Raw genomic sequence first — 57,671 nt, forward strand, 5'->3', positions numbered from 1 at the left:
ACTAGCAGACGGTGAAAAGCAGTTCAACAGCAAATTTGCAGAACTAAACAGCGGCATTGCTGACGCTCATACAGGAGCTGGAAAGCTTGCTGACGGGCAGCAGCAACTTGTGAGTGGACTTAAAAAGTCTGAACAAGGAAGCGCAGCGCTAGCAAATGGCTTAACGCAGCTAGAAAACGGGGCGACTAAACTAGCAAATGGATCTAAAGAGTTAACGAATGGTTCGTCAAAACTATATGATGGTTCATCTAAATTGTCAGATGGAACAAGCGAGCTTCATTCATCTTTAGCAGATGGTGCAAAAGATGCAAAAGATGTTAAAGCAGATGATAAAACATATAGCATGTTTTCAAATCCAACGGATTTAAAATCAGATAAACAAAACAACGTAGATAAGTACGGTGTCGGATTGGCTCCATACATCTTATGTATTGGCTTGTTTGCGGGAACGTTAATGTTTTCAGCGGTATATCCAATGAAAGAGCCATCAATTCGACCGACATCAGGCATTTCGTGGTTCTTAAGTAAGTTTAGTGTCATCACTATTGTAGGTATGCTGCAGGCAGCGATTGCTGTTACAGCTCTTCTATGGGGCTTGCATTTAAACGTAACAAGCATTTGGCACTTCTATATCTTTACCATGATTACAGGTGTGACGTTCTTTACACTTATCTTGTTCTTAACAACAGGATTAGGAAAAGTAGGACAGTACTTAGCCTTTATTATTCTGCTGCTTCAAATTGGCGGCAGTGCAGGTACATTCCCTAAAGCACTTGTGCCGGAATTTTTCCAGGCAATTAATCCGTACTTGCCTATGACCTATGCAATTCGAGGTTTCCGTGAAATCATTTCAATTGGTGATGATTTCGGCTATGTATGGCATCAGGCTGGCGTACTTGGAATCTTTGCAGCAATCTTCATCACTCTTTCATTGATAATGTTTTATATCAATGCCAGAAAAGAGAAGCATCACACAGAGGAAGAGGCAGCAGCATAATTTAACTAATATAAAAAGAGAGTTCCAGTTTAAAAAGGAACTCTCTTTTTCTTTATGATAGTATAGGTTTACGTATAAAAGAGGGGAACGTGAATGCATGCAGCTTACAAAATTTTCGATATATGAAAGTGATCGTGTAAAAAAGTGGCAGGAAGGGCTGAAAGAATGGGACGGTTCAATATCGGAACGGATGATAAATGACCGAGCTGAAGATGAATTTTGGCAGCGGTATTTAGAAAAAATGTCTTTTAATTCAGTAAATGACCCTGTAGTAAAACAGCTTCAACAAGAACTTCTTGCTTTTTTGAATCCAACTGACTCTGTTATGGAAATTGGCCCTGGCTGGGGAAATTATACGTTTTCGATTGCTGATTATGTAAAAGAACTTACGTGTATGGATTGTTCGCCAAGCATTATTCGCTACTTACAAACGCAATCAGATGCCCGCTCTAATCTAAAGTTCATAGAAGGTAAATGGGAGTATGAGCGTCTAACAGATAGCTATGACGTGGTAGTAGGAATAAACTGTTTTTACCGTATGCATAATATTGTCGATGGTCTCTTAAATATGAATGATTCGGCTAATCGTTTGGCAGTTATCGGCATGTCAACGGGTCCAGAAAAGCCTCATTACGTAGAGTTACATAGAAAACTTGGGTACGAGATTAAATGGCGTCGTAAGGAATATATTGACTTACTAAATATTTTATATGAACTGGGTATTTACGCAGATTGTAAGCTGGTTCCTATAACCAAAACGGTAACCTATGAGACGTACGAAGATCTCATCAAGAAGAACTCCACAAAGCTGCTTTCTAAAGATATTGACAAGTTAGAAACTGAGAAGATTATTTTACAGCATGTAAAGAAAATAAATGGCACATATGAATATACGTATCAATATCATATGGCTTTTATTTATTGGAAACCGATAAAAAGAACCCGTTGAGTAAAATCAACGGGTTCTTTTTAGTAGTAATAAAGCTGTAATTTAGAATAAGCAATATTAAAATCGTCGCCGCTTAGAAGAACTTTCAATTCCTGCTTCTTCACGGTATTTAGCTACTGTTCTTCTTGAAATTTGAATTCCTTCGCTGGAAAGAAGAGACGTGAGCTTTTGATCTGAAAGAGGCTTTAACTTATTTTCTTCGGCAATTAATGTTTTGATTTTTTCTTTTATAAAGACAGTAGAATTGCTTTGTTCGCCATCAGTTCGCTCTAAAGAATTGGTAAAAAAGTATTTTAGCTCAAACAGCCCGCGTGGCGTTTGAATATACTTTCCGTTAGTCGCACGGCTTACCGTTGATTCGTGACAGTCTACTTTTTGAGCAATATCTTTTAAGGTAAGCGGCTTTAGCCCCGAAATACCCATTTCAAAAAAATCTTGCTGATGTTCCACAATGGCTTTGGACACGTTGTAAATCGTCGCATTACGCTGCTCAATACTATTGATTAGCCAAGTAGCTTCATGAATTTTTTCCTGTACGTATCGATCGGTTGTTACGCATGCAGAGCGATGAACCAGCTTTTGGTAGGTACTGTTAATTTCGATGGGCGGAAGCAGCTCGCTATGAAGAATAACATGATAGCGGCCGTCAATTTTTTGTACCGTTACATCAGGTGAGATGTACTTCGTAAGCGGGACGTGGAAATCTCCTGCTGGCCGAGGATTTAATGTCCGCAAGCAGTCAACAATTTCTTGTACTTCACGCATCGAAATAGAGTATTTTTTTGAAATGTTCCGATATTTTTTGTTGGCAATATCTTCAATATCGTGTTTTACCACGTCGTATAAAAGAGGAGGCTTTGACTTTTTGGCCTTAATTTGAATAAGCAGTGAATCGACAAAATTTTGAGCGCCCACGCCAATCGGATCAAAGCTTTGTAAAACGTGAATCATATCGTTGACTTCGTTAAATGAAACATTCAGCAGTTCGGCTGCCAATTTTGGCTCAATTGCTAAAAAGCCGTTTTTATTTAAGTTTCCAATTAGAAATTGAACGATGTGTTTTTGGTGTGTGTGTAAATGATTTAACATAGACAGCTGCTCTAATAAATGACTCTCTAATGTCACAGTTTGATCAGATATATAATTAAACGGATTATACTCGTCATCGGTATAACCTTTTGAATATGAACGCTGTTCTCGAGTGTCAAATGAATTTTTTTGCTGAGAGTCGCTAGCAGACAGTTTAATTACAGGATTTTCATTGACTTGCTGATGAAGATAATGAACTAAATCGGCCGTAGAATAATTTAAAATGTTGATAGACTGACGTAATTCAGGTGTCATGGCCAATTTTAATAGTTGTTTTTGGGATAAATCTAAACCTAATTGCATCATTGAATCACCTATCATTCTTGAGTTTTATTTCGACAATTCTGGCTGCATCGTTCGACATCATCATAGCTGAAAATGCGAAAGAATTCTATAGTGTTGTCAGGTGTTCTTACACAGGGGCTAATCGCAAGAAAGAGTAGGAGAATAGACAAAACAAAAACGAATAGCTCCTGGCAATAGCTATTCGTTTGTTTTAACAGAGCCGCTAGGAGAACTTAGCTGCAATTTGGGGTGTTTCCCATTCTTCTATCTCCCCATGCGCACATCATATTTAAAATTTCTCGTAATGTTTCGCCTTCTTCACTTAGTGAGTACTCTACTTTAGGAGGAACTTCATTGTATACTTTTCTATTAACCACACCGTCTTTTTCTAATTCTTTTAGCTGTTGAGACAGCATTTTTTTGGTAATAGCAGGCATAGCTCGCTGAAGTTCACTAAAACGTTTTTCGCCTTCTTTTAATAGGCATAAAATAACGACTTTCCATTTCCCGCCGATTACTTCAAGCGTTGCTTCAACAGGTACATTATAGTGGGGTGCTTTCACCGTTAATCCTCCATTCATAAACAGCTATGAAATATGGATATAATAATTTAATATCCATAGACCTAGGTTACCGGGAAGGTACCTGGTTACATGAAAGTGCCGTCTTTTGTAAACAACATGTATTTATTATACTGAAAAAGAACTTTTAATTGAAGGAAGAAATGTAAAAGGAGAGATCTTGATGAAAGCTTTACTGCTAGAAGGCAAAGGGAAAGTAAGTGAGATGAAAGTCGGAAATATCCAAAAGCCGCGTCCGGCTAAAGGTGAAATTTTAGTTAAAATTAAAGCTACTGCCCTGAACCCTGTAGATTATAAAACAGGAAACGGCGGTAATCCTAGTTGGACATATCCTCACGTATTAGGACTTGATTCAGCTGGCGTTGTTGAGGAAGTGGGAGAAGAAGTCACAACTGTCAAAGTCGGAGACCGCGTTGTATATCATAGCGATTTATCAAAAAAAGGCGGGTTTGCACAATACGGAGTGACAACAGCCCACACAGTTTCTCTTATTCCGCAAGGAGTTTCATTCGAAGACGCTGCAGCTATTCCATGTGCGGGATATACAGCATATCAAGCATTGTTTCACAAAATGAACGCTTCAAAAGGCCAAACGATTTTAATTCACGCAGGTGCTGGAGGGGTTGGAGGGTTTGCCATTCAGCTTGCCCAAAATGCAGGCCTTACAGTGCTCACAACCGCATCTTCGGCCAATCATGAGTTTGTAAAAAGTTTAGGTGCTGATTATGTAATCGACTACCGTAAAGAAGACTTTGTGAACAAAGTGATGGAGCTTACCGATGGAATTGGTGTAGATTTAGTCTTGGATACCGTTGGACGAGACAATGCAGACGAGTCAGTGAAGGCTCTTGCTTTTAATGGTCAAATTGCATTCATCGCAGGACCGCCTAATGTAAACGATTCGATTTCGTTTGCGCACCCACTATCGTTTCATCAAGTTGCATTAGGAAGTGTACATCAGTCTAATAACGTAAAAGAACAGCGAAAACTTGCAGAGATGGGAAATAGAATGCTTTTGCTTTTACAAGAAAATAAGCTAAATGCACTGGTGGAAAAAGTCATTTCACTAGACGAAGTGCCAGCAGCATTAGATGAACTGGCGACTCGTCGAGTAAAAGGGAAAATTGTAGCTGTAATAGATAAGTGATAGAACGAAAAAGAGATTGAGACATAACCACATCAATTCAATCTAAAGACAAACAAATGGAATAAAGGAGCTCGTATCGATCATTTATTACGCCGCTGTTGATCTCCGTGCAAGGATTCGCTTTCTGCGGGCGGTCGATGAGCCTCCTCGTTGCTTGCGCTCCTGTGGGGTCTCATCTGTTCCGCTGTTCCCGCAGGAGTCTTCGCCTTGCTCTCCAATCAACAGCTAGAAGCAGCTAACTGGATGAACCCTACGTTTACCAACACAATGCAAAGGTCCGAACGAGTACTCGTTCGGACCTTCCTTAAACTAACATACTTTTTATTTTAGCCTCTTTTAAATTGTAAACTGCTGAGTATAGAGCTTGTGATAAAACCCTTGTTTTTTTAGCAGCTCCCGATGATTTCCTTCTTCAATAATTTGTCCGTCTTTTAAGACAAGAATTTGATCTGCATTTTCAATCGTTTTAAGGCGATGGGCAATCACAAAGCTTGTTTTTCCTTTTAATAGATTACTCATTCCTCGTTGAATATCAATTTCTGTTTTTGTATCAATATTGGAAGTAGCTTCGTCTAAAATTAAAATATCACAGTCAGAAAGCATGGCTCGAGCAATCGATAAAAGCTGCTTTTGACCTTCACTTAAATTTCCTCCGCCAGCTGAAATAACGGTATCGTATTGCTGCGGCAAATGCTTGATAAAAGAATGAGCATTTGCCATTTTTGCTGCGCTTTTCACTTCTTCATCGCTGGCATCTAAACGGCCGAATCGAATGTTATCCGCAATCGTACCGGAAAATAAATAGGTATCTTGAAGAACAATGCCGATTCGGTTTCGTAAATCATGGATGTTATAGTCACTGATGGAACGGCCGTCAATTTTAATGTCTCCGTTTGAGATGTCATAAAATCGTGTGAGCAAGTTAATGATGGTTGTTTTACCAGAACCTGTTGGACCGACCAAAGCAACCATTTCACCTTTTTTTGCTGTCAGTGTAACATTTTCTAAAATCATTTTTTCATCGTTATAGCCAAATGATACGTTCTCAAAAGCAACGTCTCCTGCAAATTTTGTAACAGAAAGAGCGTTTGGCTTGTTTGTGACGTCCGGCTGCTCATCCATAATAGCAAATACGCGCTCTGCGCCGGCAATAGCCGAAAGAATGGTGTTTACTAAGTTTGCCATTTGACTGATTGGGCGAGAGAACTGACGTGAGTAGTTAACAAATGAAGCGATCATCCCAACTGTAACGCTACCTTGAACAGCCATAAATGCTCCTGCTCCGATCACTAGTGCTAAGCCTAAGTTGTTAATAAAGTTTGTGACAGGACCTAAAAAGCCTGAAAATGTTTCCGCTTTTGTTGCTGAACTTCTTAGCTGTTCATTTCGTTCATTAAAAACAGTTAAAAAGTCTTTTTCCTTACTAAAAAGCGTAACAACTTCTCCTCCAGAGATAGCTTCTTCTACAAAGCCGTTTAGCTCACCTAAGTCTTTTTGGCGTTTGCCAAAATTTTCACTGCTGCGTTTTAATATTTGCCGAACGATTATAACCATCAATGGAATAACAATCAGCGTGATAATGGCAAGAATCCAGTTGAGCGAGAACATCGCAATGGTAATGCCCACTAAAGACAAAATAGAGGACAGAGCCTGAATAACGCTTTGACTTAGAGCGTTGTTTAGATTATCAATATCATTTGTGACTCTGCTCATTAACTCTCCGTGAGCTCGTTTGTCAAAAAAGCGAAGGGAGAGAGTCTGAAGCTTTGCAAATAAATCTTGGCGGAGCATTCCAATAGTTGTAAACGAAACGTTCACCATTAAATAGGTTTGCAGCCATGTTAATAAAGATGTCGTAATATAAATTCCTGCAAGAATAAGGGACATTCGTATCGTCCCGCTGATATCTTTAGGAATAATATGCTCATCAATAATAACCCCAATTAAATAAGGGCCTAATAAATTAAGCAGGGAAGTCACAATAACTAAAATGATCGCAGCCACAAGCGGAGGTTTTCGTTTCCCCATATATGACCAGATTCTGTACAGTGTTTTTTTCGCATTCTTTGGCTTAACTACAGGGCCTTTCATCATTCCTCTAGGGCCGCGAATAGAGCCCATTTGATTTTTACCTTGATTATTCACTAGGCAACACCTCTTTTCCGCCTTGTGCAAGGTAAATGTCGTAATAAAGAGAGCGATAACGAAGCAATTCTTCATGAGTCCCTTGTTCAGCAATTTTACCTTCATCCATGACGATAATATGATCAGCGTGGAGAAGAGACGAAATTTTAGAAGCAATGATGATAACGGTCGCATCAGCAAACTCTTCTTTTAAATGTGTTAGTACTTGTGCTTCTGAGACAGCGTCCAATGCCGAAGTTGCATCATCGATGACCAGGATAGCGGGCTTTCTAACAAATGCACGCGCGATTGAAAGACGCTGCTTTTGCCCTCCTGATAAATTGGTCGCCCCTCGCGTTAAAGGATACTCATATCTTTCTGGGAGTTTTTCAACAAACTCCGTTGCGCATGCAAAATCCGCAGCATCTTCAATTTCTGAGGGAGAAGCATGATCTTTTCCCATGCGAATATTCATATCAATCGTGCCGGTAAACAGCGTAGCTTTTTGAGGAATAAACCCAATGGATGAGCGAAGCACTTTTACGTCATAGTCCGTAAGATTTTTTCCATCCACGAAGATTTCGCCGTCATCGGGATCATATAGGCGGGAAATAAGTTTTGCAAGCGTCGACTTCCCGCTTCCAGTAGAGCCGATAATGCCAATGGTTTCCCCGTGTTTAGCAGTAAATGAAATATCTTTTAATACGTTTTCGCCATTTTTACTATAGCTGTATGTAACGTTTTGAAACGATAGATCACCTTTAAGTCTGTTGATTTGAGCAGCAGAGTTTGCTGGAGGGATGTCTATTTTTGTTTTTAATACAGAATCGATTCGTTCAGCTGAAGGGAATGCGCGTGTAATTTGCATCAGCACCATGCTGCTTGACATAAGTCCGTTTAAAATAATCGTTAAGTAATTAATAAAAGCTAAAATCACACCTGCTTCAATTTTTCCTGCTTCGACTTGAAGCCCTCCCAGCCATAGAGTAGCTACCATTCCGATATTTACGACAAATAAAATAACGGGCATTAAAAGCGAAATAAGCTGAACAGCACTCATATTAGCTCGGGTCAAGGAGCTGTTTGCTTCTTTAAATTGATTGATTTCATATGATTCTCTTACATACGCTTTTACTACACGCATCCCTGATAAATTTTCTTGGACTTTTGTGTTTACACGATCAACGCTTTGCTGAACTTTTTTAAAAAGTTTTCCAGCTTTCGTGATTACAAACCAAATGCACAAAAATAAAATAGGGACGACCACGACGATAATAGGAAACAAAGAACGAGCGGTTAATAACACGATCACAATACTTCCTGCAAAAAGTAAAGGACCTCTCACTAAGACTTTTAACGTCATATTTAATGCGTTTTGAACACTCGTTACATCATTTGTCATGACGGTAATTAAGTGACCGGTCCCTAGTTTGTCTCTGTTGCTGTTTGAGAGGTTTTCAATCTTTTCAAAAAGAGATTTCCGAATATCGGTAGAAAAATTCACTGCCGCTTTTGTGCTAAGGATGGCGCAGACGATACCAGCAGCTAAGCCAATGAGTGCTAACATGAGCATAAGGATACTTCGGATGATAACATATGTTTGATTGTTGTTTGCAATGCCATAATCAATGATATGCTGCATAATAGTAGGCTGAAGAAGGTCAGCTAACACTTCAATGACCATCAATAGCGGGGCAAGCAGCGCGAGCCACTTGTAAGGTTTTAAGTAAGGGTACAAAGATTTAATTGTATTCACACATTGTGGCACTCCTTTCTGTAAAAAATATGGTAACATAGAATAAGTTTAGAAGTTTGTTTCAAGCACCATTTATTATACGCCAATGCAAGCAGAAATCCACTTTTTGAGAGGGTCAGGTATGCAATGAATCAAACATTACGAGTACACCATCCACTTTTTGGATCTTTGTTATATGACTCGGCCTGGGTTGGAGAAAAACAGGTCACTTTCTTTGGACAAAAACAACACGTGTTGCTGACAATTGATGGAGATAAAGAGAAGCCATTTCAAAAACGACAAGAAGAGGCTTTTCAAGCATTTTGGCTTCAAGGTGAATTATTGTTAAAGAGGACAGAAAAAGCTCTTTTTGATTATTATCAACAGGTGCGAGATGAATACAGAACTCAAGTTGAAAAAGACGTGGTAGACTTATTAGTTCCGAATGTAAAAAAGCGAAAAGACATCGGTTTTTTAGTTGAGTGTATTCAAATCTTTGTTCCTGAAGCACCTCATGATACAAGAGAACTTGGTTTGTTTTTTGAATGTACGTGGGAAGAAGAGCATATGTTAGCTGTAAAGTTTAGAAATGAACAAATTGCGGCTATTGGCTTACAAGAAGATTTATTCTAGTAAAAAGCCTTGAAGCACCTGCTTCAAGGCTTTTTGGCATTAATGTTTGACGGGCTCTTCGATTCCCATACCTGTATTTGCTTTTACTAAAATTTCATCAAATTTCTTTTCGTCTGCTTTTTTAGACGAAAGAAGTGTTCCTACAAAAGCAGCTAAGAAGCCTAGAGGAATAGAGATAATACCAGGGTTTGTTAGCGTGATGAGCGGTTCACCTACAAAGATAGCAGCTCCCGGCTCAGGTGCCCACACGTTTGGACTAATAGCAACTAAAAACAGTGAGCTGAATAGCCCAACCAGCATCCCGGTAACAGCTCCTGCTGTATTGAAACGTTTCCAAAAAATAGTGAGAAGAATAATTGGCAAGTTAGCGCTCGCTGCTACGGCAAACGCAAGTGCCACTAAAAATGCCACGTTCATGGTTTGAGCAAATAATGCAAGAATAATAGATAGAATGGATACCCCAATAGAAGCCCATCGTGCAGCCACTACCTGTTCTTTTTCAGTAGCAGCTCCTTTACGCAGAATATGACTATAGAAGTCATGGGCGAATGCTGAAGCTGCTGAGAGCACCAGTCCCGCTACAACAGCTAAAATCGTAGCAAAAGCTACAGCTGAGACAAACGCAAAGAGAAAGTCTCCGCCAAGAACTTGAGCGAGCAGGGGAGCTGCCATGTTTCCTGCTGCATTTGCTTTGATAATATCATCGTATCCTACAAAAGCAGCAGCACCGAATCCTAAAAAGATTGTCATAATGTAAAAAACGCCAATGATCCACGTTGCATAAATAACAGACTTTCGTGCGGTGATGGCATCTTTTACTGTAAAGAAACGAATAAGGATATGAGGAAGGCCTGCTGTACCAAGAACAAGAGCTAAATTCAACGAAATCATGTCCAGCGGATTTTTGAATTTATTTCCTGGATTTAAAAAGCCGTCACCAAGAGGAGTTGCAGTTTTCATCTCAGAAAACATTTTAGCTAAGCTAAAGTCAAATTTTGAAAATACGATAATGGAAATAATGAACGTACCAATCATCAGAAGCAAGGCTTTGACAATCTGCACCCAGCTAGTCGCTGTCATTCCTCCAAATACAACGTAAACCGTCATCAAGACGCCGACAATCAACACAGAGTACACGTAATCTAGACCAAGTAATAAATGAATTAATGCTCCTGCTCCAACAAGCTGCGCAATCATATAAAAAATCGAAATGGTGATCGTGTTTAACGCAGCAACTCCCCGCACTTTCTTTTCGTTAAAACGAGCTGCTATCATATCTGCCATCGTGTACTTTCCTAAGTTGCGAAGTGGTTCAGCTACAATATATAACACAACGAGGTAGGCAACTAAAAAGCCGATGCTGTAAAAAAAACCGTCAAATCCAGAAAGCGCTACCATTCCAGCTATGCCTAAAAATGATGCGGCAGACATATAATCTCCGGCAATCGCCATACCGTTTTGCCAGCCGGTTAAACTTCCATCTGCTGTATAAAAGTCACTGGTCGTTTTTGTCCGCTTGGATGCCGCATACGTAATGATTAGCGTAAGACCTACAATGGCTAAAAAAAGTGAAAAAGCTAGTACGTTCATTCATTTAACCCCCTATTTAATTTGCAGCTTCTTTTTTAATCGTGTCAACAAGTTCATCAAATTTCGAGGCTCTTTTTGTGTATAGAATGCATAGGGTCCAAGTCATCACGAACTGTGCAAAAGCAAATACCCACGCCCAGGTCATAGAAGCAAAAGCTGGTTTGTTTAGGACGGTTGTGTAAGCCGTTAAGATAGGCAAGGTAAAATAAAAAGCAAGAAAAAACAGAGAGAGCGGTAAAATAAAATTGCGTTTTTGTTTCAAGAGCTTTTGAAATGAAGCAGACTGTACAATTTCTGTGTAATCAGGAGAGGAAGAAGCATTGTTTACCTTCTTTAAAGAATTTTCATTCATCGCCAAGCGGAATTCCCCCTTTGATAATAAATAGATGAAGCGAAAAGCTTCATATCACTTGAATTATATTATTTTCGGAATAAAAAGTAAATTCTGTCTTTTTGTGAGAATGGTAACTGTGTAAGTTTTTTAATATACTGAAGGTTCACAATAAATGCATACTGCCATAATAAAAAAGAACAACATTCAATACAAAGGAAAAATCGTTCGCAAAAGAAATGTTGAAATTAATCCTTAGTTTCTTTTATATAAGGCTTTTCTTTATTATTTAAACGTTATTTGTTTGTTTGATCTTTTGAAAAATAAGAGAAGATGATGATAAAATCATAAGCACGCAATAATGCTTAGAGAGGAAACAGGTTGAGAAAATAAGCTATTATTTAGAGATGGTTATAAATAGACAAGATATTATGAAAGATTTCTATATGAATGATATTTTTTCTTTATAGTATACAAATAACGTGACTACTTATATAAAAGAGAAAAGGTGAAAGAATGGCATTTGGAATTAAACGCCCGGAACTAAACGCATGGAAAGCAGCTGTTAAGCGAGGAGAGATCGCATTTTTAACTCATTATTGGCTTGATGAGCGTTTTCCACATGCAACTACCGTAACAAAAGTAGGTTGCAGTGACCTAAATAAGCTGATTAAGTGGGGAAAAAAGTATGGTATTCCCGCTGAGTATATTGATAATCGATCCGGCTATCCTCATTTCGATTTACTAGGCGAGCGTCAGAAAGAAATTATGAAAAAGGAAAATCAGCTGGAGCAGCTGAAGCGATTTGAAGAAGTTAACGAGTGAAAAGAAAAACTAATTTCAAAAATTGTAAAAAAATTCTATTGTTAAGGCTTTTTTTATGTTTAAATAGAAAAAACAGTGGAATAGATTAAGAAGAACAATTATGTCATGTATTCTCTCATATAGGGAAAATAACTTAGTGGAGTTTCCTTATTTGATACGATAAAGAGCTTTGTTTTATAATAAAATTGTTGTTCGGATAAAAGGAGGAAGAAGGGCATGTCCGAGGTTGGAACTTTAAAAAAAGGATTAGATATCTTCTCTTTGCTTTTAAACCGTCCGAATATGACTATTCCAGAAATGATGGAAGCGCTCGGTTTTAATAAGAGTACGATGTATCGTCTTGTGAGCACGCTTGAGCAAAATGGATTTATTGTAAGAAACCCGTCTAACCGCTATACGGTTTCACCACAACTGGTGCTGGCACTCGTGCAAAATACGATGCATACGAACTATGAAATGAATTGGCTCTCTGTTCCTGCTATGCAGAAGCTGAGTGAAGAGACCAAAGAGACCATTTACGCGGGAATTCTCCATCATAAACAAATGGTTACAACTCAGGTGGTCAACGGGCAATATAGCACTCGTACGCATTCCGAAGTAGGAAATAAAAAGCCGCTTCATGCAAATGCTATTGGAAAGTGTATTCTTGCTTATCAAGAGGACAGCGTACAAAAATCTATTCTTCATGAACTTTCGCTTGAAGCTTATACAGATCGAACGATCACCGAGCTGGACGAGCTTGAAGCTGATTTGGCTTTAAGTAAGGAAAGAGGATATGCTGTCGATGATGAAGAACGGGAGCCTGGCGTTCGCTGTATTGCAGCCCCTATTTTCAGAAAAGGAAAAATAATGGCGGCTATTGCTTTATCAGGTCCATCCTTTCGTATTTCACAAGAGAAAGACGAAGAACATGCTGCACTTGTCAAACAGTGCGCAGAACAAATTTCACAAGCAATTACTCTTTACGAATAATTCAATAGTAAAAAAAGGGGATGAACAGCAACATGGAAAACTTACAGTCAACGACGACCTTAGCAAACGGCGTTAAAATGCCTTGGTTAGGTTTAGGTGTTTATAAAGTAGAAGATGGTCAAGAAGTTGTAGATTCAGTTAAATATGCAATCAAAGCTGGATATAAAAGCATTGATACGGCTAAAATTTATGAAAATGAAGAAGGCGTGGGACAAGCGATCAAAGAATCAGGTGTTTCTCGCGAAGAACTATTTGTTACATCAAAAGTGTGGAATGCAGATCAAGGATATGACACAACTATTCAAGCATTTGAAACAAGCTTAAACAAGCTAGGTCTTGAATATTTAGATTTATACTTAATTCACTGGCCAGTTGAAGGCAAGTATAAAGATACGTGGAAAGCACTTGAAAAGCTTTATAAAGATGGGAAAATTCGTGCAATCGGCGTATCGAATTTCCAAGTTCATCATTTAGAAGACTTAATTGCAGATGCAGAAGTTAAGCCGATGGTAAACCAAATCGAATTTCATCCACTTTTAACACAAACAGAAGTGCGTGAATACTGTAAAAAACAAGAAATCCAAGTGGAAGCATGGTCACCGCTTGCACAAGGTGAGCTGCTTGATAACGAAGTATTAACTCAAATTGCTGAAAAGCACGGAAAATCAACTGCTCAAGTTATCTTACGCTGGGACTTACAAAACGAAGTAGTAACTATTCCTAAGTCAACAAAAGAACATCGTATTATCCAAAATGCAGATGTATTTGATTTTGAATTAAATGCAGAAGAAGTTGAAAAAATTAACGCATTAAATCAAAATCATCGCGTAGGTCCAGATCCAGATAACTTTGACTTTTAATTTTAAAGCAAGACTAAAACGTCTTGTAAGATAAATAATAAACAAAGCGCTATTGTCATTCATGCAGTAGCGCTTTGTTTATTAAATAGGAAATGTGATGGTTAAACGAGGAGGAAAAGTAATGAAAATGTCAGGAAACACTATTTTGATTACGGGCGGAGCATCAGGAATTGGGTTGGCGCTTGCAGAACGGTTTTTAAATGAAGGAAATGAAGTTATTATTTGTGGAAGAAGGGAGTCAAAGCTGCAAGAAGCAAAAGAAAAATTCCCTTCATTACATACAAAAGTGTGCGATGTATCAATAGAAGAAAGCAGAGTAGAGCTAGTAAAATGGGCGACTGAAAGATTCCCGAAATTAAATGTTATTGTGAATAATGCAGGCATTCAGCAGCGCGTAAATCTTTTACACATACACGAAGAGTGGCAGTATTACGAAAAAGAACTAATGAGTAATGTAAGTGCTCCTATTCATTTAACGTCGTTATTGATTCCTCATTTCGTTCAACAAGAACGTGCTGCGGTTATTAACGTAACTTCCGGGCTGTCTTTAACACCTGGAGTATGGGTGCCAATCTACAGCGCAACAAAAGCGGCGTTAAGGTCGTTTACGATTAGTCTAAGACATCAAGTAGAAAAAACAAATACCGAAGTGATAGAAATTCTTCCTCCAGCCGTGAACACGGATTTAGGAGGACCGGGACTTCATACATTTGGAGCACCGCTTAATGACTTTGCTGATTCGATATTTGAAGAATTGAAAAAAGGTAAAATCGAAATTGGCTATGGAGATAGCGCTAAGAGGCTTCATGCTTCCAAAGAAGAAATTGAGAAAGCTACAGCACAGGCTTGGAATGGATTTTTGAAAAATAATCCTGAATTTTAAAGGCAGCAAACAAAAAGCTTCCTAAACTCGTCAATAGTAGCACATCATAAAAAGAGGCTGGGACAAAAGTATTTTAGACGAAGTGAAAAACGAACCATTGATCAAAATTTTTGATTAGTGGTTCGTTTTTTCGTTAGGGTAAACGTAGGCTTCACCTGTTTAGGTCCTGCTAGCAGTTGATTGGAGGGCAAGACGAAGACTCCTGCGGGAAAAGCGGAACAGGTGAGACCCCACAGGAGCGTAAGGGACGAGGAGGCTCAGCGGCCGCCCGCGGAAAGCAAAGTCTTGCACGGAAATCAACTGCGGGGTCACAAGCGGTTCAGCTCATGTCTCCCATTTGTTCGTCTTTAGATTGGATTCATCTCGTTATGTCTCAGCCTCTTTTTATCATTAACGATCCACAGTTTGTCTAATACGTTTTTCCATTTTTTCAAGCATGCGGAGGTACTCATCCTGTTCTTCAGGAGTTAGAGCAAAAAGCATGTCTTGCCAAAATAAATTTCGCTGCTCAATTACATAGTTCACTAATGTTTCGCCAGCCTCTGTTAAGGATATCCATACAATTCGGCGGTCTTTTTGGTCACGTACGCGCTTAATGAGCGCATCATCTTCTAATTGATTTAATAAAATGGTAGTAGCCCCGGAAGTTAGCTTTAGATTTGAAGAAATTTCGGCTACCATACGTTTAGAGCTGACTCCAATGAATTTTAGAATTAAAAATTTTGTAATGGTCAAATTATAGGGCTGCTCACTGATTTTATCTTCCAAGAGCTTTCGCTTGAGTTCAAATAATGAGGTTTTAACTTGGTCAAGTTTTTCTAGTTTATCTATTAACTGCTGATCCATTATAATCACCTTTTCTTTATCATTATAGGTGTTAAACAATTGCTGCTAGTTACCTATTGTGGTTTATGTATATAGGGAGTTTGTTCCAAAAAAAGGAGCTGTTTTTGTGTATAACCCTATGCTTATATATCTAACTTTAAAGTAAAGTAAAGTACTTGTAAAGAAACCAAAACTTTTAAGTTGTATTTCAGTTAAAGATGTAGTAAAGTATTCAGTCGGGAAAACTTTATGAAACATAAATGTTTAGTTTTAAAAATAAATTAAAATCAAAGTTATTTACAACTAAATATCTTTGTGATAAAGTTATCTAGCGTAATACTTAACTGAATGAAATATTAAGGAGGTAAAATAAATGTCAAGAGGGCGTTTAATTTTAATGAACTTTATCGGAATTATTGTAGTATTAGCTTTAATTATTGGTGGGGGATACTATTATATTCAAAAATCTAATTATGTATCCACAGACAATGCAAAAGTGTCCGGCGACCTTTATACAGTAGTAGCGCCAGCGGCAGGTAAAGTAGCAAGCTGGAACGTTGAAGAAGGTAAAGATGTTTCAAAAGACGATGAGGTAGCTAAAATCCAATCAGAAGAAGGAGAAAAAACAGTTACAGTACCAGAAGACGGTAAAATCATCAAAACACAAGTAAAAGAAAATCAAATGGTTCAAGCTGGTCAACAAATTGCTAGCGAAGTAGATATGAATAACTTATTCATCATTGCAAACATTAAAGAAGACAAATTAAAAGATATTGAAGCTGGCGATGACGTTGATGTAACAGTTGACGGAGATACTAAAACAACAATCGATGGAAAAGTAGAAGAAATCGGTTATGCAACAAACTCAATTTTCTCATTAATGCCAAGTTCTAATTCAGACGGAAACTATACTAAAGTATCACAAACAGTTCCTGTTAAAATCTCTATTTCTAACTACTCTGAAAACGTACTACCAGGTATGAACGCAGAAGTTAAAATCTCTAAAAACTAAGAGCGTACAATGATTAAGAAGAGAAGAAAGGAGGAAGGAACTGATGTCAGCAAACACGATACAAACAGAGGAACACTCAGTTAAAAAACATATTCCGCTGCTAGTCGTACTTATGCTTGGATTGTTCTTGGCAATTTTAAACCAAACGCTGCTAAACGTTGCGATCCCGCATCTGATTACAGAATTTGGCGTTACGGCTAATACGGCACAGTGGTTGCTTACAGGGTATATGCTTGTAAATGGTGCACTTATTCCATTATCAGCGTATTTAATTGAACGTTTTGGCGTTCGTCGCTTATTCTTATTTGCGATGGCCTGCTTTACAATTGGAGCGCTTGTCTGCGGAATCGCGCCGACTTTCTCAATTATGCTAATTGGTCGTCTTGTTCAAGCAGTCGGCGGTGGCGTACTAGCACCTCTAGTTATGACCATTATCGTATTTATTTTCCCTCCTCATATGCGCGGAAAAGGAATGGGTATCTTTGGTTTAGCCATGATGTTCGCTCCTGCAATTGGACCGACGCTTTCAGGATGGGTTATTCAAAACTATGACTGGCATATTTTATTTACGGGAATGGTGCCATTAGGCGCGCTTGTACTTATTATTGCAGCTTTTAAATTAAAAGATATTAAACCGCCTCAAAATGTAAAAGTAGATCTAATTTCTGTGTTTACATCTCTGGCAGGTATGGCCTTGCTTTTATACGGCTTCAGTGAAGCTGGAAATGATGGATGGACGGACTCAGTTGTATTATCAACGATGATTGGTGGTATTGTCTTATTAATTATCTTTGTCGTACAGCAGCTTCGACTTAAAAGTCCATTACTTGATGTGAGAGTATTTAAATACAATATTTTCTCATTATCTAATATCATCAGTATTGCCATTACGATCAGCATGTATGCTGGTATGTTCTTATTACCGATTTATTTGCAAAACATCCGTGGCTATTCAGCGTTTGACTCAGGCTTATTAATCTTGCCTGGTGCACTTGTTATGTTAGTCATGTCACCGATTTCTGGTACGCTGTTTGATAAATTAGGACCGCGTCCACTAGGGATTGTCGGGATGTTGATTACGGTTGTAACAACATTTGAATTTACAAAATTAACGTTAGAAACACCGTTTAGTCATATTGTTATTATTTATATGATCCGTGCATTCGGTATGTCATTATTAATGATGCCAATTATGACAGCTGGATTAAATCAGCTGCCGGCAAAATTAAGCAGCCATGGTACATCTATGTCGAACACGCTTCGTCAGGTTAGTGGTTCAATCGGTATCAGTTTAATGACTACAATCTTTACAAATCGCACAACATATCATGTAAATGAAATGAGCAGTTCAATGAATACATCTGATCCATTCTTTATGAATAACTTCCAGGTATTTGTGCAAAAGATTGCTCAAACGCTTCATCTTTCTCAAACAGAGGCGCAAAAACAAGCTTTAACAACTTTAGCTGGAAAAGTTCAGGCGCAAGCAACTGTACAAGGGATTAACGACGCATTTTACTGGACAGTTATCATTGCCATTATTGGATTGATTTTAAGTTTCTTCCTACGTGATGTTCGTAAAGATCCAGTAGTCGAAGTGGAAGAAATAGAAAAAGAAACAACAGAAGATATTCGTATGTTACCGGCACCAAAAGATATGAACTCATAAGCAACGGAGGGATAAAGGATGAAAATTTGTATCGTATATGATAGTGAAGGCGGACATACAGAGGCATTAGCCAAAGCGATTGCTTCTGGCGCTGAGCTGTCTGGAGAAGCAACTGTATATGTAAAGCATGTAGAAGAAGCAGATGTACGTGAACTGCCTGAAATGGATGCTATTATTTGGGGCTGCCCAGGGCATTTTGGAACAATCAGTTCAGGGTTAAAAACGTGGATTGATAAATTAGGTTATTTATGGGCAGAAGGTAAATTAATCGATAAAGTAGGTGCGGTGTTCTGTACAACAGCTACAACGCACGGTGGCTTAGAAGCAACGCTTTTAAATTTAATTACACCGATGCTTCATCAAGGAATGGTTATCGCTGGCTTACCAGGTAACATTCCAGAAAATGCGCTGTACGGTACTTATTACGGTGTGGGAATTACTTGTCCAATCGAAGGTGACGAATTATTAACAGAGAACGACCAAGCGCTAGGTAAAGCGTTAGGAGAACGTGTTGTTCAAGTGACTAAACGAATGACACAAGGACAGTAGGTGACAGTATGTTAGGTATTTTACTGATCGTTGTAGCTGTGATTCTGGTTGTACTAATTATTACAATGAATGCTAAAGCATCATCTTCTAAGCGCCAGCGCACAGTTCCACCTAAAAAAGAAGCGGCTGCTTCAAATGCTTCTAAAGAGCCAAAAGTAGAAGAGAAAAAAGTGGCAGAAAAAAAACCTGCAGCACCAAAAGAAACACCAAAAGAAGAGCCAAAAGAGCCGCAGGCTAAGACGGAAACGAGAACATCTAGACATAAGAAAGAAAAAGATGTCATGAACGATGATATGTATCGTCAAGTGCTGCAAAAGTTTAGAGAAGGCGAAAAAGACGACACCGTTTTTACAAAAGAAGAACGTGACGTTATGAATGATGACGCTTTTCGTAAGGCTTTAAGATCGTTTAAGAAAAACGATAGTGAATGAGTTTCTTCTATTATAATAGTACGGAATAAAATAGATAGAAAATAGGTTATAAGCATTCTGCGAAACCAGCCGCTCTCCCCAGGTTCGGTTTCGCTTGGAGTGCAGCAGGGGGCTGACATGTTAACCATCGACTCCCTGATTATAAGAAAGGGGACGTCAAAACATGGAACAGCTCACATTTATTGAAGAGGTCCAGAGAATTTCGATATCCCTTAACAAAAAGGTAATGACAGAGATAAAAGAAAGGTTACTTTCACAAGGGATTACACCTTTTCAATATCATATCTTATTAATTATCGGTAAGTGCAATCACATTGGAGTAACCAAGCTGGCAGAAGAGATGCGCGTAAAGCCTAGTGCAATTACTCCTGTTATTAATCGTTTAATAGACTTAGAGTTAGTTTCACGCTATCACTCTAAAGAGGATCGCCGTAAAGTAAACATTGAGTTAACAGCTAAAGGTGAACAAGTGATTGAAGAAGCAAATGAAATTGTGCAAAAGATGATTGCTCATTTCTTTTCTTGCTATGAACCGAAAGATCAAGAGCAATTTTTGAAATTATTTAAGAAACTAGACGCTAATATCTAATGAAAGAAAAATCACTTCTTAATGAAGTGATTTTTTTTTGATAAAAAGATTGTCATCTTCACTTTTCCATGTTATCATTTGTGTAAACGGTTACATATATGAAGGGAGGGAAATAAAGTGGTAACAATTCGCGATGTAGCAAAAGAAGCAGGCGTGTCCGTTGCGACCGTTTCGCGCGTTTTAAACAGTACAGGATATGTAAAAGAAGACACGCGTGTGCGAGTAATGAATACAATTCAAAAATTAAACTACAGCCCTAACGAGGTAGCCCGTTCGCTTTATACACGTGAATCGCGTTTGATTGGTCTCTTGCTTCCAGACATTACAAACCCTTTTTTCCCTCAGCTTGCACGAGGAATAGAAGATGAAGTACATAGCCATGGATTTCGTTTAATTCTTGGCAATAGTGATGAGCAGTTAGAGAAAGAATTAACCTATCTCCAAACGTTTACGCAAAACCATGTAGTAGGGATGATCACGGCAACAACAAGTCTAGCTCAGAAACTATATGAAGGTCTTACATTTCCCGTCGTGTTTTTAGATAGAAGTTCTGATCAGTATCCATCCGTTTATGCTGATGGTTTTGAAGGTGGAAAACTTGCTGCAGAAGAAATAATCAAAAGAGGAAGTAAAAGAATTACACTTATCAAAGGTCCAGTAAATGTAAAGCCTGCTCAGGAACGTTTTCAAGGCTCTCTGTCTGTTTTGAGTCAGTCTGATGCAGACTTTTACGTATTAAATACAAATTCTCTAGCGTTTGACGATGCGCAGAAATGGGCAAAGGAAATCTTTCAAAAGTACCCGGAAACGGACGGGATTATTGCAAGTAATGACATTGTAGCCACAGCCGTTTTACACGAGGCATTTAGATTAGAAAAAAGCGTGCCTGATGATCTACAAGTAATTGGTTTTGATGATATTCCGCAAAGCCGCTTTTCGTTTCCAGCGCTGTCTACAATTCGTCAGCCTGCTTATGAAATGGGCAAGCAAGCAGCATGTCTGTTAATGAAATGCATTAAGAAAGAACCTTTAATTCAAAAGCAAGTACAACTACCCGTTACGTTTATTGAACGAAATACGACACGAAAGGTTGAGGAACATGGCTAAAGTAACTGTGATTGGAAGTTCATCAATGGATTTAGTAGTAACATCAAATATCCGTCCTGGAGCTGGAGAAACAGTGTTAGGACAATCATTTAAAACCGTTCCGGGAGGAAAAGGAGCGAACCAAGCTGTTGCAGCAGCCCGTCTTGGAGCTGATGTGAGCATGATTGGGTGTGTGGGCGAAGATCATTATGGAAAAGCAATCCTGGAGAATTTCAAATCAAACGGTGTATCTGTGGAAAATATGAAACCGGTTACAGGTTCAGAAAGCGGAACAGCTCACATTATACTGGCTGAAGGAGACAACAGCATTGTAGTTGTCAAAGGAGCAAACGATTATATTACTCCAGACTACGTAGAAAAAGCAAAAGAAAAAATTAAAGAAGCGGATATCGTACTTATTCAGCAAGAGATTCCAGAAGAAACGGTTGAATATGTTGCTCAGCTTTGTCAGGAACTTAAAGTACCGCTTTTGCTAAATCCAGCGCCTGCAAGACCATTAAAAGCAGAAGTGATTGAACAAGTTTCTTACATCACTCCAAATGAACATGAAGCAGAGCTTTTATTTGAAGGAAAAGAAAAAGAAGAAGTATTAAAACAGTATCCAAATAAATTGTTTATTACAGAAGGAAAACAAGGTGTACGCTATTTTAACGGCGAGAAAGAAGTATTGGTTCCTTCTTATCAAGTAGAAACGATTGATACAACAGGAGCAGGAGATACATTTAACGCAGCGCTTGCCGTGGCACTTGCCGAAGGAATGGGTTTTGAAAAAGGAATTCAGTTTGCTAATCGTGCAGCTTCGCTATCTGTCACTAAATTTGGTGCACAAGGCGGTATGCCGACTCGAAAAGAAGTGGAGGAGAGTCTGTAAATGAAACGTCACGGAATGATTAACAGTCATATTACGAAAATACTAACAGATCTAGGTCATACAGACACTATTGTCATTGCAGATGCAGGGTTACCTGTTCCGAGTGACGTGCCTAAAATTGATTTATCTTTAAAGCTAGGAGTGCCTAGCTTTGAAGAGGTAGTAGTAGCTGTGTTAGAAGATATGGCTACAGAAAAAATAGTGATTGCTTCTGAAATGAAAGAAAGAAATCAAAAGGCTTACGAGTTGATGGAAGAGCAAAACATCTTAGTAGAAGAAGTATCGCATGAACAATTAAAAATGCTGACAAGCAAAGCGAAAGTTGTGATTCGTACAGGAGAAGCAACTCCTTATGCAAACTGCATTTTACAAGCGGGAGTTATTTTTTAAAAGAGGTGAACAGCATGCATATTGCAATGAGAGGGATTCATAAAGCCTTTGGAGCCAACCGTGTACTAAGAGGCGTGGATTTTGAATTACATGAAGGTGAAGTTCACGCACTAATGGGTGAAAATGGAGCGGGGAAATCTACGCTGATGAATATTTTAACCGGCCTTCATAAAAAAGATGAAGGACAGATTCTGATTGATGGCAAAGAGACGTATTTTCAAAATCCAAAAGAAGCAGAACAAAACGGAATTACATTTATTCATCAAGAGCTGAACGTTTGGCCTGAAATGACGGTGCTTGAGAACTTATTTATCGGCAAAGAATTAAAAACGCCTTTAGGTTTTTTAAAAACAAAAGAAATGAAAGCGTTAGCAAAGAAGCAGTTTGAAAAATTAGCTGTGACCATTCCTCTTGATCAAGAAGCGGGACTTTGTTCTGTCGGACAGCAGCAAATGATTGAAATAGCCAAAGCGCTGATGACGAATGCAAAAGTTATTATCATGGACGAGCCAACCGCAGCGCTTACTGAAAGAGAAATTCAAAAGTTATTTGACGTAATTAATGCGCTGCGAAAACAAGGTGTATCGATTGTCTATATTTCACATCGTATGGAAGAGATTTTCGCTATTTGTGATTCCATTACGGTCATGCGTGACGGACAGACGGTAGACAAAAAGCCGATTCCAGAAACCAGCTTCGATGACGTTGTTCGAAAAATGGTAGGAAGAGAGCTAACGGATCGATTTCCTGCTAGGACATCTCCTAAGGGAGACGTTGTATTTGAAGCAAAGGGCTTGGAGAGAAAAGGTGTATTTCATGACGTTCATTTTTCGGTGCGATCAGGAGAAATTGTCGGTGTTGCGGGGCTAATGGGAGCTGGCAGAACTGAAATTATGCGCGCTATCTTCGGGCTTGATCCATTAGAAAAAGGCGAAATTATCTTAAATGGCAAACGGGTCAGTATCACAAAGCCCGACCAAGCCATTAAATTAGGTCTCGGGTTCATTACAGAAGATCGTAAAACAGAAGGGCTCGTCCTGAATTTTTCTATTCGAGAAAATATTGCGCTTCCAAGTCTATTTAGCTTTTCGCCAAAAGGTTTTATTGAACAAAAAAGCGAGCAGCAATTTGTAGATTTGCTTATTAAACGTTTAACGATCAAAACCGAGTCGTCTGAGACGAGTGCTGGTAACTTATCGGGAGGCAATCAGCAAAAAGTAGTTATTGCCAAATGGATTGGCATTGGACCAAAAGTGCTGATTTTAGATGAACCAACGCGAGGAGTTGACGTCGGGGCAAAGCGTGAAATTTATCAGCTTATGAATGAACTGACAGACAGAGGCGTGGCTATTATCATGGTGTCTTCAGAGCTTCCGGAAGTACTCGGCATGAGCGATCGCATTTTGGTTGTGCATGAAGGAAAAATAACAGGTGAACTGACAAGTGAAGAAGCAACTCAAGAAAAAATTATGACATTTGCAACAGGAGGTCAGTAAAATGAAAGCAAACACAGCGATAAAAGAAAATCGCGTTGATAACGTGATGCAAAAGCTAGGTCCGTTACTAGGTCTATTTATTCTTATTGTCATTGTATCAATTTTAAATCCAAGCTTTTTAGAACCTTTAAATATTTTAAACTTGCTGCGTCAAGTAGCCATTAATGCCTTGATTGCATTCGGTATGACATTTGTCATTTTAACGGGCGGAATTGATTTATCGGTTGGCTCTATACTTGCTTTATCAAGTGCGTTAATGGCAGGTATGATTGTGTCAGGTGTAGATCCTATTTTAGCTATTTTAATAGGATGTGTGTTAGGAGCTGTAATGGGTATGATTAACGGCTTGCTTATTACAAAAGGAAAAATGGCGCCGTTTATTGCAACGCTAGCGACGATGACAATTTTTAGAGGGTTAACGCTTGTTTATACAGATGGAAATCCGATTACGGGCTTAGGTGAAAACTATTACTTCCAGTTATTTGGCCGCGGCTATTTTCTAGGTATTCCTGTTCCGGCAATTACGATGGTACTAGCGTTTGCTGTCCTATGGGTGATTTTGCATAAAACGCCGTTTGGCCGCAGAACATATGCAATCGGAGGAAATGAAAAAGCAGCATTTATTTCAGGAATTAAAGTACCAAAAGTTAAGGTTATGATCTACTCACTAGCAGGATTATTGGCAGCGCTATCAGGAGCGATTTTGACTTCTCGTTTGAACTCTGCTCAGCCAACGGCAGGTACGTCTTACGAGTTAGATGCTATCGCTGCAGTAGTGCTAGGTGGAACAAGCCTTTCTGGAGGACGTGGACGCATTGTTGGAACATTAATTGGTGCGCTGATTATCGGAACGTTAAACAACGGTTTGAACTTACTCGGCGTTTCGTCGTTTTACCAAATGGTCGTAAAAGGAATTGTTATTTTAATCGCGGTATTAATTGATCGCAAAAAGTCAGCTTAGGAGGGAAAAACATGAAGAAAATTTGGCTCGTGCTATTATCATTTTCATTATTACTGTTAGGGGCTTGTTCACTTCAGCCTCCTGAGTGGGCGAAACCATCTGAAAGTAAAAATTTAAAAGATATTAAAATTGGTTTATCCGTTTCTACATTAAACAATCCGTTCTTTGTTTCGCTAAAAGAAGGGGTACAAAAAGAAGCAAAAAAACTGGGCATGGAAGTAGTTGTAGTAGATGCTCAAAATGATTCAGCAAAACAAATTAACGATGTAGAAGATTTAATGCAGCAAGGTGTTAACATTCTGCTTATTAACCCAACGGATTCAGCTGCTATTTCAACAGCTGTACAATCGGCTAATAATGTAGGCATTCCAGTTATTACGCTAGATCGTTCAGCAGAAAAAGGAAAAGTAGAAACACTGGTAGCTTCAGATAATGTAAAAGGTGGTCAAATGGCTGCTGATTACATTGTAAAAAAAGTAGGGGAGAAAGCTCAAGTAGCAGAACTTGAAGGCGTGCCGGGAGCTTCAGCAACTCGTGAAAGAGGAAAAGGGTTCCACAACGTTGCAGATCAAAAGCTAGATATTACGGCTAAACAGTCGGCTGATTTTGACCGTACAAAAGGCTTAAACGTTATGGAGAATGTTCTTCAAGGAAATCCTGGTATCAAAGCCGTATTTGCTCATAATGATGAAATGGCATTAGGAGCTATTCAAGCGATTAACAGCTCAGGAAAAGATGTGCTAGTAGTAGGGTTTGATGGAAACGACGATGCAATTAAAGCGGTAAAAGAAGGGAAGCTAGGAGCAACTGTAGCCCAGCAGCCTGTTTTAATTGGTAAACTTGCCGTAAAGTCTGCTAAAAATGTTCTTCAAGGCAAAAAGGTAGATAAGCAAATTCCAGTGCCTTTAAAACTAGTAACCTCTGACAAATAATGGTTTTATATGTGTTTAGAAAAAAGACGCTCATTTGATTTATGGGCGTCTTTTTATGTATATAAAGTGTAAAAAAGAAGTGAAAAAGTCACAACTTTATAAATAGTGTAGTAATTATGTAGGTGGAATTTATGTAATAAAAAGTAAAAAACACCGAAAAAAGACGGTAAAACACATAATTTTCTGTGAAAAATTTGTAATATACCTGTAATAATAAGCGTTTATTTCTATTTTTAAAGAGCAATTTTGCCCTGTTTATGACAAAAATATATCTTTTTTAATAAACAGTAAACCTCTCTATCAAGGGATTTTGGTGATGAATTCCCAGAAAGAGATTCTTGGTTATACAGATTATGGGAAACTTTTAACTGTATTGTAACATAAACAGATAGTTTTTTATGGTATAACTATGTCTATGAGGAAAGGGGACTATTACTTTATGAAAATTTTTAAGCGTATGACTCTTGCAGCAGTCACAGGAATTTTCTTCATGACCGGCATCACAGAGACTCACGCCCAATCGAATGAAGAAGCGCTCCAGAGTACTGAAAATAAAATTAAAGAAACAGAAAAGGCTGTTCAACAAAAAGAGAAAGAGAAACAGTCTATCAATTCAGATGTTCAAAACATTCAATCACAATTAAATTCATTACATACAGTAATCTCTAGCAATAAAAAAGAGTTAGCATCGACTGAAAAGCAGATTTCAGAAGCGAACAAAATGATTGAGAAAAAGAAAAAAGAAATTGTTTTGCTTCAGGAAAAAGTGTTAAGTCGTAAAGATATTATTGAAAATCGATTAGTTGCTTTGCAGCAAGACGATAAAACAAGCGTTGTTATTGATACATTAATGAATGCTGATAACTTTGGAGATTTTGTTGCACGTATGGGTGCTGTCACAACTTTATTGTCAGCAGATAATGATATTTTAAAGCAGCATCAAAATGATTTAGATCAAATTGAAAAAGATAAAAAAGAAATTGATAAGCAAGAAAAAGTATTAGAAGCAGCAAAAGGTAGCTTAGCGGCTAAACAAGCTGAATTAGATAAAAACGTTGCCAAACAAACAGCAACGTTAACAACTATGCAAGAAAAGTACAGCACGGTCGTAAATGAAATTGATGCAGCTTCTTCAGAAAAAGCAAGCCTTCAGTCTGAATTAACAGGCATTCAAGATAAGATTGCAAAAGAAAAAGAAGCAGCTCAAAAGCAAGCTGAGCAAGTGGCAAAACAGCAGGCAGCTGAAAAGGCTGAGGCTGATGCAGAAACAAAGCGTCAAGCTGAACTAGCAACGGTTAAAAAAGAAGTAAAAACAGAGCCAAAACAAGAAGTAAAAACAGCTGCGGCTACAGAGAAGAAAGCAGCCGTTTCTTCAGAGGCAAAAGAAACGAAAAAAGAAGAAAGCACACAAAAGCATTCTGGAAAAGAAATGTATGTAGAAGCAACAGCTTATACAGCTAATTGTGCAGGATGTAGCGGCGTAACAGCCACTGGACAAAATGTAAGTTCAGGCACTCATAAAATTATTGCGGTAGATCCATCCGTTATTCCATTAGGTTCAAAAGTATATGTAGAAGGATACGGAGTGGCAACAGCAGGTGATACGGGCGGTGCGATTAAAGGATATCGAATTGACGTATTAGTACCTTCTGAGTCAGCTGCAAAAGCATTCGGACGTCGTACAGTGAAAGTAACGGTGCTAAATTAAAGAAATAGGCTGAAAATATTTTAGTTGCAGGAAAATCCGAACGATGAATCGTTCGGATTTTTTTATTGTTGTAGTGAACGTAGTTTCATCTAGTTAGTTGCTTCTAGCTGTTGATTGAAGGGCAAGGCGAAGACTCCTGCGGGAAAAGCAGAAGTGATGAGACCCCGCAGGCGCGTAAGCGACGAGGAGGCTTATCGGCCACCCGTGGAAAGCGAAGCCTTGCATGGAAATCAACAGTGGTGTCACAAGTGATCTATACCAGCTCATTACTCCCAGTTGTTCGTCTTCGGATTAGGTGGATGGAGGTATGTCTCAATCTCTTTTTTGCATGTTTGGTGAGCAAGTTGCTAGCTAATCTATACTCTTTTCGTTACCATACAATAAAGTAAATGGAAGAAAAGGAGTGGGTAAAATGAAGATAGTCGATCCAGCGATACAAAGTGCAAAAGACAATTATCATTTGTTAACAGGGGTGGTCATTCCCCGGCCGATTGCGTTTGTTACAAGTCAAAATGATGACGGTGTAGTGAATGCCGCACCGTTTAGTTTCTTTAATGTAGTTGCGGCAGAGCCTCCGCTGATTGCCGTTTCGGTTTCGAGAAGTGAAGGTCAAATGACGAAAGATACGGCCAAAAATATTAGTGCATCTAAAGAATTTGTAGTTCATCTTGTAGACGAAAACTTAGTGGAACAAGTGAATCAAGCGGCATCTTCTTATCCTTCTTCCGTGAGTGAAGTCGAAGAAACAGGGTTAACACTAGCACCGAGCAAAAAAGTGCAGGTTCCCGGAATTCAAGAAGCCAGCATTCGGATGGAATGTAAGCTTCACCAAATTGTTCCATTAGGAACGGATGAGGCATACAGCTCGGATTTGTTTATCGGTGAAGTTGTGATGTTTCATATTAGTGAAAAAGTGATAGAAAACGATCGCGTTTCTGCAGAACGTGTGAAGCCGGTCAGCCGACTTGCGGGTTCTAACTATAGTAAATTGGGGCAATTATTTTCCTTAGAACGTCCCAAATAAGCAAGAAAGTGTTACTTATGTAGCAAAAAAATAGTATACATTGGATTTTTTTAAATAAGCGATTGTGTTCTGTTTCAACAACGACAGTACATTCGCTTTTTTTCATGAACGAAAAAGTTAATAGAAACCATAATAACAAAATCAATTTAGAAAAAGGCAAAAATGTAAGGTTTTTGCCTTTTATATTTACCATTGAGGAAAAGGGTATTCATTCATATAATTTAGATTAAGTAAATTGTATACGCTTTCAATATACAGAATTATTTTTCAATAATTCTCTCGAGAAAGAGTCATGAGCGTTTACAAAAAAACTTGCCACGCTAGGAGACGAGATTATAGGAGGGGTATTCATTGAAACGTTGGTTTAGTTTAATCAGTTTTGCACTCATTTTAACCCTAGTACTTGCAGGATGCGGAGGAAAGTCCGCTAATGAAACAAGTGGTAGCGGTGGAAAAGAAGTTGTTGCATGGGCTTGGAATATTAACGTACCGGTATTAAAGAAAGCAGCAGCAGAATACCAAAAAGAGAATCCAGGATTTAAATTAAAAGTAGTGGATATGGGACGTGAAGACGTTTATTCAAAATTAACAACAGGATTGCAAGCTGGCGGAAAAGGTCTTCCTGACATCGTATTAGTAGAAGACGATCGTTTCCAAGGATACTTGGATGCATTTCCAAAAGCATTTTTAAACCTATCTAAAAAAGGGTTCGATAAACAAGAAGATAAGTTTCCAGAGTTTAAGAGAGCTCTTTTATCAAAGGATGGAGACATGTACGGCTTCCCGTTTGATGCAGGTCCAACAGGGGTTTTCTATCGCACAGATTACTTTGAAAAAGCAGGCGTAGATCCAAATAGCATCAAAACATGGGATGATTACATTGCGGCTGGTAAAAAAATTAAAGAAAAAGTTGGCGTTGATTTATTAGGATTAGATTTTAATAATGACGATGGCTTATTCCGAATGGCGCTTACGCAGCAAGGTACGTTCTATTTTAATGACAAAGGAAAATTAAATTTAACTTCTAAAGAAGCGAAAAAAGCAATGGAATTAAATAAGAAGTTAAAAGAAGCAGGCATTGTTAAAAATACAGTGGGATGGGATGCTTCAATCAGTGCTTTAGCAGAAGGTAAAGTAGCAAGTTCACCATCTGGTGCTTGGCTATCCGGTTCTATTACGCAACAAGCTCCAGATTTAAAAGGAAAATGGGGAGTGTTTTTATTACCGTCGTTTGAAGAAGGAGGCAACCGTGCTTCTAACTTAGGCGGAAGCAACTATGTGATTTCAGCAACTAGTCAAAAAGCAGATGAAGCGTACAAATTTATGGAGTATTTCTCAACAACGGATAAAGTTCAAGAAGAAGCGATGAAGGGCGGATTATTCCCATCATTAAATACCGTATATTCTTCAAAATTATTCACTGCACAAGATGAGTACTTTAACAATCAAACGATTTGGAAAACATTTGCAGATGAAATGAAAGATATTAAGCCAGTTAACTTTACGGGCAATTACTCAGTTGCAAACAGTGAAGCAGTCAAAGCTGTGTCAGAAGTAACAAATGGTAAGGGCGTTAAAGACTCGCTTGAAGCAGCTCAAAAACGCTTAGAAAACCGAATTCAAAAATAATCAAGAAGCATAGAAGGTGATTTTTAGAAAATTGCCTTCTATCTCTTCTTCTTGCGGTACTAGGAGGTCATCATGAAGACAAATAAATCATTGCCTTACTTATTTATTGCTCCAGCACTTTTGCTGTTTGCGCTGTTTACCATCTACCCTATTTTTTCATCTTTTATTCTAAGCTTTCAGAGCATGGAAGGCGGAAAGTATGTATTTACCGGGCTATCAAACTATACACGATTGCTTGGAGATGATATTTTCTGGAAAGCGCTTGGAAATACCGGCATTATTTTAATCGTTCAAGTGCCCGTAATGATTTTATTAGCACTTGTACTAGCTAACGCGTTAAACAGTCAGCTTTTAAGACTAAAAGGTTTTTTCCGAGTTTCATTTTTCTTGCCGGCAGTAACGTCACTAGTTGCCTATTCTATTTTGTTTTCAATCATTCTTCAAGATGAAGGAATAATGAATACTATTTTAGGTTTTTTTGGCATCGATGCCATTCAGTGGCTGGGAGATCCATTCTGGGCTAAAGTCTCAATCATCGTTGCGATGACTTGGAGATGGACAGGTTATAACATGGTTATTTTTCTAGCAGCTCTTCAAAGTTTATCTCATGAAGTTTACGAAGCAGCTGACTTAGACGGGGCAAACCGAATTCAAAAGTTTTTCCACGTAACGGTTCCACAATTAAAACCCGTTATCTTATTTGCTACTATTTTATCAACAATTGGCACGCTTCAATTGTTTGACGAACCTTTTAACTTAACAAAAGGCGGCCCTGCTGATTCCACGATGACGCTAGGCTTATATATTTATCAAAATGGCTTTAAATATTTTGATTTTGGATATGCTTCAGCCATTGCGTACGTTGTTGTATTATTAGTCGGTATTTTAACGTTCTTCCAATTTAAATTTACGGGTGATAAATCATGAGTGTATTAGAGAGAGTAGAAGCAACCGCAGTAGCTACCGTGCCTAAGGTTAAAAAGAAAAGTAACATCATGCGCAAAATAGGATTATACAGCATGCTTGGGCTGTTCACGATTATTTCTATTTTTCCTTTTTACTGGATGATTATCGGCGCTACGAATGAATCAGGAAAAATGTTTACAAACCCTCCAACGCTGAAGCCTGGCGATCAATTTATGACAAATCTACAAAATTTAAATGCTTCAATTGATTTAGGGCGCGTCTTTTTTAACTCAGTATTTGTTTCAGTCGTGTATGTGATTGTAGCTTTAATGGTCTGCTCCACAGCTGCATATGCGCTATCTAAATTTGAATTCAAAGGCCGAAACGCAATTTTCACTACGCTTTTATTGTCTATGATGATTCCATATCAAGCAACGCTCATTCCGCTTTTTCAGCTGATGTCGAATTTTAATTTGCTTGATACGTATTTTGCTCTTATTGTTCCGCAGCTGTGCTTTCCGTTTGCTATCTTTTTATTACGTCAGAACTTTTTAGCTTTTCCAACGGAACTTATTGAAGCAGCTCGTTTAGACGGAGCTGGAGAGATGAGAATCTTTTTAACTATTGTGCTTCCTTCTATGAAGCCTGCTATGGCTGCAGCAGCTATTTTCTTATTTATGACACAGTGGAATAACTTTATGTGGCCTCTAGTTGCGACTACATCTAACGAAATGGCTACATTGCCAGTTGCTCTTTCAAGCTTAATTGGCTTATCGATTATTGATTACGGTCAAGTAATGATGGGAGTAACGATTGCAACCATTCCAATCATTGTATTCTTCCTGGCACTTCAGCGTCATTTTATTTCAGGAATGCTTGGAAGTGCAGTAAAATAAAAATCAGCAGAGGCTGAGATAAAAGTATATTATTTAAAGGAGGGTCCGAACGAATTTAATTGTTGATCGAGAATCAAATTCGTTCGGATTTTTCATTCTTAGGATGAACGTAGGTTTAATTGTAGTTAATTGCTTCTAGCTGTTGATTGGAGGGCAGGACGAAGACTCCTGCGGGAAAAGCGGAACAGGTGAGACCCCGCAGGCGCGGAAGCGACGAGGAGGCTCACCGGCCGCCCGCGGAAAGCGAAGTCTTGAACGGAAATCAACAGCTGTGTAACAAGTAATTCATACTAGTTCAATTATTCACCTTGTTCGTCTTTGGATTGGATTGATTTAGCTATATTTCAATCACTTTCTTAATGAACAGGGGGAGAGAAGATGGGAGAAATACCTGTAGGAGTTCAGCTTTATACGCTGCGTGAAGAAACGAAAAAAGATTTTAAAGGAACGCTTCAAAAAGTAGCTGCTTTAGGATATCAAGGGGTAGAATTTGCAGGGTACGAAGGACATACAGCGCAAGAAGTAAAAGCTTGGTTAACGGATTTACAGCTAAATCCAGCTTCTAGTCATGTGCCGCTTGAACAATTAGAATCTAATTTAGCGCAAGTGCTTCACTTTGAACAGCAAGTTGGAAATTCACATATTGTTTGTCCTTATTTAATGCCTGAACGTCAAACGGAAAAAGGGTATTACGAACTTATTGATTCTTTAAATGATATTGATACGTATTGTAAAAAAGAAGGCATGTCATTTAGCTATCATCATGATTTTGAGCTGAAGAAATTGTCAACTGGAAAGTCAGCTCTCCACACTATCTTAGAAGAAACTGAGGTAAACGTCGAGCTGGATATTTATTGGCTCACTAAAGCAGGCGAAGATCCAGTGGAGTGGATGAAGCACTATCGAAATCGTACGCCTTTTATCCATTTAAAAGATATGACAACAGACGGCGAGCAATTTTTTGCTCCTCTTGGTACCGGAGGAGTAGATGTAAAGGCTGTAATGCAAGAAGGACATAGAGCAGGAGTAAAATGGTGGATTGTTGAACAAGATCAGTGCAAAGAAAATCCTCTTAGCAGCATAAAAAAAAGCTTAGCATATATCAAATAAAAAACGAACAGACAGCGTCTGTTCGTTTCTTTATTGATAAGCTGGAGTCCATTCAATCTCTCCGCACTTATTCATATAATCAATATTTACCTCAAAGTTATGTTTTTCATAAAAATGAATTAATCTTTCGAGATGATCCCAGTCACGCTCAGCGATATCGCCTTTAATGACATGAACATTTTGATCAACCGCTACTTCTTTTAAATAATTCATACATACAGAGCCATATCCTTTATTAGCAGGCCCTTTAATGTCACCGATAAAAATCGTGTGATTATCTTCATATACGCCGTCGATAGCAAAATCCCAAGACCCTCTATAAGCTTTTGTGCATTCGTTTAGCATAATTTTACATGCGTTTCCGTCATTTTGTGCCGATACAATAACTAACTGATTATCTTCAGGCTGATCGACACCAATAACTTCATACTTTTTAGCAATTTCTTTTAAATTATCCTGCATGCGAAACAGCTGAAACTCTAAATCATCAAGTGTTTCTTTTAGTTCGTCTGCATTTTGTTTTTTTTCTGTAAGCTGAGTAAACATTTTATACTCCTTTCCGTCTGTTTTCGGTCTAAACGCGCCTATGACAAAGAGAACACGGTGTATAAAGCGAAACTTTATAAAGTATCTACCTTAGTAAAAATATAAAAAGGAAAGAACCTGATTTGATCGATCGTTCATCAAAACGGCTGCTTTCCTTAACATTCACTTTTAAATTTTTCACAACGTGTATAAGGGTAACAAAGACTCATTAATTTTGTCAATAAGTTTGAAGGTCTATTTATAAAGAAGGTAACAGGACGTTTTGCTTATTGGAAAGGAAAAATAATGAGTGAAAAAAGAATCATTTTAAAGTAAAATCATTGGAGGAAAAGTATGGTTAAAGAGTAATTACTTTTCATTTGGAAAAAACATACTTAAAATAAAAGTAAGAAAATATTTCATTTACTTACAAAATATTATAGAAAAATGGATGGAGTAATATGGGGTAAGTGTTAACTATATCGAACAAAGGGTGTATAAGATGGATAAATATCAAATTGCATTATTAGCTAATGTCCGCAAACAGCTGCAAGAGTGGACTGATCAAAATGAAGAAATACCTCATGAAGAGGTGTACCGCTTTTTGCATTCAATTTCTGGAACGTCTGCAACCATTGGACTGCATTATTTAGGAGACCGCTCCCGCGAGTTAATGGAAGCTGTTGAAAAAAATCAGAAAAAAACCTGGAATTACGCGGAGTTAAATGCATTTTTATTAGATATTATTAAAATTTGTTATCAAGATGAAATTCAATCGGTAGAAGATATAAATAAACCGATAGAAATTAGTGAACAAACAGCTAATGTTTTACTTGTGGATGATGATCTTTCAATGCTGATGTATTTAAAAGAACAGTTTGAAAAACAAGGCTGGTACGTATTAGCAACTGCCTCTAAAGAAAAAGCCATTACGGCTTTTTACGAATTAAAGCCGGATTGTTTTGTTGTAGATGTACATATGAAAGACGGTACGGGATTTGACATTCTTTCATTTTTGCGTGATAAAACAAAGCAACTGTTCGTCCCGATTGTCATGATGAGCGTTGATAATCAAAGAGAGACGCGTTTGAAGGCTTTTAAATTAGGAGCCGATGATTTTTTTGTTAAACCTCTTAATATGGAAGAAAGTCTGCTTCGAATTGGTCACCATATTGAACGAAAGCAGATGTTTAACTCCTATTTAATGTTTGATGAATTAACAGGAGCCTATAACCGAACGTATTTAAAAGAAATCTACAGTCAGCAGCTGTCGAGCTTCGACCGCTTAAAAGATCCTTTTTGTTTGGCGATTTTAGATTTAGATTTCTTTAAGAAAATAAATGATCAATATGGACATCTTATGGGAGACCGCGTGCTGCAAGAATTTGTAGAGTATATGAAGCATGAAATTCGTCCAACAGATCACATTTTTAGATATGGAGGCGAAGAATTTATTCTTTTACTGCCAAAAACCAATATAAAAGAGGCAGAAACAGTATTAAATAGACTGTTGGATTCCTTTGTGAAAAAAATGTTCACACATCAAAGCAATTCGTTTTATTGCAGCTTTTCCGGCGGAGTTGTAGAAGTTCATAATAATGAGTGGACGTTAGAAAAAGCTCTTCATCAAGCTGATGAAGCATTATATACAGCGAAGGAGTCAGGACGTCAAAAAATTGTAGCTTCTTCTCAAAGCAAGCTGGTTAAAAAGCGAACGCTTCGTATGGCTATTATTGATGATGATTCTATCATTCGAACGATGCTAAAAGAGCTTTTAAGCAAGATTGATGTAGGAGATCGCTATGAAGTGAAAATAGAAGTGTTTAAAGACGGCATCGAATTTTTTGAGTCCCAATGGATTCACTCTAGCGATCAGTACTTTGTTATTTTAGATGGAATGATGCCTAAGATGGATGGCTTGGAAGTGCTGCAAAAATTAAGACAGCATAAACGTCACGATCAGTACACGGTTATTATGCTTACATCAAGAAACAGCGAACAAGATATTCAAAGAGCATTAGAGCTCGGGGCAGACGATTACATGACAAAGCCATTTAAGTTAATGGAGCTTGAAGCGCGCGTGCGTCATTTAATGAAGAAGGTGAAATAAATGGCGATGTCCATTCAAGTGGTATATGTCTTATTTGGCGGATTGCTATTGCTTTTAGTCTGTTTTCTGAGTTATTTACTTATTCAAAAAGCGCGTTTAAACGCTTTTCGAGCAAAAGTAGAATCCTATAAAGATAGTATGAAAGAATCTCTTTTTATTTATTTATACAGAAAAGATGAAGAGCATCGGGTAGAGCCTAAAAATAAAATAGAGCTGGCGGGTGTAGAGGAACTATTGAGCGGTTTTTCTGCAGCTGTGCAAGGCGATGAAATTCTAAATAACATCACGCTCTATGCGGAGAAGGTTTTTACACCCAAATATAAAAAAGAGCTGCATCATTCTAGGTGGAGTGTCAGAATGAATGCCCTTTATGCTATTGAAGACTTTGGTCTAACTACGCTAACAGACCAATTAGTAGAAATGTATGAGAAAAAAAATAGTACAGCGGCTGAAAAAAATCAAATTTTAAAAATTTTAGTTAAGCTGAATCGCCCTGAGTTTGTTGTGTACATGACGAACGCTTCTAGACCGCTGTCTGAATTTATGTACCGCTCTTTGTTTGGAACTATGAACAGTGAACAGTTTCAGCAATTTATTAATAAATTTGAAGACCTGCAAGAAGAAATTCAGCTGCCTCTTATCGATATGATAGGTATCAATCATAAGTTAGAGTATATAGATTTCTTAAAAATGCACATGAAAAGTTCATCAGAAGAACTGCGAATTCGTTCGTTGAAATCACTTAATGCTTTATCTTTTCCATTAAGAATAGAGGAGCTCACGAAACATCTTCAATCAGATATGTGGCAAGAAAGAATGATGGCTACAAAACTAATAGGCAAAACGAGAGATGAGAAGGGATTGTCACTTCTCGAGCAGTCGCTAAAAGATTCTCATTTTCTTGTGCGTTCGAATGCTGCTCAGTCAATGATGAAAATCCCAACGGGTAAAGAATATTTAGTTCATGTATACAAAACGACTGATGACAAGTTTTCGAAAGATATGGCAGCAGAATGGCTTGAAAAAGGAGGAGTTACGGTTGTGGAATAGTGTTTGGCATCTTTTATTGTCTATTTGCGGATGGGCTGTATTTGCTTATATGATTTTTGTGCTTTGTTTTTATTTTATGATGTTTATCATCTCTGCTTTTCAACTGCGAAAGCAATATCAATTAAATGATGAAGAACCTTATGAAGATTTGCTTGCGGTTAGCTATACAACGCCGTTCTCTATATTAGTTCCCGCTTATAACGAATCTGTCGGGATTATTGGAAGCGTACGTTCGCTGCTAGGAATTGAATATCCGGAATATGAAGTAATCGTGGTAAATGATGGATCTTCAGATGATACGTTAGAAAAGCTTATCGAAGAGTTTTCTCTTGTGAAAATGAATCGAGTTGTGAGAAAGCAAGTAGAGACGAAAGAAGTAAAAGCTGTATATCGTTCTAAATTATACGATTATTTATATGTAGTCGATAAACAAAATGGGGGAAAGTCAGATGCGTTAAATGCAGGAATTAATTTATCCAACTATCCTTATTTTTGTTCGATCGATGGCGATTCAGTGTTAGAAAGAGATGCTTTTTTAAAAGTTATGAAGCCAATTATTGATTCAGACGGAGAAGTAATTGCTTCAGGGGGAAGTATTCGAATTGCAAACGGATGTAAAATCGAAAACGGTGCGGTCGTATCGATTGGACTTGATACGCAGCCGCTTGTTGTGATGCAGATTATTGAATATTTACGTGCCTTTCTTATGGGGCGCATTGGTCTCAGTCGCCATAATTTATTACTTATTGTGTCAGGAGCATTTGGCGTATTTTCTAAACGCTGGGTGATTGAAGCTGGGGGTTATTCTCATACAGTCGGCGAAGACATGGAGCTCGTTGTTCGCCTGCACCGACTGATTAAACAGAAAAAAACCAACAATCAAATTGTTTATATTCCAGATCCCGTATGCTGGACAGAGGCACCCGATGAAATCAAATATTTGCGAAGACAGCGGAACCGCTGGCACCGTGGTTTATTTGATAGTCTTTGGAAGCATAAAGAGATGCTGTTTAATCCGAGATACGGAAGTATCGGAATGATTTCTATGCCTTATTTTGTGTTTATTGAACTAATCGGGCCGGTCATGGAAATGTTAGGCTATTTGTTTATTATTATTTCTCTAGTTGTAGGCGGGATTTATGTAGAATTTGCTTATTTGCTTTTTCTCTTGATGGTTGTATATGGTTCTCTTTATTCGATGGCGGCCGTTTTGCTAGAAGAGTGGAGCCTTCGCAAATATCCAAGAGTATCCGATATTGCTAAACTGTTTGTCTTTTCCCTGACTGAATCCTTTTGGTATCGACCTCTAACTGTTATATGGCGCTGTCATGGATTGTTGGATGTTATTCGCAATAAAAAAGGCTGGGGAGACATGCAGCGAAAAGGAGTTTCACAATGAAAAAATGGTTATTAATTGGAGGCATTATTTTGGTTATGGCAGTAACGGCTTCTCCATTTCTTCTTTGGCAGCTAAAGAAACCAACTGATTTGGATATGCTTGTCATTGATAAAACAGTGCCGGATCAAACGTTTCGAGAGCATCAAGGTTTAATGTGGATGCTGAATCAAGCGAAAGTACAAAAAGAAGGGAAGCCTTATAAAATCTCAAAAGATTATGCAGGGTTTTACCCGAATGGAGATAAAACATACAGCATTAAATCTCTGCCAAAAACAAAGTCTGCAGATATGATTTATATCACGGACACGTATGGCGTATACAAAGAAGATTTAGGCGTAAAAGCTAAAAGAGGAGATCGCTCTCAATTGGTGTATGGCGGCATGACTTCTGAAGACGTGAGCTACGTTAAGAAAGCGTTGAATGGACGTACAAAAACGCTGATTGGAGAGTTTAATACATTTGGGAGCCCTACTTCTTTAGACGTTCGCAAAGAACTGTATGAATTGTACAATGTTACGTGGTCCGGCTGGATTGGACGCTATTTTGAGGAATTCGGCAGTGAAGAAGTTCCTGCTTGGGTGAAAAGTGCTTACAAAAAGCAGTACAACAAAGAGTGGAGCCTTACAGGAAAAGGCTTATTATTCGTTAATGAATCCAATAAGCTCGTTATTATAACGGAAAAAGAATTAAAAGAAAATCCAGTATGGTTTCAATACACAAAACAAGGAAACAAAACATTGAATTTACAGGATGAATCTGCTTATCAATATTGGTTTGACGTCATTACACCGCAGCAAAAAAGTGATGTGCAGGCTCAGTTTGTCTTTCACTTAGATTCTGAAGGGAAAAACAAGCTAAAGGAAAATGGTATTCCTTTGTCCATACCAGCAGTCGTTCATCATAATAAAGAGCGATATGATACCTATTACTTTGCAGGAGATTTTGCAGATCAAGGAGAAGTACCTTCCATTTATCAAACCTCTTTTTACCCGGTGTGGAAGAAATGGACAGAGAAAATCGGAAAAGAAGATGAGTCTTCTTTTTACTGGACTGTTTACCTGCCTCTTATGAATAAGATCATAGATCAACAGCAAAATGAATCACAGCCTGCTTCTGTTACTTTTAATAAAAATATGGAAATCTATGAAGATGCTGACCTTAAAGTAGCAGGGAAAGTAGGAAAAGATTATTTGCAAATTTATCAAAACGGCAAGTGGCAAGATTTGCTGATTAAAGGAGTGAATATGGGCATTAGTAAGCCAGGCCATTTCCCTGGTGAGACTGCTATTTCGAAAGAAGAATATTTGCGCTGGTTTGAAGAAATTGGAAAGATGAATGCCAACTCAATCCGCGTATACACCATTCATCCTCCCGCCTTTTATGAAGCGCTTGCTGAGTATAACCAAAAAGCTAAGAAACCCATTTATCTTTTTCATGGAGTATGGGTGAATGAAGAAGTTTTCTATGATTCACAAGATGCTTTTGCAAAGGAAAATACAAAAGAATTTGAAGCCGAAATGAAAAGGATTGTAAACGTTATTCACGGAAAGGCAACACTGCCAAAACGGACAGGACATGCAAGCGGAACGTATACAGCAGACGTGTCTCCTTATGTGTTGGGGTGGATTATAGGAGTTGAATGGGATCCCACGGTAGCTCTTTCGACAAATGAAAAACATAAAGGAATGAAAGATTTTAAAGGGCAGTACATCTATACCGAAAAAGGCAATCCCTTTGAAATTTGGCTTGCTCAGCTTATGGAAAAAACGATTTCCTATGAGCAGGATAAATATGATTGGCAGCGGCCCATGAGCTTTACGAACTGGGTGACGACGGATTTGCTTACTCATCCATATGAGCCTTCTGAAGACGAAGATAAAGTGTCTGTTAATCCTAATTTAATTCACACAACTAAAAAATTTGAGCCTGGCTTATTTGCCTCTTATCATATTTATCCGTACTATCCTGACTTTTTAAACTATGAACCTCGTTATCTCGCTTATCGAGATCATCGAGGAGAGAAAAATAACTATGCAGGTTATTTGCAAAATATGAAAGAAGTTCATCATATGCCCGTTCTTGTTGCTGAATTTGGCATTCCGGCTTCGCGAGGACTCACCCATAGAAACGTATACGGATGGGATCAAGGCTTTCACACGGAACAAGAACAAGGAAAGATTCTGTCACGCTTATATGAAGACATTGTCGAAGAAAAAATGGCTGGCGGTATGGTCTTTACATGGCAAGATGAATGGTTTAAGCGAACGTGGAATACGATGGAGTACGACAATCCGAATCGCAGGCCATTTTGGACGAATTTGCAAACGGGAGAGCAGCATTTTGGACTGCTGAGTTTTGATCCAGGAACGAAGCTGAAAGTCAAAGTAGACGGTAAATCAGATGATTGGAAAAAGCTGAACAGCAAGTCGGTATATAAGCCGTCTAAGAAGTTAAAAGCATTGAACATTACAAGTGATGAAGGTTATCTATATCTACACGTGAGTGCAAAAGAACTGGAAGATCAAAAGCTTTATTTCTTGTTTAATACCATTAACAATCAGGGACAGTCAAAGATTCCTCAAATTCCTTCCTTAAAAACAAAAGGAATTGATTTTGTAGCAGAATTAAACGGGAAAGAAGACAGTCATTTATGGATAGACAGCTATTACGATACGTATTATTTTTCATATGCTCATCAGCTTAAAATGATTCCGGCCGTAAAAGGAACCGATACGAAAGACAACGGCATGTTTAATCCAATCAGGCTCGCCCTTAACAAAGAGTTAGCGATTGGAGAGGGGAAAAACAAGAGAACCATTCCTTTTGACGCCTATGAAACTGGGAAGCTCCAAGAAGGAAATAGTGATCCTAACTCTTCTTCATTTGATTCGCTAGCAGATTTTAAAGTGAATGAATCAAATGGAATTGCTGAACTTCGCATTCCTTGGGCGCTTTTAAATGTAAAAGACCCGAGTCAAAAAGAAATAATGGGAGATATTTGGTCCAAAAAAGGATTAGAATCCAGCGAGAAAATAAAAGGAATTCAAGTGGGAGTCGTAGCTGTTAATAAGAAGAGCAATGACGTAGAAGATACGTTTCCGACTCAGAAAAAAGGTGAACTTTTATTAAAAGATTTTTACTTATACAAGTGGAAAAATTGGGAGTATCCAACTTTTCACGAACGAATAAAGCCGTCCTACTTCATATTGCAAAAAACGTATGGACGACTACAAGCGGAGGAATAACAATGGCAAAAATTTTATTAGCGGAAGATGAAGAAGTGCTTCGTATGTTAGTGGTAGATACGCTTGAAGATGAAGGACATGATGTGACGGAAGCAGAAAATGGCGAAGAAGCTTTGAAATTCATTAAGGAAAGTGATTTTGACTTAATTATTTTGGATTATATGATGCCCGTGTTCACCGGGCTTGAAGTCATTCAGCAGCTGAAAGAAATGAAAGATAAGCGCCATACAAAAGTATTGATGCTTTCAGCTAAGAATCAAGCTGCTGATCAAAGTAGAGTGTTAGAAGCGGGGGCTACGTATTTTATGTCTAAGCCGTTTAGTCCGCTTTTACTGGCCGAACGTGTTGAGGAAATTCTACATGAACAATAAATTAAAACGAAAAAGTATTTCAACTCAGTTCATTCTCTTAGCAAGTATCCTTTTACTTGCTTTTGCGGCGGGTTCAACTGTACTTGTTGTACGGCAAAAAGAAATTACAGCTGATTATGCCCGGTACAGGGCACAAGTACGGGAAAAGGCACAGCTGCTATCTACAATCGATAAATCAATGAACAAGGCTTTTTTGCAGGCTCGTGGGTTTATTGCGTTTGATTCAGAGGATATGTATAACGAGGCTGCAAGTCAGCAAAAAATTATTGAAGAAAATCTTGATCGACTTTCAGGTCTAGCCGCAGATAGACGTGAACGTACGTTTGTAAATGAAGCGACGGTGATGCTAAACACGTATTTTAATCAAACGCTTCCTTATTTTAAAGATATTTACGACAAAAAAGGTATTGAAGGGGTCCGCTCTAGTCCTGAGCGGAAGGCTGCTTCTAAATCAATAGAACAAATGCAAAAAGAACTTGATGACTACCAAAATGAATTAACTAAAGACTTAAATACACAGTACGATGACACGTCGAGTGACATGCAGAAAAGTCAAACGTTCTTTATTTTATTTTTAGCGTTTACAGTGGTCATTTTATTATTGCTTACACGGGTATTGCTAAATAAGTTTGTAAAGCCGCTGAGTCAGCTAGCATATACGGCAAGCGAAATTGCTGCCGGAAAAGAAATGCCTATGACATTTGATGAACATAGAAGAGATGAAATCGGTATGCTATCTCAAGCTTTTTATAAAATGGTATCGACTTTGCAAAATAATGAACAGGAGTTAACGGCTCAAAATGAGGAGCTGATTGCACAGCAAGATGAATTGCACAGTCAGCAAGATGAACTTCAGCACGCATTAGAATTAACAAAGGAACGAGAAGGAGAGTTAGAATTGCGCAATTTATTTGTGCACGGACTAACAAATTCTCTTCACAAGCAAGAAGTTCTTACGAGCGCTGTCACAAACATGAGCCGGGTGATGAAAGCTGATCACGGCTTTATTATGCTAACCGATGAAAAGACATATGCTTCATTTGGTCTATCTTCATCAAGTGTTCAACAGATGGTGGCAAATCTTCATAATAATTATGTTAATCATGTGCAACAGACGAAAAAATGTATGGTAGTAAAAAGAGAGTGTATAGAACATGAGCGCCTATATCATCAGCAAACGTTTTATTTGTATGACATTATCGTCCCGGTGATATCTTCACAGGGAGATATGCTAGCCTATATGTTTTACAGCCGCTACGCGGATGAATACACAGAACATGAATTACAGACGTTTGAAATACTGGCCAAACAAATTACGATTGCTCTTGAAAAAATTTATATTTACGAAGAGTCTGAGCATGACCGATTGTTATCTCAAGATATTTTAAATTCGATTCAAGAAGGAATGCAGCTTGTAGATACAAGCGGTACGATTCTACAAGTAAATACGAAAATTAGCGAATTGTTTCAATATGAGCATCAAAGTGGGCTTCTTCAGCTCTCTCGTAATCAATGGTTAGATGCTATTTCTGAAAAAGTAGAAAATATACAGCAGCTAAGGCAATACGTTGAAGCCATTTGTAAGGGAGATCAAGTAGAAAAGTCTTTTGTTTATTACCTGCACACGGAAGGTAAGCGAAAAGTTATAAAAGTTTACAGCGAATACGTATATCGAAACCGTCAGATGTTTGGCGTATTGTTCGTTCATCGTGATATTACGAAAGAGTTTGAAGTTGATCAGATGAAGTCAGAATTTGTAAGCACCGTCAGTCACGAGCTGCGCACACCTTTAGCAAGCGTATTAGGGTTCACTGAGCTTATGCTAAACAAAACATTAAAAGAAGAACGACAGAAGAAGTATTTAACTACTATTTATCAGGAAGCACAGCGGTTAACGTCTTTAATCAACGATTTTCTGGACGTCCAAAGAATGGAAGCGGGGAAACAAACCTACGATAAAAAGTATCAAGACATTCTGCCGCTTATTAAGCAGGTGATTGAAGTCCAGAAAATACAAACAAATAAGCATGAATTTGATATGATTTCTGATCAAGAGCATTTTACAGTAATGGGAGATAAAGATAAGCTGCTGCAATTGTTTAATAATGTAATTAGCAATGCAGTGAAATATTCGCCTGATGGAGGGAACGTCACTGTTAAGTTGTATCAAAAGGAACATGCTGTTTATATTGATATTCAAGATGAAGGAATTGGTATACCAAGTGAAGCGCTAGGTCAATTGTTTACCAAATTCTACAGAGTAGATAATTCTGATATGCGCAAAATCGGTGGAACGGGTCTTGGGTTAGCGATTGTAAAAGAAATTGTAAAGGCCCATGGTGGAGACGTTACTGTACAATCAGAATGGAAAAAAGGAACCACATTCACAGTCGTTCTGCCGCTTCTTCATGAAGTTCAGTACGATGAAGAAACGATGATAAATACGGATGATAACCGCAAAAGCGTAGTGATTGTAGAAGATGATAAAAGCTTAGCGACACTTTTACAGGTAGAATTAAAAGAGAGCGGTTTTCACGTTCGGTATTTTAACAACGGAGAAGACGCATTAAACTCTATTCATCAGCAAAAGCCTGAAGTGGTTGTTCTAGATATTATGCTAGGAGAAAATAAGTTAGACGGCTGGGATGTTTTAAGACACCTCAAAGAAAGTACAGAGACAGAAAAAATTCCTATCTTAATCTCATCTGCTTTAGACGAAAGAAGCAAAGGGTTAGAGCTTGGAGTGTGTGAGTTTCTGATTAAACCTTACCAGCCTAGTAAATTATCCAAAACGATTCTCCAGCTGCTTTTGAAAAGGCAAGAGCATGAAGGAGAAATTATGATTCCATCAGATAAGGAAGAGTAGAGAATTGGTGAGGCTTCGCTATATTTACGGAGCCTCATTAAACGAAAAGAAAATTAGTAAAGTAACAAAAAAACGTTGAAAACGCTATCAATTTATGGTTTTATAGTAAGTAGGCATAACATGATGACCTTAGAATTACCTTTTTCCACCTCCTTACATGCGTAAGGAGGCTTTTTTGTATAAATATAGTAAGATAAGATAACAAAACCTGATGCAGAATCGTTTATTGAATTTCAGCTAGTTAAGAAACTGCTCAAGAAAGTTTGATAGTGAAAGGAGTGAAGCTCTGGAGATCATTTCACAAAGGGAGGATAGTCTATCTTAGAAGTGAAGGTAGTTCAATTTTTATAATCATAGTATAATAAAAAATACGGTTATAAAAGCTGTGTTTGTTATACATCTTTTATATAGAAGGTAAGATTGAATTTTATATTTGCTTAAAGGAGGTCTTTCCTTGGATATTGCGTATATAATTGCTGAAGAAAGAATTAGACAAGCAATAAAAGACGGTGACTTTGATAAGCTGCCTGGGGAAGGAAAACCATTAAAGTTAGAAGATTTGTCACATATACCTGAAGAACTGCGCCAAGCGTATAGGATATTAAAAAATGCAAATATGATAAGTGATGAACAAGAGCTGAAACGAGATATGACTACAATAGAAGAATTGATTTCTATATGCACGGATGCTAATGAAGAACAAAGGCTAACGGAGATGCTTACGGAAAAGCGTTTGCGCTTTGAGCAGCTCGTTGGCAAGAAAAAGATGACAAGTTCTGCAGCTTACAGGACGTATCAGAATAAAATTTACTCCAAATTTTTTTATTAATGAGTGTAATGGACGAGACGATCGGAGGGTGAGAATTTGCGGCTGTTAATTTTATTGATCAGTATCATACTATTTATTTCGCTTTGTTTTTATATTTTTGCCCCGCAAATAAAACGAGGTGCCCAATCGAAAAATGTGCCGGTTTTATTTATTCATGGCTATTTAGGCAGTCAAAAAAGCTTAGGGAAAATGATTAAACGATTTGAACAAAACGGATGGGGAACTAAAGTAGGTTACTGCGTTGTTCAAAAAGATGGAGCTATTCAGTGGAAGCATATTATGAAAGCAAAAGAGGGAAAACTTCCGCTTATTCATATCGTCTTTAAAAAGCCAGATGCCAGTATTGCACAGCAGCAAAAATGGATTGAAGCTATTATGCAAGATGTACGTGATACATATAAAGCATCTTCTGTTGATTTAGTTGGACATAGTATGGGAGGAGTAACAGCAGCAGCTGTTAGTTTGTCTAACCCTCAATATATTCAAAAGTTAGTTACGTTAGGATCGCCAATTCAAGGATTAGATTATCAGGAATTAATGGAGATGTACCCTCATGCACGCAATCATATTGAATCTATGGGTGCTCGTGATTTAGCTTTCCACTCTATAGCGTTAAACAAGCTGTACGAAAGTCGTCAAGATTTCTCAAAAGAAATCGACGTTTTTTCAGGAGCAGGAGACGTGGGAGATAAGACAGATGGAGTGGTAACAGTAGAAAGTGCTTACGGACTGCAAGAGTTTACCGAACACATTCATCTCCAAACGTTTCATGAAGCACATTCAGATTTACATGAAAGCTCAGAGGTTGATAAAGCTGTCTATCAATTTCTAAAACGGGATTAAAGGAGGATTACGATGCTTTACTTAATTAGACACGGCCAAACAGATTGGAATAAAAACAAACTTATTCAAGGGCATGCTGATATTCCGCTCAACGAAGCGGGAAAGCAACAAGCTAAACGCGTAGCGGAACGTTTTCGAGATATCCATATTGATGTAATCTATACAAGCGATTTGCTTCGCGCGCAGGAGACCGCTAGGGAAATTGCAGCCGCTGCTAAAGTAGAGAAAGTCGAGGTTTGTGAGCAGCTGCGTGAGCGCTCTTTTGGAGAACTAGAATCAAAGAATGTAGAAGTTCTGCATGAGCTTGTGCCAAACTATGCGACAAATTGGGGAGAAGAGCCTTTATATAATATCGAAACACTCGAAGCCGCTCAAGAACGGATGGTTCGGCGGTTAACGGAAATTATGAAGAAGTCTATCGGAAAGAAAGTAGCAGTTGTTAGTCACGGGGCGGCAATTAATACATTCATTCATCATGTAACAAGCGGAGAACAAGGAACAGGGACTACTATTTTACAAAATACATCAATTACAACTTTTGCTTATGAAAGTGGAAAATGGCTTCTTGAAACGATCAACGATGCCAAGCATCTTGAATAAATATACTTAAAGAGGCTGTGGCAGTAGCATTTTAGCTGAACGAAGATCCGAACGAGTTTGATTCTTAATCAAGAATCAAACTCGTTCGGTTTTTTTTATGGTTAAGGTTAAGGTGAACGTGAACGTAGGTTTCACATATGTAAGTGCTTCTAGATGTTGGTTAGAGGGCAAGATGAAGACTCCTGCAGGAACAGAGGCTCAACGGCGACGGCCCGCGGAAAGCGAAGTCTTGCATGGAAATCAACGGCGGTGTAAAAAGTGATCCATATTGCTTATCTTTAAAGTGCATTGATTTAGTCATGTCTCAAACTCTGTTTTATGATAACTAAACAAAAAGTAGGAGAGATGAAAAGACAATATAGTAATTTCATATATAAATATTTATACAATTGATTTTAATAAAAATGCATAGTAAAATAAGTTTTATTACTATTCTATTAAAGCGTTTAGTATAACTGGATTTCCTAATATTGTTTAATAAGCAACTATATTTCGGAATAAGATTAATTGATTTGGATAATTTCAAGGAGGATGCAGTATGTCAAAAGATTGGAGTCACTTATTTGAAAGAATGCCTGAATTGCTAGCACCGACGATGGCTAAAGACCATCCGAATCTGCCCGTTGTGAAAGAAGAAGGATGTTATTATTATGGAGTGGATGGTAAAGAATATCTCGATTTTACTTCTGGAATCGCTACGACAAATGTAGGACACAGACATCCGAAAGTAGTAAAAGCAATTAAAGACGGAGCAGATCAATTATTGCATGGTCCTTCAGGTGTGATTATGTACGAATCGATATTAAAATTAGCCGATGAGTTAGGAAAAGTAACGCCTGGCAATTTAGACTGCTTTTTCTTTGGAAATAGTGGCACCGAAGCAATTGAAGGAGCCTTGAAATTAGCGAGGCATGTTACAAAGCGTCCGTACGTTATTTCTTTTTTAGGGTGTTTTCATGGCCGCTCGATGGGAGCTTTAAGTGTTACAACATCGAAAAGCAAATATAGACAATTTCAGCAGCCTTCGGGACTGACGTATCAAATTCCATATGCCAATCCAAAAGAGTGTCCTGCGGAGCTAGACAGCGATGTGTACTTTACTGAAAAGCTTGAAAAAGATTTTGAAATACTCTTTAAGCACCAAGTAACCCCTGAAGAAGTGGCGGCCGTTATTTTGGAACCAGTATTAGGAGAAGGCGGTTATATTATTCCTCCGAAAAGTTGGATGAAGAAGTTGAGAGAGGTTTGTGATCGTCACGGAATATTACTTATTTTCGATGAAGTGCAAACAGGGTTTGGCCGTACTGGCGAATGGTTTGCTGGACAAACGTTTGATGTCGTACCAGATATTATGGCTATAGCAAAAGGAATTGCTTCTGGAATTCCGCTTAGTGCAACGGTAGCTTCTCAAGAATTAATGAAGCAGTGGCCCCTTGGCACACATAGTACAACATTTGGAGGAAATCCTATTGGATGTTCAGCAGCCCTTGCAACTCTTGAAGTGATGAAAGAAGAACAACTGCTGGATAACACAAGAAAAATGGGCGCTTATGCGTTAGAAAAGCTGCATCTTTTAAAGGACAAACATTCAGTTATTGGGGATATCCGCGGTTTAGGACTTATGATTGGAATTGAAATTGTTAATCCGGATACGGGAGAAGGCGATGGAGACGCCTTATTTGAGATTCTGGACTTAGCTTTAGAAAAAGGCGTGTTATTTTATTTTTGCGGAAATGCAAGTGAAGTTATTCGCATGGTACCTCCGCTTACTGTAACAAAAGAACAGATAGATGCCGGCATTCGTATGCTAGATGAGGCTATTACTTCTTTTGAGAAAAAGTCAGCTGTAAAAGCGTGATAAAAAAATATAAAAATTTATATATTTGTAACCTAGTTGTCATAGTAATGGTAACGATATCATAGTTTTAGAGGGAAAACAATTTTCTGAAAAGTAGTTGACATCTGTTTGTGCAGCATGTAACATAATATTTATCTTATCAACAATTATCAACAAAATTCGACAAACTTCTTATCAAGAGAGGTGGAGGGATAGGCCCTTTGAAACCTCGGCAACGGACTTTATAGAACCGTGCTAACTCCCACAAGCAGTGCTTGAAAGATAAGAAGAGACCAGGCTTACTAACAATTGTGATCCCAACCTCTTCTTACAGGCACTTAGACACTGTAAGTGGAGGTTTTAATTTTATGACAAGAAGATGACATTTAGATAAAAAACAGCAGGTGAAATTACCTGCTGTTTTTATATGCTGTAAAATGATAAATAACCTACAAGAATTCCTAGTAAAAGTACTCCAATTGTAATACCAACAATCCACCACATCATTTTTTTCATTATTTATTCCTCTTTATCAATTAACTATAGCTGTTGATCCGCCTGAAGCGCCGGAAGCCGTACCGTAAGCAGTTTGTCTTTTAATTCCGGCATTTTTAGCTGCAATTTTCCACTGCCAGTCAATTCGCCCGTAGGCTCGATTACTTTGCACCCAAGATTTTGAACTCTTTTTTGAAATAGACACAAGGGGATTTACATTTTTCGTGACGACGCCTCGTACACTTTTGACTGAAGTCACCGATGAGTTTTTCGTGTAATAGTCTACATACACCGTTAGTTTTGTTGTTGTAAATCCAGCCGCTTTATAAGAAGCTGTATAAGCTGCTGTTTTGAATAAAGGTGAAGCCGTTCTTGCTCCGTATGCTGCTGTACTTGCAGCTTCGACCGTGCCGCTGGTCTCTTCAATATCCATTTTTAACAGAGATGGATCCTTTAGTAATTGTACAACTTTTTGTTTTTGCTGACGCGACAGTTTTGAAAATTCATACAGTGAGCTTTTATCACTTTGCGCTTTCAAGAACTGCGTGTAAGAAGCAACCGTTAAATGTGCAGGTTTTTCACTAGCCATAACAGAGTTTGGCACGACCAATAGACATAAAAACGCGCTTATCAGGAAAAAAGAAAAAAATGTTCTTTTTGTAGCCATATTTATATAAATCCTTTCCAGTATTCTATCTTTATAAATAGATAAGAAGTAATTTATCGTTTTGAAGAAGGGCTGTGTGCTGACATATTAACTGTCATCACGACACGAGCTTGCTGTACAGATTTCATAAAACATTCGTATAGAGAAGCGAACACTTTGTCCACATCTCCTTCTAAAGCTGTTGCAAAAGGCACGGTTTCGGCAAATACTCCCTGTTGTTTAACTGCGCCAATTCCGCTTTTGATGATGTCTACATAATGCGGCGTATCTAATGGATACAAAGAAAATTGAGTGGATACAGGGAACGAAGCACAAAGCTGTTGGTTTGAAGACATGTTTTCTTTTGATTTTATTTTTCTTTCTTCAAAATATTCTTCGTGGCGCCCTGTTGAAAACGTGGCATTCAGAACAATATGCTTTTCTGATTTTCCAGCACTTTTATAAACGGCTTCCACAACTTCAAATACGTCTTTGGCAGTTCCTTCAATAAACGTGCTAACACGGTCCGTTTTTCGCTGAACGTTAGACATGTCCACGTCGTTTAGGGCGCTTAAAATAATATCGATGAAATTATCACTCATCACGGAAAGTGTAAACCGACAGCCCACATTTGTTTTTTCCAAACGAATCACCTCTAAAGTATAGATTTGTAGTTTTTTAATCATACAAATCATAAAATAACTTTTTTGTTTTGTATAGAAACAGAAGATAGATTCTTTATTTTTAGGCAATATTACATAGAAGAAACGAAAATAAATTGCATAACATGAAAAATAAGGGTGTTAAGAAAAGTTACATAATGAAAAAGAATAAAAAAACAATGTTAGAACTTCTGACAAAAAGCTGGTATATAGACTGAAAACACCATATTATAAATACAAGATCACATTATTCTCCTGCGATTTCGTATAACCTCTTGAAAAAGGGACTTGGGATTTTATCATAAATCCAACCTCCTAGCTGTATAATCAGCTAGGAATTTTTTTTACCCAAACTCTCTATCGCGTATGAGGTTATCTACACTTATTCAACTCAGAGCATGCACCATATATATTTAAGACCAGTGTAAGAAAGATTGCTTGAAGATTTAGTGTTCGGCTTGAGCTAGAAATAGATAGATGTTACGAAAGAGGGGAAAGAAGGTATGACGCACACATTAATTAAAAATGCAGAGATTATTACGATGAATGAGAAGAATGATATTATTTACGGTGACCTTTATATTGTGGGAAATCGCATTGCAGCCATCGGGAAAAACCTGCATCCGGAAAAGGTAGATAAAGTCATTGACGCAGCAAATAAAACGATTGTGCCCGGCTTTATACATACTCATATTCATTTATGTCAAACGCTTTTTAGAGGGCAAGCAGATGATTTAGAGCTGCTAGACTGGCTTAAAAAGAAAATATGGCCGCTTGAAGCTTCGCATGATGAAGAATCTATCTATTATTCAGCACTGTTAGGGATCGGCGAACTCATTCAAAGCGGGACTACAACAATTGTAGATATGGAAACTGTTCATCATACGGACTCTGCTTTTCAAGCTATATCTCAAAGCGGGATTCGAGCTCTTGCAGGAAAAGTAATGATGGATAAAAAAGGCGATGATCTGCCAAAAGCTCTGCAGGAGACAACAGCTGACTCGATCAGAGAAAGTGTAGAGCTGCTTGAAAAATGGCATAATTCAAATAACGGTCGTATTCGATACGCATTCTCCCCAAGATTTGTGCTGTCGTGTACGGAAGATTTGCTGCGTGAAGTGAGCCATTTATCAGCTGCATATAATGTCCATGTACATACTCATGCTTCTGAGAATCAAGAAGAAATTCGCATTGTAGAAGCTGAAACGGGTATGAGAAATATCATGTACTTAGATCATTTAGGATTAGCCAATGAGCGCCTTATTTTAGCGCACTGTGTGTGGCTAAATGATCAAGAAAAGCAAATTATTAAGAATCAAGGAGTAAAAGTTAGTCATTGCCCAGGCTCAAACTTAAAACTTGCATCGGGAATCGCAGATGTGCCCGGTTTATTAGAGCAAGGTGTATTTTTAAGTCTTGGCGCTGACGGTGCTCCTTGTAATAATAATTTGGATATGTTCAATGAAATGAGGCTGGCCGCTACGATTCATAAACCCTCGTACGGACCAACGGCCATGAATGCAAAGCACGTGCTAGAAATGGCTACAATCGGCGGAGCGAAAGCAGTTGGGCTCGAAAAAGAAATTGGAAGTTTAGAGGTGGGAAAAAAAGCAGATCTTGCTATTTTAAATTTAAATCAGCTTCATACCTTTCCGTCTTACGGCGTAGACCCTATTTCCAGAGTTGTGTATTCAGCAACGCGAGGAGATGTAGAACTAACGATGGTTGATGGAGAAATTGTGATGGAAAATCGCGTACTGAAAACAATTGACCAGGGAATTGTATTGAAAGAAGCAAATCATTCGATTGATCGTCTTTTAAAAAGAATCCCGCTTTTAATTTCATAATCATAAGATGTAAAACAAAGAAGAGGCTGGGATAAAAGTATTTTAGTTGAAGTAAAACTCGAATTATTGATTAATAATTCGAGTTTTTTGTTGTCAAGGTGAACGTAGGCTTCATCTGTTTAGTTGCTTCTAGCTGTTGATTGGAGGACAAGACGTAGACTCCTGCGGTTATTCCATTTATTTGTCTTTAGAATGGATTTATTTAGTTATGTCTCAATCTCTTTTTTGTATAAATGAGTAAAAAGAGTACTCTTGCAACAGACTAAAAAGATAAGAGAAATAAATTTTCAAAATTCCAAACTAACGGAAGATAAAAATTTTTATAATGATAGCGTTTTCTGCCTTTGCATATCTACAAATTAAGACTATAATAGGACAAAAGATTTTACTTTGCAACGTAAAATCCTCCTAAGTCGTGTCCTTTTTAGGACATTTGAATAGGTAGGATTTTTTATTTTTTTTAGAAGTAGGGAGGCGCGCGTGTTGGAGCGTAACGGAATATTAGAGCGCTTGTTTAAACTATCAGAGCGCAACACAACACCAAAACAAGAAATACTAGCAGGACTTACAACTTTTATGACGGTCAGTTATATGGTAATTGTCAACCCCATTATTATGTCTGACGCGGGTATCCCCCGAGAAGCGGCTCTTGCAGCTACCATTTACGCCATTGTATTTAGTACGTTACTGATGGCCCTATGGGCAAATTTCCCGATTGTAACCGGTCCAGGGATGGGTTTAAATGCGTTTTTTACGTATTCAGTCGTATTAGGGCAAGGGTTGTCATGGCAAACGGCACTTGGAGCAGTTTTTATATCCGGCGTGTTGTTTTTTGTTTTAACGGTAACAGGAATACGCGGAAAGATTATTGATGCCATTCCGAACGTACTAAAGTCTTCAATAGCAGTTGGAATTGGTCTTTTTGTTGCGTTTATCGGTTTGAAAAACGCTGGATTAGTTGTGGCAAATGAGTCTACTTTTGTAGGGCTTGGAAATGTCATGGATAAAGGCCCGTTACTTGCTATTTTTGGGCTGATATTAGCAGCTGTACTGATGGCTAAAAATGTAAAAGGCGCTCTTATTATAAGTATTTTTGCTACGACAATATTAGCAATGATTGTAGGAGTACAAGCAGTTCCTCATTCTCTGAAAGACGTCTTTTCAGCTACGCCGCCAAGCGTTGGAGAAACATTCTTTCAAATGGATTTAAAGGGTGCAGTTGCCTACGGCATTTTTTCAGTTGTATTTTCTTTCACCATCGTAGAATTATTTGATACGCTAGCGACATTGATTGGACTATCTAAAAAAGCAAACTTAGTAGATAAAAACGGTAAAATTCCAGGTTTAAATCGCGCGCTTGCAGCAGATTCAATTGGTACAATGGCGAGTGCTATTTTTGGAAGCACTGCGTTAAATACGTATATTGAAAATGCAACAGGTATTGCAGAAGGAGGGCGTACCGGCTTAAAGGCATTAACGGTTGCCATCTTATTTATATTTACCTTGTTTTTTGCACCGCTTATTCAATTTATCCCAAGCGTTGCTACTGCTCCAGCACTCATTATTATTGGTTCGCTTATGCTAAGTGACATTCGAAACGTTAACTTCGACGATTTCACTGAAGTTGTTCCCGCTTTCTTAACAATTGTCATGATGCCGTTAACCTACAGCATTGCAGAAGGGTTAGCATTCGGCTTCATTTCATACACAGCGATTAAACTGTTTACAGGACGCCATCGCGAAATTCATTGGATGATGTATGTAATCACCATTGCCTTTTTTATCAATTTTTATATGAGTTCCCATTAGGAAGAAAAGACGTAGCCTCAAGCTGCGTCTTTTTTTGTTACTGAGTCCTTGTCAGAGAACATCGTGAAAGAATGAAGCTTTTCTTTTATTTTAGATAATTGTAAAATAATTATAAAAGGTGCGTTATAAAGGGTTGGTGGAATAAATTGAAACAAAGTAAACGCAAACGTGTAACCTTACAACAAGTGGCAGAACACGCGGGAGTATCTCGAGCTACTGCTTCGCTTATTGTGCGAAATAGTCCAAGTGTTTCTGAAAAAACAAGGGAAAAAGTTCTAGCTTCGATGAAAGAGTTAGGATACGTGTATGACCGAATTGCGGCAAATTTAAGATCTCAAACTTCATCAACAATCGGAGTTATTATTACGGATATATCTAATACGTTTTTTACAGAATTGTTAATTGGAGTACACGAGGAGCTCGAGAAAGACGGATATACGGTGTTTTTAGGTACGACGTTTGATTCGGATAATCGACAGGATCAGCTGCTTTCTACAATGCTGGAGCACCGGGTAGGAGGCATTATTTTATGTCCTGTTGCGGGGACATCGGAAGATACGATAAGAAAAATTCAGCATTTAGATGTTCCTTCAGTACTAGCAGTAAGGGAATTGTCTGAGGTGGAGTCAGATTATGTAGGGGTAGATTATAGCTTAGGCGTTCAAAAAGCGGTTCAACACTTACTTGAACAGGGACACAAAAGAATTGCCTTTTTAGGAGGAACAACCGGTTCTACAACGTGGAAAGAAAGAATGGAAGGTTACCGCTCGGCACTAAAGAACGCAGGAATTTCTATTGATGAAGAGCTTGTTATTCCGAGCGGTCCGACAAGAAGCGGCGGTGTAGAAGCTGCACATCAAGTACTGAACATTTCTGAGCCTCCAACAGCAGTTTTTTGTTTTAGCGACTTAGTTGCATTTGGTGTTATGCAAGGCTTAAAAGAGAAAGGGATTGTTCCCGGAGAAGATATAGCGGTAGTGGGATTTGATAATGTCATGGAATCATCCGTATGTCACCCTACTCTAACAACCGTCTCTTCTTTTGCAAGACAAATAGGAAAAGATGCTGCACGGTGTCTTCATAACCAAATTGTTGATAAAAAAGAACATCATCATCGCATTATTTTAACACCTCAGTTAGTTGTTCGAGAATCGTCATCAAAAAAAAGAAGCAGTTAATGAACTGCTTCTTTTCCTTGTGAATTATTTAGACGGTTCGTAAATATCCCAAGCCATTTTCAAGGAATCAACGATATAATTTGCTACTTCTTCAATATCCAAATTGTCAGTTTCTACTTTGGAGTGGTGGTTGGAATAAATTGCTTGTCGCGTATAAAATAATTCTTCAATATCCTCTAGACTTCTCCCTTGTAAAACAGGGCGACTGTCAATAATGAGGCTGATGCGCTCTTTCCATGAATCCCATGAAAGGTCTAAAAAGAATACAATACAATTTGATAAGCATATTTTTTGAATTTCTTCTTGAAGAAATGCGCCTCCGCCAACGGATATAATTTTTAAACGCTGCTGAGATAACTGGCTAATTACTTCTTTTTCTTTATTTCGGAAAAACTCTTCACCAAACTCTTTAAAGATTTGTGAGGTAGGCATTTGAAACATTTTTTCGATTTCTTGGTCTATATCGACAAAATCTCTGTATAATTTCTTAGCGACTAGTTCGCCGATTGTTGTTTTACCTACGCCCATAAAGCCAATAAATACAATGCTTTTTTCTCTAAGAGACATCTCGCTGTAAGTCATTTTTCAAAGCCTCTTTCTGTTTTTAACAATAAAAAACTTATTATTTTGTATTTGAGTTATTAGAATTATAATACAAATGTTACTGTTTGTAAAAACCGTGAAAGGATATTATGTCCTAAGAAACAAGTATCAGCTTACATTTATAAAATTTCTGTTAGTCAACAGATGGGATCAGCTGTGAGTAAAACAAAAAAGCAATAGTTCAGCTCGATCATGATCATAAACCTTTATTATATTGATAATACTGCTATCTTTGATATTTCTACAGTGTATGTTAGAAAAAAAGGGAAGTGAATGTGACGCTGCTTAAGAGACTATAATCATAATCAATAAATATTTTTAGAAAATTCTTTAATTTTCTATTGCTAGATTAAAATTTCTGTTGTAGGATTATGATAACGTTTACAAAACGAGTTATTACTTTAAATCAATAGAATTTATAGAACACTGTGTCAAATTTTAGATCGATCTAAATATAAAATTAGATCGATCTAAAAAACAGTCATATCAATTATTAAAAGGAGAGATTAAAGTGAGCTTTAGACGAGCAAGGCCTTATGTAAATAAAGAATGGCTTGAAGGTAATCGATCAGCAGTAAGTATTCAAAGTCCGTATTCGCAGGAAGTAATTGGTGAGCAAATTATAGCAACGCCAGAAGATGTGGAAAGAGCGCTATCAGCCGCCTATGAAGCAAAAAAAACAATTGCGAGTCTGTCTTCTTATGAAAGGGCCAAAATTTTAAAGGAAGCAGCACGGCTTTTGGAAAAGCAAAAAGAAAAATTTGCTTCTCTCATCTCAAATGAGTTAGGAAAACCGCTGAAGAATACGTTGGACGAAGTATCTCGATCTGTAGAAACATTAGAGCAATCTGCGGAAGAAGCAAAAAGACTTATCGGTGAAACGATCCCCGGAGATGCTTCCGAACGAGGAGGAAAAGCGATAGCTTCCACATTCCGTGTGCCTGTCGGAGTTGTTGCCGCTATTACTCCTTTTAATGCACCTTTGAATTTAGTATGCCACAAAATTGGACCAGCTTTTGCTGCTGGCAACAGTGTTATTTTAAAACCAGCTCCGCAAACAACTTTAGTTGCTTCAGAGTTTATAGCTCTATTATTAGAAGCTGGAATGCCTGAATGCGCTATTAACATGGTTTTAGGGGGAGTAGAAACAGGGCAGCAAATCGTAAAAGATGACCGTGTAAATATAATTTCTTTTACTGGTGGAACAGTGGCAAGCAGAAATATATGTGAACTGGCTGGAATGAAAAAAGTCCTTCTAGAGTTAGGAGGAAATGCTTCGACAATTGTTCATGAAGATGCTGATATTAAAAAAGCTGCTGAAATGTGTGGGAGAACAGGGTTTAGCAACTCCGGTCAAAGCTGTATTTCAGTTCAGCGTATTTATGTACATGACTCAGTTGTTTCTGAATTTACAGAGCTTCTGAAGAATGAGGTAACGTCTTTAAAAGTTGGTGATCCTATGCTGCCGCAGACGGATGTTGGATGTTTAGTAGATGAAAAAGCAGCAAACCGAGTTTTGGCTTGGATTGAAGAAGCAGTCGATCTAGGTGCAAAACTGATATGCGGCGGCAAAAAGACAGGGGCTTCTATAGAACCTACTGTTCTATTAAATCCTCCTAAACAAAGCAAAGTAGTGTGTCAAGAAGTGTT

Annotated in this window: 54 protein-coding genes and 1 riboswitch (2 of these 55 only partly in view); of the genes, 42 read left to right on the forward strand and 12 right to left on the reverse strand. The window is 38.1% G+C overall.

All coding sequences use genetic code 11. The features are described from left to right. Together MMB69_RS18330 and MMB69_RS18335 are read left to right on the forward strand one after the other, a co-directional pair. Nucleotides 1-997, forward strand: the final stretch of a protein-coding gene (locus MMB69_RS18330; RefSeq protein ID WP_277448157.1) for a YhgE/Pip domain-containing protein. Its footprint begins 1,379 nt before the window's first position; only the last 997 of its 2,376 coding nucleotides appear in the window; its start codon lies off the left edge, out of view; it ends in the stop codon at nt 995-997. Nucleotides 998-1,094: 97 nt separating this feature from the next. Next, nucleotides 1,095-1,946, forward strand: coding sequence for a class I SAM-dependent methyltransferase (locus MMB69_RS18335; protein WP_277448158.1), 852 nt, complete (start codon nt 1,095-1,097; stop codon nt 1,944-1,946). A 57-nt stretch (nt 1,947-2,003) separates the two neighbouring features. On the opposite strand, the gene rpoN is transcribed toward MMB69_RS18335, so the two are convergent. Together rpoN and MMB69_RS18345 are read right to left on the reverse strand one after the other, a co-directional pair. After that, nucleotides 2,004-3,341, reverse strand: coding sequence for an RNA polymerase factor sigma-54 (gene rpoN / locus MMB69_RS18340; protein ID WP_277448159.1), 1,338 nt, complete (start codon nt 3,339-3,341; stop codon nt 2,004-2,006). 212 nt (nt 3,342-3,553) lie between these two features. Then, nucleotides 3,554-3,901 (reverse strand): winged helix-turn-helix transcriptional regulator, encoded by a 348-nt coding sequence (locus MMB69_RS18345; RefSeq protein ID WP_034668472.1) that lies wholly within the window; start codon nt 3,899-3,901, stop codon nt 3,554-3,556. A 163-nt stretch (nt 3,902-4,064) separates the two neighbouring features. On the opposite strand from MMB69_RS18345, the gene MMB69_RS18350 reads away from it, so the two are divergent. Continuing rightward, entirely contained in the window at nt 4,065-5,048 is a 984-nt protein-coding gene (locus MMB69_RS18350) for a zinc-binding dehydrogenase (protein WP_277448161.1), read from the forward strand. Nucleotides 5,049-5,135: 87 nt separating this feature from the next. Here the strand turns inward: MMB69_RS18350 and MMB69_RS18355 are convergent, their stop codons facing one another. The 3 genes from MMB69_RS18355 to MMB69_RS18365 all read right to left on the reverse strand — a co-directional run bounded on the left by MMB69_RS18355 (nt 5,136) and on the right by MMB69_RS18365 (nt 8,928). Next, nucleotides 5,136-5,270, reverse strand: a complete 135-nt coding sequence (locus MMB69_RS18355) for a hypothetical protein (RefSeq protein ID WP_277448162.1) — start codon at nt 5,268-5,270, stop codon at nt 5,136-5,138. Nucleotides 5,271-5,384: 114 nt separating this feature from the next. Next, complete coding sequence (locus MMB69_RS18360) at nt 5,385-7,169, reverse strand: ABC transporter ATP-binding protein (RefSeq protein ID WP_277448414.1); 1,785 nt, start codon at nt 7,167-7,169, stop codon at nt 5,385-5,387. Nucleotides 7,170-7,185: 16 nt separating this feature from the next. Beyond that, on the reverse strand, nt 7,186-8,928 hold the full coding sequence (locus tag MMB69_RS18365; RefSeq protein WP_277448163.1) for an ABC transporter ATP-binding protein: 1,743 nt from the start codon (nt 8,926-8,928) through the stop codon (nt 7,186-7,188). Nucleotides 8,929-9,054: 126 nt separating this feature from the next. On the opposite strand from MMB69_RS18365, the gene MMB69_RS18370 reads away from it, so the two are divergent. Beyond that, on the forward strand, nt 9,055-9,540 hold the full coding sequence (locus MMB69_RS18370) for a DUF6985 domain-containing protein (protein WP_057239197.1): 486 nt from the start codon (nt 9,055-9,057) through the stop codon (nt 9,538-9,540). Nucleotides 9,541-9,579: 39 nt separating this feature from the next. Here the strand turns inward: MMB69_RS18370 and MMB69_RS18375 are convergent, their stop codons facing one another. Further along, entirely contained in the window at nt 9,580-11,130 is a 1,551-nt protein-coding gene (locus MMB69_RS18375; RefSeq protein ID WP_221784394.1) for a solute symporter family protein, read from the reverse strand. 16 nt (nt 11,131-11,146) lie between these two features. Then, nucleotides 11,147-11,482, reverse strand: a complete 336-nt coding sequence (locus tag MMB69_RS18380) for a DUF485 domain-containing protein (RefSeq protein WP_034275644.1) — start codon at nt 11,480-11,482, stop codon at nt 11,147-11,149. A gap of 495 nt (nt 11,483-11,977) precedes the next feature. Between MMB69_RS18380 and MMB69_RS18385 the strand changes: the two genes are divergently transcribed. The 5 genes from MMB69_RS18385 (at nt 11,978) to MMB69_RS18405 (ending at nt 15,414) form a co-directional block, all read left to right on the forward strand. Then, the gene (locus MMB69_RS18385) at nt 11,978-12,286 is read left to right on the forward strand and encodes a hypothetical protein (RefSeq protein WP_277448164.1); all 309 of its coding nucleotides are present in this window, start codon (nt 11,978-11,980) and stop codon (nt 12,284-12,286) included. A 216-nt stretch (nt 12,287-12,502) separates the two neighbouring features. After that, nucleotides 12,503-13,258: an IclR family transcriptional regulator gene (locus MMB69_RS18390; RefSeq protein ID WP_013081930.1), complete on the forward strand. Its 756-nt coding sequence runs from the start codon at nt 12,503-12,505 to the stop codon at nt 13,256-13,258. Between the two features lie 32 nt (nt 13,259-13,290). After that, nucleotides 13,291-14,118, forward strand: a complete 828-nt coding sequence (locus tag MMB69_RS18395; RefSeq protein ID WP_098600160.1) for an aldo/keto reductase — start codon at nt 13,291-13,293, stop codon at nt 14,116-14,118. Between the two features lie 121 nt (nt 14,119-14,239). Beyond that, a complete protein-coding gene (locus MMB69_RS18400; RefSeq protein ID WP_277448167.1) occupies nt 14,240-15,001 on the forward strand; it encodes an SDR family oxidoreductase in 762 nt (253 codons plus the stop codon). Between the two features lie 176 nt (nt 15,002-15,177). Further along, a complete protein-coding gene (locus MMB69_RS18405; RefSeq protein WP_269870513.1) occupies nt 15,178-15,414 on the forward strand; it encodes a hypothetical protein in 237 nt (78 codons plus the stop codon). On the opposite strand, the gene MMB69_RS18410 is transcribed toward MMB69_RS18405, so the two are convergent. Then, nucleotides 15,392-15,847, reverse strand: a complete 456-nt coding sequence (locus MMB69_RS18410) for a MarR family winged helix-turn-helix transcriptional regulator (RefSeq protein ID WP_016763199.1) — start codon at nt 15,845-15,847, stop codon at nt 15,392-15,394. The genes MMB69_RS18405 and MMB69_RS18410 overlap by 23 nt on opposite strands. A gap of 352 nt (nt 15,848-16,199) precedes the next feature. Here MMB69_RS18410 and MMB69_RS18415 point away from each other — a divergent pair, with 352 nt between their 5' ends. From MMB69_RS18415 to MMB69_RS18505, 19 genes are all read left to right on the forward strand, one after another. Continuing rightward, on the forward strand, nt 16,200-16,838 hold the full coding sequence (locus tag MMB69_RS18415) for a biotin/lipoyl-containing protein (protein ID WP_277448168.1): 639 nt from the start codon (nt 16,200-16,202) through the stop codon (nt 16,836-16,838). 43 nt (nt 16,839-16,881) lie between these two features. Then, nucleotides 16,882-18,507 carry a DHA2 family efflux MFS transporter permease subunit gene (locus MMB69_RS18420; RefSeq protein WP_153252008.1) on the forward strand — a complete coding sequence of 542 codons (1,626 nt, stop codon included), beginning with the start codon at nt 16,882-16,884 and terminating at the stop codon, nt 18,505-18,507. Nucleotides 18,508-18,525: 18 nt separating this feature from the next. Beyond that, the gene (locus MMB69_RS18425; RefSeq protein WP_014461382.1) at nt 18,526-19,056 is read left to right on the forward strand and encodes an NAD(P)H-dependent oxidoreductase; all 531 of its coding nucleotides are present in this window, start codon (nt 18,526-18,528) and stop codon (nt 19,054-19,056) included. An 8-nt stretch (nt 19,057-19,064) separates the two neighbouring features. After that, nucleotides 19,065-19,487 (forward strand): hypothetical protein, encoded by a 423-nt coding sequence (locus MMB69_RS18430; RefSeq protein WP_269870515.1) that lies wholly within the window; start codon nt 19,065-19,067, stop codon nt 19,485-19,487. A 163-nt stretch (nt 19,488-19,650) separates the two neighbouring features. Continuing rightward, complete coding sequence (locus MMB69_RS18435) at nt 19,651-20,076, forward strand: MarR family winged helix-turn-helix transcriptional regulator (protein ID WP_025749713.1); 426 nt, start codon at nt 19,651-19,653, stop codon at nt 20,074-20,076. 117 nt (nt 20,077-20,193) lie between these two features. After that, nucleotides 20,194-21,183, forward strand: coding sequence for a LacI family DNA-binding transcriptional regulator (locus MMB69_RS18440; protein ID WP_116742219.1), 990 nt, complete (start codon nt 20,194-20,196; stop codon nt 21,181-21,183). Beyond that, nucleotides 21,176-22,054, forward strand: a complete 879-nt coding sequence (gene rbsK, locus MMB69_RS18445; protein WP_221813405.1) for a ribokinase — start codon at nt 21,176-21,178, stop codon at nt 22,052-22,054. Before MMB69_RS18440 ends, rbsK begins: the two co-directional genes overlap by 8 nt. Further along, nucleotides 22,055-22,444, forward strand: coding sequence for a D-ribose pyranase (rbsD, locus tag MMB69_RS18450; protein WP_269870516.1), 390 nt, complete (start codon nt 22,055-22,057; stop codon nt 22,442-22,444). Nucleotides 22,445-22,458: 14 nt separating this feature from the next. After that, nucleotides 22,459-23,940, forward strand: coding sequence for a sugar ABC transporter ATP-binding protein (locus MMB69_RS18455; protein WP_277448169.1), 1,482 nt, complete (start codon nt 22,459-22,461; stop codon nt 23,938-23,940). 1 nt (nt 23,941) lies between these two features. Continuing rightward, complete coding sequence (rbsC, locus tag MMB69_RS18460) at nt 23,942-24,901, forward strand: ribose ABC transporter permease RbsC (protein ID WP_025749709.1); 960 nt, start codon at nt 23,942-23,944, stop codon at nt 24,899-24,901. Nucleotides 24,902-24,912: 11 nt separating this feature from the next. Beyond that, entirely contained in the window at nt 24,913-25,833 is a 921-nt protein-coding gene (rbsB, locus tag MMB69_RS18465) for a ribose ABC transporter substrate-binding protein RbsB (protein WP_013055634.1), read from the forward strand. Between the two features lie 439 nt (nt 25,834-26,272). Further along, nucleotides 26,273-27,541 carry a 3D domain-containing protein gene (locus MMB69_RS18470; RefSeq protein ID WP_269870518.1) on the forward strand — a complete coding sequence of 423 codons (1,269 nt, stop codon included), beginning with the start codon at nt 26,273-26,275 and terminating at the stop codon, nt 27,539-27,541. Nucleotides 27,542-27,651: 110 nt separating this feature from the next. Next, on the forward strand, nt 27,652-27,930 hold the full coding sequence (locus MMB69_RS18475; protein ID WP_221783982.1) for a hypothetical protein: 279 nt from the start codon (nt 27,652-27,654) through the stop codon (nt 27,928-27,930). Between the two features lie 23 nt (nt 27,931-27,953). Continuing rightward, nucleotides 27,954-28,565 carry a flavin reductase family protein gene (locus MMB69_RS18480; protein WP_221783861.1) on the forward strand — a complete coding sequence of 204 codons (612 nt, stop codon included), beginning with the start codon at nt 27,954-27,956 and terminating at the stop codon, nt 28,563-28,565. Nucleotides 28,566-28,916: 351 nt separating this feature from the next. Further along, entirely contained in the window at nt 28,917-30,194 is a 1,278-nt protein-coding gene (locus MMB69_RS18485; protein WP_221783863.1) for an ABC transporter substrate-binding protein, read from the forward strand. A gap of 72 nt (nt 30,195-30,266) precedes the next feature. Beyond that, nucleotides 30,267-31,121, forward strand: a complete 855-nt coding sequence (locus MMB69_RS18490) for a carbohydrate ABC transporter permease (RefSeq protein WP_014461372.1) — start codon at nt 30,267-30,269, stop codon at nt 31,119-31,121. 68 nt (nt 31,122-31,189) lie between these two features. Continuing rightward, a complete protein-coding gene (locus MMB69_RS18495) occupies nt 31,190-31,996 on the forward strand; it encodes a carbohydrate ABC transporter permease (RefSeq protein ID WP_013055640.1) in 807 nt (268 codons plus the stop codon). Between the two features lie 142 nt (nt 31,997-32,138). After that, complete coding sequence (locus tag MMB69_RS18500; RefSeq protein WP_260506668.1) at nt 32,139-32,273, forward strand: hypothetical protein; 135 nt, start codon at nt 32,139-32,141, stop codon at nt 32,271-32,273. Between the two features lie 101 nt (nt 32,274-32,374). Continuing rightward, a complete protein-coding gene (locus tag MMB69_RS18505) occupies nt 32,375-33,106 on the forward strand; it encodes a sugar phosphate isomerase/epimerase family protein (protein ID WP_277448170.1) in 732 nt (243 codons plus the stop codon). A gap of 30 nt (nt 33,107-33,136) precedes the next feature. On the opposite strand, the gene MMB69_RS18510 is transcribed toward MMB69_RS18505, so the two are convergent. Further along, a complete protein-coding gene (locus tag MMB69_RS18510; RefSeq protein WP_221783867.1) occupies nt 33,137-33,652 on the reverse strand; it encodes a GNAT family protein in 516 nt (171 codons plus the stop codon). 481 nt (nt 33,653-34,133) lie between these two features. On the opposite strand from MMB69_RS18510, the gene MMB69_RS18515 reads away from it, so the two are divergent. The 10 genes from MMB69_RS18515 (at nt 34,134) to MMB69_RS18560 (ending at nt 48,802) form a co-directional block, all read left to right on the forward strand. Continuing rightward, nucleotides 34,134-35,741, forward strand: coding sequence for a GGDEF domain-containing response regulator (locus MMB69_RS18515; protein ID WP_221783869.1), 1,608 nt, complete (start codon nt 34,134-34,136; stop codon nt 35,739-35,741). Then, entirely contained in the window at nt 35,742-36,791 is a 1,050-nt protein-coding gene (locus MMB69_RS18520; protein ID WP_221783871.1) for a HEAT repeat domain-containing protein, read from the forward strand. Then, on the forward strand, nt 36,781-38,190 hold the full coding sequence (locus tag MMB69_RS18525) for a glycosyltransferase family 2 protein (protein ID WP_277448171.1): 1,410 nt from the start codon (nt 36,781-36,783) through the stop codon (nt 38,188-38,190). The genes MMB69_RS18520 and MMB69_RS18525 overlap by 11 nt, the downstream gene beginning before the upstream one ends. Then, complete coding sequence (locus MMB69_RS18530; RefSeq protein ID WP_277448173.1) at nt 38,187-41,435, forward strand: hypothetical protein; 3,249 nt, start codon at nt 38,187-38,189, stop codon at nt 41,433-41,435. Before MMB69_RS18525 ends, MMB69_RS18530 begins: the two co-directional genes overlap by 4 nt. Before the next feature lie 2 nt (nt 41,436-41,437). Then, nucleotides 41,438-41,806 (forward strand): response regulator transcription factor, encoded by a 369-nt coding sequence (locus MMB69_RS18535; RefSeq protein WP_221783876.1) that lies wholly within the window; start codon nt 41,438-41,440, stop codon nt 41,804-41,806. Continuing rightward, nucleotides 41,796-44,672 carry an ATP-binding protein gene (locus tag MMB69_RS18540; RefSeq protein ID WP_221783878.1) on the forward strand — a complete coding sequence of 959 codons (2,877 nt, stop codon included), beginning with the start codon at nt 41,796-41,798 and terminating at the stop codon, nt 44,670-44,672. Before MMB69_RS18535 ends, MMB69_RS18540 begins: the two co-directional genes overlap by 11 nt. A 454-nt stretch (nt 44,673-45,126) precedes the next feature. Further along, a complete protein-coding gene (locus MMB69_RS18545) occupies nt 45,127-45,501 on the forward strand; it encodes a DnaJ family domain-containing protein (RefSeq protein WP_221783879.1) in 375 nt (124 codons plus the stop codon). Between the two features lie 36 nt (nt 45,502-45,537). Then, complete coding sequence (locus MMB69_RS18550; RefSeq protein ID WP_013081956.1) at nt 45,538-46,344, forward strand: alpha/beta fold hydrolase; 807 nt, start codon at nt 45,538-45,540, stop codon at nt 46,342-46,344. 12 nt (nt 46,345-46,356) lie between these two features. Next, nucleotides 46,357-46,944, forward strand: a complete 588-nt coding sequence (locus MMB69_RS18555; RefSeq protein WP_221783881.1) for a histidine phosphatase family protein — start codon at nt 46,357-46,359, stop codon at nt 46,942-46,944. A 538-nt stretch (nt 46,945-47,482) separates the two neighbouring features. Continuing rightward, nucleotides 47,483-48,802 carry an aspartate aminotransferase family protein gene (locus tag MMB69_RS18560; protein WP_221783882.1) on the forward strand — a complete coding sequence of 440 codons (1,320 nt, stop codon included), beginning with the start codon at nt 47,483-47,485 and terminating at the stop codon, nt 48,800-48,802. Between the two features lie 168 nt (nt 48,803-48,970). Then, nucleotides 48,971-49,070: riboswitch (SAM riboswitch) on the forward strand. Nucleotides 49,071-49,313: 243 nt separating this feature from the next. Here MMB69_RS18560 and MMB69_RS18565 read toward each other — a convergent pair. Both MMB69_RS18565 and MMB69_RS18570 read right to left on the reverse strand, forming a co-directional pair. Next, nucleotides 49,314-49,943: a hypothetical protein gene (locus MMB69_RS18565; protein WP_221783884.1), complete on the reverse strand. Its 630-nt coding sequence runs from the start codon at nt 49,941-49,943 to the stop codon at nt 49,314-49,316. 53 nt (nt 49,944-49,996) lie between these two features. Further along, nucleotides 49,997-50,566, reverse strand: coding sequence for a YkoF family thiamine/hydroxymethylpyrimidine-binding protein (locus tag MMB69_RS18570; RefSeq protein ID WP_221783886.1), 570 nt, complete (start codon nt 50,564-50,566; stop codon nt 49,997-49,999). Nucleotides 50,567-51,087: 521 nt separating this feature from the next. Between MMB69_RS18570 and MMB69_RS18575 the strand changes: the two genes are divergently transcribed. From MMB69_RS18575 to MMB69_RS18585, 3 genes are all read left to right on the forward strand, one after another. Next, nucleotides 51,088-52,431 (forward strand): 5'-deoxyadenosine deaminase, encoded by a 1,344-nt coding sequence (locus MMB69_RS18575; protein ID WP_269870522.1) that lies wholly within the window; start codon nt 51,088-51,090, stop codon nt 52,429-52,431. Nucleotides 52,432-52,914: 483 nt separating this feature from the next. After that, entirely contained in the window at nt 52,915-54,240 is a 1,326-nt protein-coding gene (locus MMB69_RS18580) for an NCS2 family permease (RefSeq protein ID WP_016763224.1), read from the forward strand. Between the two features lie 146 nt (nt 54,241-54,386). After that, nucleotides 54,387-55,418: a LacI family DNA-binding transcriptional regulator gene (locus MMB69_RS18585; RefSeq protein WP_277448175.1), complete on the forward strand. Its 1,032-nt coding sequence runs from the start codon at nt 54,387-54,389 to the stop codon at nt 55,416-55,418. Nucleotides 55,419-55,442: 24 nt separating this feature from the next. Here MMB69_RS18585 and MMB69_RS18590 read toward each other — a convergent pair whose 3' ends face one another. Then, complete coding sequence (locus MMB69_RS18590; RefSeq protein ID WP_013055659.1) at nt 55,443-56,000, reverse strand: shikimate kinase; 558 nt, start codon at nt 55,998-56,000, stop codon at nt 55,443-55,445. A 532-nt stretch (nt 56,001-56,532) separates the two neighbouring features. On the opposite strand from MMB69_RS18590, the gene MMB69_RS18595 reads away from it, so the two are divergent. Next, nucleotides 56,533-57,671, forward strand: the 5' portion of a protein-coding gene (locus tag MMB69_RS18595; protein ID WP_277448176.1) for an aldehyde dehydrogenase family protein. It continues 292 nt past the right edge of the window; only the first 1,139 of its 1,431 coding nucleotides appear in the window; it begins with the start codon at nt 56,533-56,535; its stop codon lies beyond the right edge, outside the window.

Origin of the sequence: Priestia sp. P5, assembly GCF_029522155.1 — a bacterium.
GTDB lineage: Bacteria > Bacillota > Bacilli > Bacillales > Bacillaceae_H > Priestia > Priestia megaterium_E.

What these genes read in the sequence shown, in the direction of transcription:
- MMB69_RS18335 (WP_277448158.1), top strand. Translation starts at nt 1,095, where the DNA reads ATGCAGCTTACAAAATTTTCGATATATGAAAGTGATCGTGTAAAAAAG.
- rpoN (WP_277448159.1), bottom strand. Translation starts at nt 3,341, where the DNA reads ATGATGCAATTAGGTTTAGATTTATCCCAAAAACAACTATTAAAATTG.
- MMB69_RS18345 (WP_034668472.1), bottom strand. Translation starts at nt 3,901, where the DNA reads ATGAATGGAGGATTAACGGTGAAAGCACCCCACTATAATGTACCTGTT.
- MMB69_RS18350 (WP_277448161.1), top strand. Translation starts at nt 4,065, where the DNA reads ATGAAAGCTTTACTGCTAGAAGGCAAAGGGAAAGTAAGTGAGATGAAA.
- MMB69_RS18360 (WP_277448414.1), bottom strand. Translation starts at nt 7,169, where the DNA reads ATGGGCTCTATTCGCGGCCCTAGAGGAATGATGAAAGGCCCTGTAGTT.
- MMB69_RS18370 (WP_057239197.1), top strand. Translation starts at nt 9,055, where the DNA reads ATGAATCAAACATTACGAGTACACCATCCACTTTTTGGATCTTTGTTA.
- MMB69_RS18375 (WP_221784394.1), bottom strand. Translation starts at nt 11,130, where the DNA reads ATGAACGTACTAGCTTTTTCACTTTTTTTAGCCATTGTAGGTCTTACG.
- MMB69_RS18380 (WP_034275644.1), bottom strand. Translation starts at nt 11,482, where the DNA reads ATGAATGAAAATTCTTTAAAGAAGGTAAACAATGCTTCTTCCTCTCCT.
- MMB69_RS18385 (WP_277448164.1), top strand. Translation starts at nt 11,978, where the DNA reads ATGGCATTTGGAATTAAACGCCCGGAACTAAACGCATGGAAAGCAGCT.
- MMB69_RS18390 (WP_013081930.1), top strand. Translation starts at nt 12,503, where the DNA reads ATGTCCGAGGTTGGAACTTTAAAAAAAGGATTAGATATCTTCTCTTTG.
- MMB69_RS18395 (WP_098600160.1), top strand. Translation starts at nt 13,291, where the DNA reads ATGGAAAACTTACAGTCAACGACGACCTTAGCAAACGGCGTTAAAATG.
- MMB69_RS18400 (WP_277448167.1), top strand. Translation starts at nt 14,240, where the DNA reads ATGAAAATGTCAGGAAACACTATTTTGATTACGGGCGGAGCATCAGGA.
- MMB69_RS18410 (WP_016763199.1), bottom strand. Translation starts at nt 15,847, where the DNA reads ATGGATCAGCAGTTAATAGATAAACTAGAAAAACTTGACCAAGTTAAA.
- MMB69_RS18415 (WP_277448168.1), top strand. Translation starts at nt 16,200, where the DNA reads ATGTCAAGAGGGCGTTTAATTTTAATGAACTTTATCGGAATTATTGTA.
- MMB69_RS18420 (WP_153252008.1), top strand. Translation starts at nt 16,882, where the DNA reads ATGTCAGCAAACACGATACAAACAGAGGAACACTCAGTTAAAAAACAT.
- MMB69_RS18425 (WP_014461382.1), top strand. Translation starts at nt 18,526, where the DNA reads ATGAAAATTTGTATCGTATATGATAGTGAAGGCGGACATACAGAGGCA.
- MMB69_RS18430 (WP_269870515.1), top strand. Translation starts at nt 19,065, where the DNA reads ATGTTAGGTATTTTACTGATCGTTGTAGCTGTGATTCTGGTTGTACTA.
- MMB69_RS18435 (WP_025749713.1), top strand. Translation starts at nt 19,651, where the DNA reads ATGGAACAGCTCACATTTATTGAAGAGGTCCAGAGAATTTCGATATCC.
- rbsK (WP_221813405.1), top strand. Translation starts at nt 21,176, where the DNA reads ATGGCTAAAGTAACTGTGATTGGAAGTTCATCAATGGATTTAGTAGTA.
- rbsD (WP_269870516.1), top strand. Translation starts at nt 22,055, where the DNA reads ATGAAACGTCACGGAATGATTAACAGTCATATTACGAAAATACTAACA.
- MMB69_RS18455 (WP_277448169.1), top strand. Translation starts at nt 22,459, where the DNA reads ATGCATATTGCAATGAGAGGGATTCATAAAGCCTTTGGAGCCAACCGT.
- rbsC (WP_025749709.1), top strand. Translation starts at nt 23,942, where the DNA reads ATGAAAGCAAACACAGCGATAAAAGAAAATCGCGTTGATAACGTGATG.
- rbsB (WP_013055634.1), top strand. Translation starts at nt 24,913, where the DNA reads ATGAAGAAAATTTGGCTCGTGCTATTATCATTTTCATTATTACTGTTA.
- MMB69_RS18470 (WP_269870518.1), top strand. Translation starts at nt 26,273, where the DNA reads ATGAAAATTTTTAAGCGTATGACTCTTGCAGCAGTCACAGGAATTTTC.
- MMB69_RS18480 (WP_221783861.1), top strand. Translation starts at nt 27,954, where the DNA reads ATGAAGATAGTCGATCCAGCGATACAAAGTGCAAAAGACAATTATCAT.
- MMB69_RS18490 (WP_014461372.1), top strand. Translation starts at nt 30,267, where the DNA reads ATGAAGACAAATAAATCATTGCCTTACTTATTTATTGCTCCAGCACTT.
- MMB69_RS18495 (WP_013055640.1), top strand. Translation starts at nt 31,190, where the DNA reads ATGCGCAAAATAGGATTATACAGCATGCTTGGGCTGTTCACGATTATT.
- MMB69_RS18505 (WP_277448170.1), top strand. Translation starts at nt 32,375, where the DNA reads ATGGGAGAAATACCTGTAGGAGTTCAGCTTTATACGCTGCGTGAAGAA.
- MMB69_RS18510 (WP_221783867.1), bottom strand. Translation starts at nt 33,652, where the DNA reads ATGTTTACTCAGCTTACAGAAAAAAAACAAAATGCAGACGAACTAAAA.
- MMB69_RS18515 (WP_221783869.1), top strand. Translation starts at nt 34,134, where the DNA reads ATGGATAAATATCAAATTGCATTATTAGCTAATGTCCGCAAACAGCTG.
- MMB69_RS18520 (WP_221783871.1), top strand. Translation starts at nt 35,742, where the DNA reads ATGGCGATGTCCATTCAAGTGGTATATGTCTTATTTGGCGGATTGCTA.
- MMB69_RS18530 (WP_277448173.1), top strand. Translation starts at nt 38,187, where the DNA reads ATGAAAAAATGGTTATTAATTGGAGGCATTATTTTGGTTATGGCAGTA.
- MMB69_RS18535 (WP_221783876.1), top strand. Translation starts at nt 41,438, where the DNA reads ATGGCAAAAATTTTATTAGCGGAAGATGAAGAAGTGCTTCGTATGTTA.
- MMB69_RS18540 (WP_221783878.1), top strand. Translation starts at nt 41,796, where the DNA reads ATGAACAATAAATTAAAACGAAAAAGTATTTCAACTCAGTTCATTCTC.
- MMB69_RS18555 (WP_221783881.1), top strand. Translation starts at nt 46,357, where the DNA reads ATGCTTTACTTAATTAGACACGGCCAAACAGATTGGAATAAAAACAAA.
- MMB69_RS18560 (WP_221783882.1), top strand. Translation starts at nt 47,483, where the DNA reads ATGTCAAAAGATTGGAGTCACTTATTTGAAAGAATGCCTGAATTGCTA.
- MMB69_RS18565 (WP_221783884.1), bottom strand. Translation starts at nt 49,943, where the DNA reads ATGGCTACAAAAAGAACATTTTTTTCTTTTTTCCTGATAAGCGCGTTT.
- MMB69_RS18575 (WP_269870522.1), top strand. Translation starts at nt 51,088, where the DNA reads ATGACGCACACATTAATTAAAAATGCAGAGATTATTACGATGAATGAG.
- MMB69_RS18590 (WP_013055659.1), bottom strand. Translation starts at nt 56,000, where the DNA reads ATGACTTACAGCGAGATGTCTCTTAGAGAAAAAAGCATTGTATTTATT.